We start from the raw sequence: 57,671 nt of genomic DNA on the forward strand, positions 1-57,671 counted from the left end.
ATCCTTTGATGTTCAGCATGGAGCTGATCACTCCCTGTACTTTGGGAATGGCAGAACCTACTGCTACTTCATCGTCTGAATTATAATAAAAGGTGTGTGTGCCGTCTTTTTTTAACAGGATCTCATTCCCGGAGGCGGGATCAATTCCTAATGAACGTACGGCCCATATATCATCGGGACTGTATCCATCCATGTACCGTTTCAGGTAATTGGGAATATCCTTGAGTGCCTTTTCATCATTGAATTTATTCCTGGCTAACTCATTTTCCTTCGCCATCATCGATGCGAAGTTCGAATACCGGCTCTTGTCGATGCTGCCGGTCACGCCCAGCGTCCATTGAATGTCTTTATCCGGTTGGAGGATGGGAGAGTATTTAAGTATTAGCTCCAACCCTTTCACCGTAAGCTTTCCTGCATTAAGCGCATAATTGGGAACCCCGGTGGACGCTGCGGCGGAAGCGGGAACAATTAAAGGATTGGTAAGTTTCTGGTAGGCATTCACGGTGGCGATAAAGCGGTTGTTCCAGGTAATCAGGTCTATGCCGGCGCTGATTTGCTGGGTTCTTTGCCAGGCGAGGTTGGGTGTACCAAGTTGATTCAGGAACAGGCCTGTACCGAAACTGGTAGATGTATTGCTATAACCATATACCGAAGAGGAAACAAACGAACCCAGCTGCTGATTACCATTAGTACCTATGTTACCTCTTAACCGCAATAATGTGAGCCAGTCAGCATCTTTAAGAAAATTTTCCCTGCTGACCGTCCAACCAAGACCGAGGCCCCAGAAAGACGTATATTTTTCTGCAGAACCAAAAACGGTGGAGCCATCTATCGTGTAAGTAGCATCTACAAAGTATTTGTTGGCAAAAACATAATTCACGCTTGCCAGCGAGCTCACCTTGCGTGATTTTACCTCTGAATAGCTAGGCTTGCTGTTTATAGCATAGCCATAGGCAAAGGCAGGATTGGGGGCTACGCCATCCGGAAAGCCCACGGCCTGCAGGCCGATAGTCGTGCTATTGCTTTCGGTTAATGCTGCCCGCACGTTACCGGTGAGACTATGTTTTCTATTGAACACTTTCTGGTAAGTGATCATGGCATTGCCGTTGTATCCCCAGGTGCTCTGTTGCCCGTAATTGTAAGTTCCTTTTTCATTGATATCAACGCCATCGAAGGCGGTGTTGGCAGATGGCACGAAAACAGTAGTACTGCCAACGCTTTTATTCAGCTGGATCCCGGATGTAAACCGCCAGTCAGGGCTAATGTTCCATACTAAGGACAAATTATCCAGGACGTTGAAATAAGAGCTTGCATTTTCCGGGTTTAATGATGCGTTGTAAATTGGGTTGGGTGTTTGGTATTGGGTCAGGAATTGGAAATTATCACCTGCGGTAAACGATTCCAGGTATTTGCCGGTAAACAGCTGCCCTTTGTCATCGAATTTCCGGTAGTAAGGGGCTATATCTACATAGTCTGAAAAGCTGCCATAGGGCGACTCCGATGCTTTGCTGCCTTCAATGTACGTACGGTTAGTAAAGTTCAGCTTCTTCTTCCGGTAAGTTAAATCAACAGATCCCCCCCAGGTGCTTTTGCCGGATCCTTTCATCACACCCGGCGTACTTCTGTAACTGAGGGTAACGTCATACTGGAACTCATTACTCCCACCATTTATACCGAGCACATGCCCTGTGGAAAACGCATTGCGTAAGGGAACATTCAGCCAGTAAGAGTTCTCACCTCCCAGTACTGCTTTTAAACGGTTGTTGTATAAAGTGTCGAGGATGAGTTGGGATGCTTGCCGTTCGTCCGAGTTATAGTAACCAGACAGCCTTTGAAACTCCAGTAATTCTGCCGCGTTCATGATGTTATACCCGCCCAGCGCAGGCATTTCTGCCCTGAAATCGGTAGTGTAATTGACCTGTAAACTGCCAGGTTGCGGGCGTTTGGTTTCTACTACCACTACGCCATTGGCAGCATTTGATCCGTACAAGGCAGTAGAGGCAGCATCTTTCAGGATAGTGATGGATGCGATCCGGTTAATGTCGAGGTTTACAATTTGCTGTAAACTGCTTTCCATACCGTTTAATATAAATAAAGGTTGATTGGGATTTGTGCTGAACTGGTTTTTAATAGCGTTGGAAGTAGTAACTGAAACAGAAGTGGTACCCCTCAACTGGATCTCCGGCAACCGGTTGGGATTGGAACCCAAACTATTATTTGGCATAATAATGAAAGAGGGATCCAGCGTTTTTAAACTCTCGAGCACATTCCCATTCCCGATCTGTTTAAGTTCTTTCCCGGTGAATGTAGCCACCGCGCCGGTGAAGCTTTCTTTTTTCCGTGTCAGGATCCCTGCATTCACTATAACTTCTTCCAATTTCTTTTCCGATGGTTTTAAGCGGATGACCACATGGCTTGTGCGTCCTAGCTGTGATGTTTGTGGCTGGAAGCCAATATAAGTCACCTCCATTATATCGCCTTCTGCAGCGTTGATGATGACAGTTCCATCGCTGTTGGTAATTTTTGATATCCTGTTTTCTTTGATACTCACCGAGGCGCCTGCCAGTGGCTTCCCGGCAGAATCGATGACCAATACTTTGAGCGGGTACGCGCCGGGTACCGCCCTTGATTGATCCGCATTATCTGACCCGTGGCTGGCCTGTTTCCCGGAAAGGAAAATAGTTTTTCCTTTGATGGTATATTCCAGCGGCTGGTCCTTAAATACTGCATCCAGCAACTGCAGCAATGGCATATTGACCGCACGTACTGCTACCGGTTTGGCATCGGCCAGGAAATGTTCCTTATAAAGAAAGGCGTAGCCGGTCTGTTTTTCTATAAGCGACAACACGGCTTCCAGGGGCATTGTTTTGCCCGGCAGGGTGACGGTTTGCGCCATTGATGGGGTAGAAACGGTAAAGGCAATAATGATCAATAAATAAATTTTCCACTTTTGGGTGCACATGACACGCGGAATGAGTACAAACAGGCCTTGGGCAGGCAAATTGCCACAAGCTTTCTTTTCCATAATTTTCGAAAATTTTGGTTGTCAAAAAATCGCTGGCGGCTATACATTTTTACTCAATGATAGCCGGATAGGATATTATTCCCCGGGATTGGTTTATGGTTGGTTGGTTTTAATGACTGGGTTTAAATATTACTGACTCTTATATGATTGATTGGTATATTTATTTATTAGTTTGCTGATATCCGGTGCTCATTGCATTCTTTCCCGGATAGTTATAAATATTCCGATAGAACGGGGTACATCAGGGCAGTATAATCAGCCGATGTCCTTCTAACCTGAAGTGGATGCCCAGTTTTTCCAGCCCCGCCAGCAGATCGTTTAATGGAACATCCCTGGTTAGCTTCCCACTGAAAGCGACATCGGGCACACCTTTTTCATATACCACTTCAATATCATACCAGCGCTCCAGCTGCCGCATCGCTTCTTCCAGTTTAACCCCATCGAAATAAAAAATGCCGTTTTTCCACGCTATTACATGGTTAACATCTATATCTTTTTTAACCCGGATGCCCTGGTCCACTTCTGCCTGCTCCCCGGGATGAAGTATCATTCTTTCATTGTCCTTTACCACCCGTACCGCACCTTCCAGCAATGTTGCCTTCAGGGGGCCTTCATTGCTGTAGCTATTGATATTAAAGCTGGTACCCAATACCTCTACCGCCACATTGTTGTTTATATTCACCCTGAATGGCGCCGTCGCCTTTTTTACTTCGAAATAAGCTTCCCCGGCGAGGGTAACGCTTCGTTCCCGGTTAGAGAATATTGTAGGATAGTGGATAGAACTGGCAGCATTGAGCCAGACTTCCGTTCCATCCGGCAATGTAACGTGGTACTGGCGCCCCTTCGGGGTGGATATTGTGTTGTAGCTTACTTCCCCGCTATTTGCTTCATATACCAATCCGCCATTGATCACCCTGGCCGTGGCGCCTCCCTGCAAGGCCAGGGTACCATTTTGAATAGTGTCCAGCAGCAGGGCGGTACCGTTAGATAAGGTAAGAATGGCGCCCGTTCTGCCGGGAGCAATATTTCCCTGCCCGGAGGCTACAATTGTTTTCACTTTGGTGCTTTCATGGCTCCGCCAGAAATAAATCCCGGTGCTGACAATAAGAATAATCGCCGCCGCATACCGGGCCCAGGGATAACTCCCCCGGGAGGCAATCGACCGGACATTATCCATGGGGAGGTCCCGGGATATAGCAAGCACCTTGTCTGCCAATTCATGCTGCGGATCAATAGCAGCCAACTCCTCTCCATTGGCAGGGTAACGCTCCATCAGGCCCGCCAGCGCATCATGAAAGGGGCCATCTACCCCCGCCTCGCGGATGACCGATGATAATTCTTCCAGCTCAGACGAAGTAGCTGTATCCAATCTGAGCTGTTCCAGTAAGTATATGATCCGTTGTTCCTGCATAGCAAACTTTTATATGGTGAATGCATTCCCACATATAATGAACCCTGAAAGCACATTTAGGTACCCATCGCTAAAAAAAAAATAATAATTCATCCAATCAGTAGCAGGAGCGGGCTTTAAAGCCATTGTGCCGGTATAATTCCGTATACCTTTCCTGTGAGGGGGGCCGGGGGCAGCATTAAATACAATTGACTAAAAATTAATTATATCAGGAACATGGGCAGATATTTACCGGCTTTCGTCAACCGATGCCGAATGGTATGAAGGGCCAATATCAGGGTTTTCTTTACATAGTTTTCTGAAAGGCCCAACTGGGTGGCTATTTCAGGGATTCTCAGCCCGTTATTCCGGCTCAGCCGGAAGATTTCTCTTTGCCTGGGGCTCAGGGTAGCTACGGCCGATTCAATAAGCCTGCGGGTTTCACGGTAAGAAATCTCCATTTCAGTATCATCGGTAAAGTCGTCGGTATACTGTTGCTGTAACGCGTCTATCAGGCGTTTTTCCAGTCCGTTCTTCCTAAAGTAACGCAGGCATTCGTTGGATACGAGCTTCAGCAACCAGGCGCGGGGATGTTCTATTTCCGGTAGTTTGCTGCGACTTATCCACAACCGGAACATCGATTCCTGGACAATTTCGCGGACGGCTTCCTGCGATTTCGTTAATTTATATATATAGCCAAATAACACCGGTTTCAGGGTCGCATATAATTGCCGGAATGCCGCTTCATCTCCGGATGCAATAAGATTAAAAAGTTCCTTCTCAGTATATGAATGATGATGGGCCAATAAACAGAGGTTAAGCATTAGGTACACATGATTGGGCGGATGAAAATAATGTTTTTTCAGGAAAGAAGAAAATAAATACTATTTGAACGTAGTATGGCGGGGAGCATTAGGATTATGGGAGCCCACCCCACAGCAGATATTTCTCGTTTTTAATGTTTATGTTTATATTCGAAATGTATTCCACGCGCGATGACCACTAACCAACTAAGAAATTTAACTGAAGAGGAGCTGTTAGAAAGGTTGCTGAAAGGTGACACTTATGCCTTTGATTGTATTTTCAATAAATTTTATGGTGCGTTATGCTTATTTGCCACCCGGTTAACCTCGGATAAATTTACAGCCGAGGAAATTGTCCAGGATATTTTTTGTAAGCTGTGGAGTAAGCATAGCGATTTTCACAGTCTGAATGCAATTAAAGCCTTCCTCTATATAAGTACCCGGAATGCCTCCATGAACGCTTTAAAAAAACAAAGCCGTAAAATGAAGCACGACCAGGCATTTGCTTTTTTTAAAGAAGGATCTGAAGAGCCGTTTATCAACGAAATAATATACATCGAAGCCCTTCGCGAAATTTCAACTGAAATCAATGCCTTACCGGATCAGTGTGGGAAAATTATCAGGATGATCTTTGAAGACGGGCTGCAGCCTAAGGAAATAGCGGATAAACTTGATATTGCCATCAGTACGGTGTATAATCAGAAAATGCGCGGGCTTTCCATTTTAAGAAAGCGCCTTTCGGATAAAGGCTTTGCTGTTTTAACAGCTGTGATTGTATCTATATATTTCAGGTAAAGGGGCAGGCGCCCCGGGGCCTTTTGCCAGTATAGCCGGGTTGTTCTCGTCATTAACCATGCCATTTCACCTCTACATAACATTTGCCGTTTCAGCTGTGGTATCATCTGCTAAAATTTTTTTTCAGATCTTTTAGAGGAAATGCGGGAGTAGGTTGTTTCTACTGTATAACACTAATTAATAGCCATGTCCGATCAACAATTATATGATCCGTTTCATATAAGCAGCCTGTTAGCCCGAAGGCTTTATGGCACCCTTACAGTTGCAGAGGAAGCTGAACTGGAAGTATGGTTGAATAAAAGCACAGACAACAGGGAGATCCTGGAAAAGCTTTTGAGCGAAAGCATCCGGAAGGAGGAGATGGAGCATCTGAATGAATTTGACGAGGAAGCTGCCTTAAAGAACGTTTGGGCCAGGATAGGGCGTCCTGAAAGCCCGGGCAGAAGCACATTGAGGAGTTATATGATAAAGATGGCCACAGCAGCGGCTGTAGTAATAATGCTGTCTGTTGGTTTCTGGATATTTAAAGTTAAATCGCCGGTAAAACGATTGTCATATAAGGTAGAAAAAACGGAGATCTCTCCGGGCGCCAACAAAGCTATGTTGATCCTGTCTAATGGTACTAAAATAGATCTCCAGGCGGCTAAAAGCGGGAATATCGCCTACCAGGGAGGTGCCGTTGTGAACAAGCAGGCAGAGGGGAAAATAGACTACCGGGGCGCTGCTCAACCGGGTACAACAGATGCCTTCAACACCCTGGCTGTTCCCAAAGGCGGGCAATATGAACTGACGCTTCCCGATGGCACCCGCGTATGGTTAAACGCAGCCTCGTCATTAACATATCCGGTGGCATTTACCGGGAAAGAGCGTGTAGTCACGCTAAACGGGGAGGCCTATTTCGAGGTGGCTAAAAATCCCGGTAAACCATTTCTTGTAGATGTGGGTGGTAAGCAAACAGTGGAAGTATTAGGGACACATTTTGATATCAAAGCGTATAATGACGATCCCGATATCAGGACCACCTTACTGGAAGGCTCGGTAAAGATAAACGCTAAAAACAGCCACACCATTATAAAACCAGGTCAGATGGCTGTTAATAATCTGAAAACGCCTTTGATTGTGAGGAATGCAGACCTGGACGAAGTAATGGGCTGGAAAAACGGGCTGTTTGTATTTAATGATGAGCGTATTGAAGACGTGTTAAGAGCGGTGGCAAGATGGTACGATGTAGAGGTGGAATACCAGGCGGATGTTAGTCAGAAGAAATTAAGAGGCGTTGTGTCTAAATACAAAAGCATCAGGGAACTGCTTGATAATATAGCAATTACATCGGGGATCCATTATAAAATAGAAGGAAGGCGCGTCATCCTTATAAATTAATCTTACTAAACAAATTTTCCGGAAAAAGACCAGGGGCGGTTGCAACACCCCTGGTGAAACACAGCTGTGGGAGCTGTATACCAGGTAATCATTATAATCGCTGTTATCAACCAATTATTTAATTAACCTTAGATCCAAATGTATAAAATTTATACTGCATTTGAATGCGGACGTCCGTTCCGTGTTCAGGCTAAACTATTGAGCGTTATGAAACTGTCTTTCTTTATCTGCCTTATCGCCTTTATGCAGGTAAGTGCATCCACAAAAGCTCAGAGAATTAACTTAAATAAAAAGAACGCGCCATTATGGGAGACGTTAAATGATATTCGCCGGCAAACGGGTTACAGTATTCTATGCGATCCTGATATTTTAAGCGCAGCAAAGCCTGTTACCGTTAGAATAAAAGACGCCTCGCTGGAAGCTGCCTTAAAACTATGTTTTAATAACCAGCCGTTTAATTATGTGATCAATCAGAAAACCATATTAATTACACCGGTGAAATTGCCGGCCCCGGTGACCAGTCAGCCTGCCAGCGCTATCAGGATAACCGGGAAGGTAACAGATGAACAGGGCAGTTTGCCCGGGGCAAGTATCAAGTTAAAAGATTCCAATATAGGTGCGATATCGGACGCGAAAGGCAACTATGCCGTTAATGTTCCGGATAGCAAAGGGACGCTTATTTTTTCAAGCGTAGGTTATTTAACACAGGAAGTGCCTATCGAAGGGCGTACTACAATTGATGTTCAGCTAAAGGCGGAGTCAAAAGGATTAAACCAGATAGTAGTGATTGGTTATGGCACGGTCCGTAAAAAAGATCTCACCGGCTCGGTTTCCTCTATAGGATCAACAGAAATAAAGTCGCAACCCATCAACTCCTTTAACCAGGCGCTGCAAGGTAAAGTATCGGGTGTACAAATTACACAGGCATCCAACTCACCGGGTGGCGGGATAACAATCCGTGTGCGTGGAGGCAACTCTATTTCCGCCAGCAATGATCCTTTATATGTTGTGGACGGTTTCCCGGTTTCTGTGCCCGCTGCGGCAAACGGGGCAAGTGGAAGCGGCGCCGGTTATGCTAACCCGCTGTCGACTATTAACCCGAATGATATTGAGTCGATAGAAGTTTTGAAAGATGCTTCCGCTACGGCAATATATGGTTCAAGAGGAGCAAACGGCGTGGTGCTGGTAACTACCAGGCGGGGGAAATCAGGACACCCGACTGTTGAATTTGAAAGCTATGCGGGTGCGCAGGAGGTTGTAAAACAACTGAAACTGGGAAATGCGATGGATCACCTGAACCTGAAGAATGAGCAGCTTGCCAATCTTGGTTTTGCACAAAGGTTTGGGAACCCCAACGGGCCTTATCCTAAACCCGTTGCTTCCTATGGTGAAGGCACCGACTGGCAGAAAGAGATCTACAGGACTGCGCCTATGCAGAGTTACCAGTTGTCAATCAGCGGGGGTACCGACAAAGTCCGCTATCTGGTAAGTGGAAACTATCTCGATCAGGATGGGATCATCATTAATAATAACTTTAAACGTTATGCGGCAAGGATTAATCTGGATGCCACTTTGAGCGAGCGTATCAGGATAGGTTCCAATTTTACCGCATCGCGCACCGTCAATAACGGGGTTTCTGAAGGCCTTGCCGCAGGCCCGGTATATGAGGCGCTGACCATCTCTCCGGCCAGCCCTGTTTACGCGCCAGATGGAAGCTACCAATTACTTAATTTAGGCCCGGGCACAGGCTTTGCAAGCACCCCCAACCCCGTTGCCATGCTGAAAACTTCCACCAATCTGCTTTCTACGGATAGGGTGCTGGGTAATGTATTCGGAGATTTCAGCATCGCAGAAGGGCTGAAGGCGCATATCAGTTTTGGCGCGGATATCCAGAATTCATTCAGGAATGTATTCTTTACGCCCCAAACTCTTGCAGGAAGCGGGCGGAATGGCTATGGCAGTAACGGTACCACCGAAAATATCAATACCTTAAATGAAAACACCCTTACCTATACAAAGAAAATAAATAAGGACAATGCCTTTGATGTACTGGCCGGTGTAACTTTTCAAAGCAACAGGATGCAGCGGACCTACCAGGAAGCGGAGAATTTTCCCAACTATGTTTTGGGAGCCAATAACCTGTCGGCAGCCAATACACTGGATATCACCAGCAGCAGTTTAGAGAAATGGGGACTAAACTCATATCTGGCCAGGATAAATTACCGCTTTAAGGATCGCTACCTGTTTACGGTGAGCGCCCGTGTGGATGGCTCATCACGTTTTGGCATTAATAATAAGTATGGATTTTTCCCATCCGGCGCATTTGCGTGGCGGGTATCCGACGAAAATTTCTTAAAGAACAGCCGGGTCATCAGCGATCTGAAACTGAGGGTTAGTTATGGCATTACCGGTAATGATGGCATCGGTCTTTATAATTCCCTCCCTCAATACACTATCGGAAAAACGGTCTTTAACGATGTGGAGGTGCTGACCAATCAACTTTCACGTATCGAAAGCCCTGATCTGAAATGGGAGAAAACTGCCCAGCTGGATATTGGCTTTGATGCTGGCTTTTGGGGCAACCGGCTTACTGTTGTGGGCGATTATTACGTAAAAAACACCAGCGGTCTGCTGCTGTATGTGGACCTGCCGGCAACTACAGGCGCTACCAGTGTATTGCGCAATATCGGCAGCGTACAGAACAAAGGTTTTGAACTTGCCATTACCTCGGTAAATATCGATAAGGGCGGAAACGGGTTTAAATGGACCACGGCCGGCAATGTTTCCTATAACGAAAACAAAGTAGTATCACTTGCCAATGGCGTGGATCATTATTTTTCCGGGCTAACCATTATAGAGGTGGGAAAGCCCCTTGGCTCATTCTATGGTAATGTATTTGATGGTATATGGCAAACAAAAGAACAGATTGCTGCGGCAGGCCCGTTAGCACAGGCGGGCAGTTTACCCGGTGCATACCGCTGGAAGGATATAAACGGTGATGGCGTATACAATGAGTCGGGCGATCGCAAAGTATTGGGTAATGGTCTTCCTAAATTTATTTTCGGTCTTACCAACAATTTCTCTTACAAAGGATTTGACTTTTCCTTTTTCCTGCAGGGCGTACAGGGCAATAAGATCTATAACAATTTCACCACCTTGATCGATGCACAATATAACCACCTGAAATCATATTATGTAAACCACTGGACAGCCACGAACCCCAGCAACTCGGTAGGAGCTATACGCCAATGGGTTTTACCCGCAGTTTCTGATTTTGCAATAGAAGACGGCTCATTTTTACGGTTAAAAACTGTTACGCTGGGTTACCAGTTACCGGGTTTTACAAAAGTCATAAGGAGGGCCCGCGTTTACGTCAGTGCACAAAACCTGCTTACGTTCACTAATTATACAGGCTATGATCCTGAGGTCAACGGCGATTTTAACAGTAATACCCAATATGGGGTAGATAATTTCAATTACCCGCCGTCAAGGATCTATACGCTTGGTTTGTCTATTACTTTATAATTAAATCCTGATAAAGATGAAATCACAATATAAGTTGTCGGGCAAAGCGCTGTTTGTACGCCGGTATGCGCTGTTGTGCGGTTTCCTGGCTATAGCAATGGTTTTCCTGGGAAGCTGTAAAAATAACCTCGTTGAGGTGCCTTATTCGTTCCTGGGAGAAGAAAACTCTTTCAAAACAGCAAGTGATGCCACCGTTGCGCTTGATGCGGTGTACGACAGGCTGCGCAACATTTATAACATGACGATGATCAATCTTGCAGATGTAAATTCTGAAGAGCTGACGGTGCAATCAAACGTTGGCGCAAGCATATTAGAGCTTGATAATAATCTTTATTCGCCATCCAATCCTTCTTTTGATGCGTTTTATACAAACTGCTACTTAACCATCGACAGGGCCAACAGGGTAATTAAGAATGTACCTGGCATTACCATGGATGCAACTGCTAAGGCGCAGATCATCGGAGAAGCGAAATTCCTGCGGGCATTGATCTATTTTGACCTGGTGCAGGCTTTTGGGGATGTACCATTGGTGACTGCTCCAACTTCCGATGTTGTGAATGTAAGCTTGAAGCGTACACCTGTGGATGCCGTGTATGCCCAGATTATTGGTGATCTGAAAGACGCAGTAGCCGCAAACCTGCCGGCACAGTATACCACTCCCGGAACGGTTGGGAGGGCCACCAGCGGCGCCGCGAAATCGCTTCTGGCAAAGGTATACCTCACCCGTAAGGATTATGTAAATGCGGCAGCTGTTGCCAGGGAAGTGATAGACTCAAAAGCTTACAGTCTCTTCCCGAACTATAAAGACATCTTTCCACCAGAGAACAGAAATGGCCGGGAGCATATTTTTTCAGCCCAATACAGCTGTATAAAAACATCTTACGGCAGCACAATGGCTGAATCTTTTGCCATTTATTTTTCCTACCCGATCAACCAGGGAGGAGGCGCATACCAGGCTGATTCCAATTATGTAAAGTCATACCTGCCGGGCGACTACCGGAAGAAGGTAACAATTATTACGGAGAAGGTGAACCCTGCCAATAATACGTTGGTACTATCCCGTACCGGTCCTGCAGTTGATAAGTACTGGGACCCGTCGCCCTGCGCCGAGTTTGCCGCCCGGAACAATTTCATGATCCTTCGTTATGCCGATGTGCTTCTTATTTATGCCGAAGCAATTAATGAAATTAACGGACCTACTGCTGATGCTTATGATGCCATCAACCAGGTACGGACCCGTGCGAGAAATGGTAATCTATCCGCCAACCCGCAAAACCTGGCTGGCTTATCGCAGGCACAGTTCAGGGATGCCGTTTTAGAAGAAAGGGGCTGGGAACTATGCTTTGAAGGGCACCGCCGCTGGGATTTACTGCGGACCGGCAAATACATTAATACCCTTCGGTCGGCAGGAATACCTGTTTCACAGAAAAACCTGCTTTATCCAATTCCACAACACCAGATAGATGTGAACGAGGCGCTTACCCAGAATCCGGGCTATTGAGCATTTTAATAAACAAAGCGCGCTTAACGCGCTTTGTTTATTATTCCGCTAAACCTGGCCCCGGAACATGGGCCGTTTTATAAACAATCAGTCGTAAAATTTAAAAATGAAGAGAGTATATATAGTCATGGCCATTCTGATGCTTTACGCATTGGGGGTAAATGCTTCGGGTAAACCCACCGTGGTCGTGTATGGAGCAACGCCGGGAGGCATATCGGCTGCAGTGGCTGCCGCAAGGGAGGGCGCTAAAGTGATTCTGATCGAGCAAACCCGACATGTAGGCGGTATGAACACCAGTGGGATTGGCACTGCCGAAACGGAGCACATGATCGAGGAAACCATTTCGGGAATTCCATTGGAGTTGTATACCCGCATGGGAAAATTTTACGGGAGCAATAAGCCAGCTTTTTATTTTGAATCGCATGTTGCCGAAAAGATATTTCTGGATATGCTTGCTGAGCAGCATGTATCCATTATCTATCAGGCTTATGCAGACAAGGTAAATAAAAAAGAGAACGCTATTAAAAGTATTGTATTATCAAACGGAAAAACGATCAGTGGCGATGTATTTATAGATGCAACCTATGAAGGTGATTTAATGGCAAGAGCGGGAGTATCCTATACTTACGGGCGCGAAAGTAAATCCCAATACAATGAGCCGCTTGCCGGGATCCGCCTTTTAGATAAGCCTATAGACGTTTCGCCGTATGACGACAACGGGCATTTGCTGCCCGGGTTTGTGGAAGCAAAAAATTTAACCAATGGCGAAGCCAGTAAAAGAATAATCAATTACAATTTCCGGTTAATGATGTCTACCAACGCCGACAGGATTCCTTTCCCCGCGCCGCTGCATTATGACCCCAACCGATATATTACGCTTAAACGCCTGCTGACCGCTCACCCCAACATGAAGCTGACGGATATCATTGATATATATTCCTGGAACTATCCACCCGGAAAGTATGAAACCAATAACAAACAAAATGCAGTGATATCATTGGGGCTTTTTGGCGGCAATACCGGTTATCCGGATGCAGACTACAAGGAAAGAGAGCGGATATACCAGGATCACAAGGATTGGACATTGGGTTTACTTTATTTTCTGCAACATGACCCCTCAGTACCGGAACCGTTGCGTGATGAAGCTGACCGCTATGGTTTGGCGCCGGATGAATTTAAGGACAATGGTAATTTTCCTTATTACTTATATGTACGGGAGGCCAGGCGTATGATCGGCAGCTATGTACAAACCCAGAAAGACATTTTTGATGAGCCCCGGAAACCTGATGCCATTGCTTTGGGATCGCATTTTGTGGATTGTCATCATGTACAGAAGGTAGCTATATCCCATACACAATACATTAATGAGGGCCGTATATGGGTTAAAGTTGAGCAGCCGTATGAGCTTTCGTATCGTATTATCACGCCCAAACAAAATGAATGTACCAATTTACTGGTACCCGTTTGCGCTTCGGCTTCTCATGTTGGATTTTGTTCTGTCAGGGTTGAAGTTACCTGGATGCAGCTTGGTCAGGCCGCAGGTGTTGCTGCGGCTATAGCTGCCAGAAATAAGAAACCGGTGCAGGAAATAGATGTAAAACGATTGCAGGAAACTTTAAAAGAAGATGGAGTTATATTTAACAGTGATGCGCAGCGTTGGATCAATAACGATAAATCCTGAGGTAAGCATTACTTCTCCCTGAATTGCGTTGGAGTAATACCAGCCTGTGCTTTAAAGAAGTTCGAAAAGTATGCATGATCCACAAAGCCAAGCTCAAATGCAATTTCTTTTATGGAGAGATCCGTTGACTGAAGCAGCCGCTTTGCTTCCAGCAGCACGCGTTGTTGTATCAACCTGGTGGCCGATACATGAAGATGGTTTTTACAAAGAATATTCAGATAGTTTGCCGAGATGTGCAGCTTCGAAGCATAGAAGCCAACCAGTTTTTCGTCCTTGTAAAATTTATCAATCAGCATATTGAATTTTGCAAGCCTGGGGTTAGACTGGAATACTTTCAGGTCTGTAAAAATATGCTCCGCTTCTTTGCTCACAATAGCAGCAATAACCGCTGCTCTTGCACTGATGATCTCCTGTACTGAATTAGGTGAATTGAGCTCATCCCTGATGGCGTCAAATTCATACTTCAGCAATTTGAAATTATCATTGGTCAGCGGGATCACCGGGTGATTCATATAATTCGAGAACGAGAAACGGAAAAAGGATGCGAAGCGCTCAAAAAATTGCTGCTGTATCATCAGCTGGTAACCTGTTGTACCGGGTTTGATGCTCCAGGTGTGCACCTGGCCGGGGAACAGCACATGAATTTGTTTATTCCCTATGGGATAGTCGTGGAAGTCGATATTATGAACCCCTTTTGCCGATTCAAACAGGTTGATGATAAAAAAATCGTGCTTATGCGGCTTATCGATATGCCGTTCGCCATGCAGTTCATTGAAGAGGAATTCTTCCCTGCCGGCCAGCTGGCCTTTCCTGAATTCATGGATGCCTAATACCGGAACATGGCCTGCGTTGTCATTAGTCTTCATATCAGCAAAGTTAAGTAGGGAGCTCAACTTCTAAAGTATGGAAATTTATGACAATAAAAATGGACTGCCTCTGAAAGGCGCAGAGGCAATACATCCTAATAACAGGATTTATCAGAATACAATATTCCCTTTATGCACCAGCGACTTAACCGGTGAAACCCTTGCTACTGCTTCGGCGGAGCAGGATGCTTCCAGGAATACAAGGTTTGCATCATCGCCAGCTTTAGGCCATTGTTGTTTTCCTTTATCATTCAGGGGAAGTATATACCTGGTAGCAAAGCCTAATGTTCTTGAAAGCGCCCATTCAGAATTATAGCCATACAGGCCTGCAACGAGTTTTGCTTTCCGGAGCATATGGCCAGGGCCAAAGGTGCTCCAGTGATCCTGGATATTATCGTTGCCCACCAGTACTTCCACGCCATGCTTTCTCAGCAGTGGAATAGGCATGATGGTGTTGCCGAAAGGCACAGAAGAAACAATACCCACACCGGCTTCAGCCAGTCGTGCGGCCATGCGCTCTATTTCCAGGGCCGGGAGATGCCCGAGTGCAAAGGCATGGCTCACAAAAGTCTTGCCTCGAAGCACGGGATTTTCATTTGCCCTGTTAACCAGGTATTCAATAGTTTTTATGCCGGTTTCCCCTCTTTCATGCAGGTGGATATCAATTCCCTTATTGTTGTCGATAGCCAGTTGTGTGACCAGGTCCATCGTTTTTTCTATGCCTCCGTCAATGGAATAAGGATCTACACCGCCAATGAAATCGATGTTCATTTTTGCCACTTCTTTCAGTAAAGGGGCCGTGTTGGTGTAAAACACACCATGCTGTGGAAAGGCTACCAACTCAGCGCCGGCTGTCTTCTCTTTATTTTTCAGCGCGGTTTCCAGGTGCTTTAATGAATCAAAGCCGGAGGTGGGATCGATATTGAAATGGGAGCGGATATAGTGGGTACCGTTCGACTGCAGGAACTCAATCAATTTGCCGGCCCGTTCCACGGAGGTTTTCAGCCATTCAGGAATCATCTTCTGCTCATAGGCAATCTGGTCCTTTACGGTTTTCCTTTTTGCCGAAACGGCCTGCCATGGAAGTCCATATAGCATCTTGTCCAAATGGGCATGCATATCCTTGAAGGCAGGGAGCATCAACCAGCCTTTTGCATCAATGGCATCCCGGCCTGCATCGTTAGGGGTGACAGCCTTAATTTTACCGTCTTCTGTTTCAACACAGAAAAGCGCGGTATTCGTTTTCACTACTTCCTCGCCATCGTACTCAAAACCCGTTTCCAGCAACACATTCTTATATGTGTAGCGGCTGGTGTTTGCTGTTTTATCCATTGGTTTCATTTACAGCAAAGTAAAGGGTAAATATCTCCGGAACTTTGTGTTATCTATACAGATACTTGAAAGATTTATAATTCGCGGCAGATTATTGATAAATCTTTCAAGGTATATCATGAATCTTTCACAGATCAGGTTGCCAGGAAGATTATTTTTGTAAAAAAGATGGGGATGATGAAGAAAACGGAAATATCCCGTAAAGAATTTATAAAAATGTCCGGATTGGGATTTACAGGAATGGCCTTTGCATCCGGCCTGTTGGGCTCTGCAGGGGCGTTTGCCGGTACTGCAGCAGGCAGCAGCGGAGAAAGCTACCTGTTAAAGAATGTGCGGCTTGAAACGGGATTTGTTTACGAGGAAGGAGAGGTAGTACACACAAAAACAGAATTGTTCTGCATAGAGATCAAAGACGGAAAAATAAAAAGCATTTCCGCCAATAAACCGGAGGCGGCCGATGCTATTGATGCAAACGGCTGGCTGATGCTTCCTGCCTTCAGGGATATGCATATCCATCTTGATAAAACTTTCTATGGCGGCCCATGGCAGGCAACCAGGAAAGGGCAGGGGGGCGTTAAGGGCATGATTGCGCTGGAACAACAGATATTGCCGGAGATGCTGAAAACCTCTACCTACCGGGCCGAGAAGCTGGTAGAATTACTGCAATCCAAAGGCAGTAACTTCGCCAGGAGCCATGTTAATATTGAGCCTACCTCAAAACTACAGTCGCTCAACCATCTTTTAAAAGCGCTGGACAATAAAAAGGATTCCTTTGGAGCGGAACTGGTGGCATTTCCACAGCATGGCGTATTCTATACTGATTCAGTTCCCTGGTTAAAGGAGGCGGCAAAAATGGACATCGATTTTATTGGCGGACTGGACCCGTATACCATTGATGGCGCTATTGAGAAAACAATAGATTTCACGGTGCAACTGGCGCTGGACAATAAAAAGGGAATTGATATCCACCTGCATGAATCAGGAGAATCAGGGCTGAAAACAGTAGAATACCTGATTAAGAAAGTAAACGAGAATCCCGCCCTTCAACACAAAACATTTTTAAGCCACTGTTTTGTGCTGGGCAGGATCGATAAAGTGAAGCAGGAGCAGGTGGCGGAGCAACTGGCGGCAGCAGGTATAGGTATTGTTTCCACCATTCCTTTCGGAGGACTGATTATGCCTATTCCTGTGCTTTATAAGTATAATGTAAATGTGATGACCGGCAACGACAGTATCATTGATCACTGGAGCACATTTGGATCCGGAAGCGTATTGGAAAAAGCCCATACAATGGCCCAGTTATACGGTTATTCTACGGAATTCCTGCTGTCGAGAAGCCTGAAGCTGGCCACGGGAAATATACTCCCGCTTGATGATAAGGGAGCGCAGCAATGGCCCAAAGCCGGGGATGCAGCAAACCTGGTATTGATAGATGCCAGCTGCTCTGCAGAAGCAGTGGCAAGAATATCGCCGGTAAGATCCCTGATAAACAAAGGGAAAATCGTGTATTAAGTATCCTATTTTAAAACTGTGAACAAAATGCGGGAAATTATTTTCCCGCATTTCTTTTTTTGGGGAGATGCCTATGCGCTCTGATAATAATTTACTATATTAGGAATGATACAACCCTTTTCCCACGTTAACAGTTAATCCGCTTAATCCATGAGAGAAAATCCTGTCTATTTGTTTGCCTGGGTATGCCTTGCCCTTTGTTTTGCCTGTAAAAAAATAAGCCCTGATAAACTGGCTGCTATTGATGGCGGTACAGCCAATTTAATTAACGGGCTGAATGATGCAGACTTTACCGTTGAAAACACCTTCACGAATCCGCTGATACCACGTGGCGCTGATCCCTGGGTGGCCCAAAAGAACGGAGAATATTACTTCACGTATACACAGGGGAGTAAACTGGTGCTTTATAAAACAAAAGCTATGACTGAACTGGCATTGGCAACCTCGCATGATGCATGGATCCCTCCGCAGGGAATGCCATATTCAAAGAATCTCTGGGCGCCGGAGCTGCATGAAATCGATAATAAATGGTACATCTACTTTGCTGCCGATAACGGTACTAATGCCAATCACCGTATGTATGTGGTGGAGAACAGCTCCGCCGATCCCACACAGGGCACATGGGTATTGAAAGGCAAAGTGGCTGATTCCACGGATCAGTGGGCCATAGACGGTACCGTTTTCAAATATAACGGGCAGCTGTACATGTTGTGGTCGGGCGGTAATGCAGGCGCCGCACCGCAGCGTATCTACATTGCCCCAATGAGCAATCCCTGGACGATCAGTGGTCCGAAAGTGGCAATCTCCAGTCCCACCTATTCCTGGGAGATGAACGGGAACGCCATTAACGAAGGCCCCCAGGCGATCATTAACCCGAACGGGCAACTGCTCGTAGTATACTCCGGCAGCGGCTATTGGGTGGACACCTATTGCCTGGGATTATTGAGTCTTAATGCCAACGGTGATCCCCTGAATCCTGCCGACTGGGTGAAAACACCCAATCCTGTTTTTTCGATGAGCGCAGATAGCGGGGCCTTTGGCCCGGGACATAATGGCTTCTTCAAATCGCCCGATGGTACGGAAGACTGGCTCATCTATCATGCCCGCAGCGCTGCCGGCGGAGGAGGCAGAAACGCGCGCATACAGAAGTTCACCTGGAATGCAAGCGGTGCGCCTGATTTCGGCATGCCGGTTAAAATCGGATCTCCTGTGCCCAAGCCCTCCGGCGAGCCTGTCAGGAAGATGTATAAAAAAGAGAACTGGTCAATTGCCGGGTTCAGCTCAGAAGAGCTTAACAACAGCCGGTTAGCGATACGGCTTATAGACGACGACCCGGCTACGCCCTGGATAGCGCGCTATTCCGCTCCTGCCACCAACTACCCTGATCACTGGATTGCGGTTGACATGGGAGATACGCTTTGTGTAGATGGTTTTGTATTCATCCAGAAAGACGGCGACCGGAAAATAAAAGAGTTGCAGGTCCTTGCCGGTAATGATAATCTCAACTGGGAAGATCTTGGAACCACTGTGCTGCTTAATCTCTATCCCAATAAGCAGTATTTCACCCTTCCTGCAAGGAAGCAATTCAGGTATTTTAAGCTGGTACCAAAGTCGGGGCTGGATAGTCAGCCGCAGCCCGGCCTGGCGGAAGCGGGGACGTTTGTATTGGATAATTAAGTGTCGGATTACAGCCCGCCGGCGCCGGCGGGCTGTAATTCCCGTTAAATATTTATCGCACCCTTCCCCGTTGCAATCAAATACGCATCCTTCAACACCTCAGAATAAGTAGGATGCGCATAACTCAGCCTCGATAAGTCGTCTGCAGTGATCTCATACTCCATAGCCACTACCGCCTGCGCAATCACATCGGCGGCACGGGGACCAATAATATGCACGCCCAGCACTTCGCCATATTGAGGGGATACCAATACTTTTACGAAGCCATCTGTGTCCATGGATGCCCTGGCTCTTGCGCTGGCCATGTAAGGAAATTTGCCCACGGTATAAGTAACGCCCTGCGCCCTTAGCTGCTCCTCTGTAGCCCCTGCTGCCGCCACTTCAGGCCAGGTGTAAACTACTGCAGGAATAAGTTCATACTTTATATGGGGTTTCCCGCCATGAATAACTTCTGCCACAAAAGTACCTTCATCTTCTGCCTTATGCGCCAGCATAGGGCCATCAATTACATCGCCTATCGCATAAATATTGGGCACAACTGTTTGTAACTGAGCGTTCACCTTTATTTTACCGTTTTTTTCCGGTGTGATACCAACAGCCTGTAAATTTAGACCTTCGGTGTAGGCTTTTCTGCCTACGGCAACAAGACAGTAGTCGGCTGTGATTTCCTGAGGCCTGCCTTCCGCATCCAGGAAACTTACGGATGCTGATGAACCATTGTTAATGGCCGACTGTACCTTGCTGCCTAACAAGATCTTAATTTTCAGTTTGCCAAGGGTTTTATACAAGGCCTTGCCTAGTTCCCTGTCCATAGTAGGGATGAGGGAATCTGTATATTCTATGATGGTTACCTCGGTGCCAATACGGGCATACACAGATGCCATTTCCACCCCAATTACGCCGCCGCCGATGATGATCATGGAGCCCGGCTGTGAAGGCAGCGATAAGCCTTCTGTAGACGTGATGATCCTTTTCTTATCGATAGTAACGCCGGGTATGGAAGAAGGTTTGGAGCCGGTGGCTATGATAAAGTACCTGCCTGTGAGCACGGTGCTTTTATCTGCTGCAGTTACCTGCAAATGGGTAGCATCTATGAAACTGCCTGTGCCATGGTGCACATCAATTTTGTTCTTCTTCATCAGGTATACCAGGCCCGCCGTATTTTGCTTTACCACATCGGCTTTACGGCTGATGAACTGGCTGAAATCAAGGGTAATGCCGCCCAGGCTGATGCCGTGCGTTTTAAACTGTTCTTTTGCCTGGTGATAGTGTTCCGAGCTATCCAGTAAAGCTTTGGCGGGAATGCAGCCAACATTGGTGCAGGTACCGCCAAGGGTGTTGTATTTTTCCACGATGGCTACCTTGTAACCTAACTGAGCTGCCCTGATGGCTGATACATATCCACCGGGACCTGATCCTATCACTATGATGTCATACTGATTGTCCATAAAATTGTTTTTATCTCTTGTATACGCAAAAGTAAAGCAAAAATATACCAATCGGTATTATTTGTGCTGATTTTTTGATTGATGGATAACCGGAGAGGTGCCAGCGCGTATCCGTAATAATTGATCAGCAGAATAAATTCTATCGCCGGTAAATATATTCCAGGGCTTCATCTTTATAATTAACAAAACTGGCGGCGCTATACGTTATTTCCTTATCGGGCATTAATGCCCCTTTTTTACCTTTCCAGTTTTCCCAGTACATGGTAGAATAACCAATTACGATCTTGGTGTTGGGAAGCCGGAAGCCCCGCACTTCTCCATAATGATTGATATTACCGCTGGTCATTTGGCCTACCAGGATGGCATTGGTATGTCTTTTAAATTCAACGGCATTCATTAAAGCGGAGGAAAAAGTTTGTTTTCCTATCAGTACATAAAAATGGCCTTTCTTATTCAGATAGCTGTGTTTGATGCTATCGATAAATGGCGACAGCACACCCGAATTGCCCCCACTGTTAAACCGGAGATCAAGGATGATTTTATTGGGATGCAGTTTTTCTATTGTTGAAAACAGCTCCGTGTTAAACTGCGGGAATGGATTATTTTCATCCTCTGCGCAGTGAACAAAGTTGAAGTAAATTATTTTTCTCGCTTCGTCATATGTATACCAATAATCTTTATCACTGTGCCTGTAGGGAAGTATGTTGTTGTACTGGCTTGCAGTGGCCAGTTTCAGGCTATCCTTGTTTATTGCATTAAGCGTTAGCTGGTATGTTTTATGCAGGGGATCCTGAAGCGTGAATACCGCATATTTATCAGTTTCAAGGATACCCAGTCCCTTAAGAAAAGATGGGTTGTTGAGGAATTGTTGCTGGTAAATATCAAAGTAAGACCTGTTATCAGATTTAATAACTTCTTTAAATTTCCGGTTAATTTCATCTATAGGATGCCCGTTAATGGCAATGAGTTGTGAAAGAAGCGCTGTTGAGCTGCCGGGATCAATGCCGGTAACGAAAATACCATCTTCAAACCGCTCAAATTTTATTGGTAAAACCAGCCTGAATACAGGTTCGATCCTGGTATGCTCATCACCGATAGAGACATTTAACCTGAAAAGCTCCACCATAAAGGTTTCTTCATTCAGGCTATCGATTTTGGAAGCCACAAGAGCTACTTTATTTTCAAAATCAGCTTTACTTATTTTATTGAAAAGATTCTTATGTTTTACCGGCAGTGTATCCCTGTAGTACATTAAATCAGCCAGCAGCGCTTTCCCGGAAAGATGTTGGGAGAAGCAATGGTTGGAAATTAAAATTGCCAGGAGGAACAGGAGAGAGGAATATCTTTTCATGTTGGTACGGTTTACTTAACAGCCTCCGAAGGAGGGGAGCTATGTTCTAACTGCTTCCAATATACGTACAAAAGATATAAGTTGCCTGGCCGGAGATCTGCTTGATTATTTGAGGGGAAGGGCAGGCGCTATCCTGCCCTTCCCCTCAGCCGGGGATAGTACTTTGTTATTTTACCCTTACCTGCAGCACCTGCTTTTGTTGGTTCCGCATGATCTCCACCGGGATTTTCTCTTTACCTTTTGCTGCTTCCAGAATTTCCAGCAGATGTTTAGCGGAAGTTACTTTTATACCGTTAGCCGTGCAGATAACGTCTTTTGGCCGGATCCCGGAAGCGGCCAGTAAACTGTTCTCCGGAACAGATACTATTATAGCGCCGGATTCATCCTGCAGGCCGTAGGCGGAACGTTCTTCCATGCTTTCCACCGGCTTTATCATGCCACCCAGGAAAGGCAGTCCTGCCGGCTTTAGTGTTTGTTGTGATTTATCCATTACCAGCGCAGGGATCACCGGTTGCAGGGCCAGTGCTTTTAAACCGGGCTCCTGTACGCCAAAGCTATCCATGGCAAAATTTTTAAAGCCGATGTTAAGCGCGGGAGAGTTGGGAGATACAGTATAATCGCCCTTCTCCGGGTGCAGGAACTGCGGGTCGCCTGCAATGCTATGCGCATCTGTTCCGTTGCTGCGGGCCAGCTCCAGCGCCGCTTCATCTGGGAACAGGTTATTATCTACCTGCTGGCCCCAGTCTTTCACCTGTATGGGGAAGTATTTGCGCATCACTATATTATTTTCAAACACATCCTGGCTGTTGGCAAACCATACGTGCGGATGAAAAGAGTTGTTGATCATAATATTATTTTTCACCACGCGGTTAAAGCCTTCCCGGAGCTTCAAACCGCCATTGAGGCAAACATTGTTTATAGATCCTGTAGTTGGAAGAGCCGTCATCCAGGTCTATATCCCATCCATGATCGCAGCGGAAGCGGTTGTTGCGGATGATCACCGGCCGGATGGCATCCAGCTTTACCAGTTCAGGGTGTGCAGCAGTAATACTGTCCATATATCCCCTGTCGGGCGCCCAGTAACGGTCGCGCCCCCACGAATTAAAGGCGCCATGATCCCCTGTTTCCAGCACGGTATTAAACACATCGTTGTATTCCAGTACGTGGCCGCCAAAGCAGCCATCACCGATATTGAGGCCGGCCCGGGGCGTGTGGTAAATGCTGTTATGACTCACGGTAATGCCCGAAGAAACGGTAATTTCCACGCCTGTTGCCTGCTTTTCAATTTCGCCTACGTGATGAATAAGACTATTGGTGACCAAGCATTCCCGCGGGTAGTTATTGCTGCGGGGACCGGACGTTTTATCCAGCTGATCATACAGCGTGAACTCTTCGTAGCGGAAATTGGGGGAGCGTACCGCTTTCAGGTCGCCAATAAAACAAACAGCGCTGGCGCCTATATCATGGATGTAGCACTCTCTGATCGTATCATGATAGTTATAGTTACTGAGCATTATGGCATTGCCTCCAAGACCGGCAAACTCACAATTGCTGATGCTGCAGTTTTCGGTACCATCAAACAACACGGCCCCGCCCCGGTAAATGGTCCAGTCGCTGCGCAGCAGCTGTTCCTTTGTATCCATAAAGGATCGCTCATTATGCACAAACCGCAGCCCTTTTAAGCTAACATTACGTACAGGCTGAGTAGGAGTGCCTTTTAGTATTATGCTGTTCTTCAGGCGTGATACTTCTATCCGGGCATCTGCGGGCGACAGGCCGGCCGGGGGATAATAGTACAACAGCCGGGCTTTGCTGTCGAGGTACCATTCGCCGATGGTATCCAGCTCCTGCAGGTTGTTTTCCACGAACCTGAGCGTTGCATGCATTTTATTGGGCCGGTTGTTCTGCCATCCGCCTTCGAGTACGGGTTGCCCATCTTTCATGCCGGTGATGCGGTAATGAAAGCCGCCCCACTCGGATGCATGAATGGCATGCACATATCCATTTTCCGGATGTTCCCATTTGGCGGCACGCTCTACCGCATTGGCAGCGGTGCCATGAAACACTTTGGCAGACGTATCATAATTGGGATAACGGGCCAGCACCTGCAGCTGCCCGTTTACATACAATCTTTCAAAAGAAATACCGGCAGGCACAGTGGCTGAAAAGATGCCATTCTTATAGGGTTTCCATTTAAGCGAAAGTGGCTGCCCTGCACTGATGAAAACTTTCTCCCCGTTAAATGCACTTATCTGCAGGCTTTTGCAGGCCATGTTTTCAGCATTCAGCGTAATTTCCTTTTCGAGATAGTAAGTGCCTCCGTGAAGCAGGATCACCACTGACTGCCCTTTTTGTTTTGCTGCCCGGGAAACCGCAACAGACAAGGTTTTTATTGGCCGGGATTCATTGCCTGCATGGGTATCATTTCCCGAAGGGGAAACATGATAAAGGGTTTGCGCATTTGCCTGTTGTATCATCAGTAAGGCACAACAAATGAGAAAGAGTTGCTTCATAATTATACTATTTTTCCAGGCTGGCTTCCAGTAGTGCAGCGTCATTGTTCTACCAGTTCACCGTCACTCAGCGATTGACCAGCCCCATACATACCGCTGATGGCTATACGTGAAATTTTGGTTGTTTACTATCTTTCGATTCTCTAAATCCAGGTAGAAGGTAGGTATTCATTGCGGGAAAAGAATGAAGCGGATAAAAAAATATTGATAAAAATGAAAATTATACCGGATATAAGACTCCCTGCTATAAAGCGTATGGGATACGTTCAGGAGTTCGTATACCCTTCGGGGTTATTATTTATCCTCATCTGCCTTAATTAATCCCATACCAATAGCTTTTTTATAAGCGCTACGCTGTTTTATTTCTAAAGCTTTCCATGAGTTTTTTGCAGCTGCCTGGTGTATGATTGGTCAGCAATTATCGCATGGTGGCTGCCAGTTTGCCCAGCAGTTGTAGTTGCTTTTCCAGGTTATCGGTCCAGGGAAGGCCAAGAGAAAGCCTCATACAATTTTCGAACTGATCCTGTAACGTAAACATTCTTCCGGGTGCAATACTTATTTTTTGTTTGATGGCTTTTTCGAAGAGCTTTGTAGTGCTGGTGTTTTTATTAAGCTCCACCCATAGCGACAGTCCGCCCTGCGGCCGGCTTGTTTTTGTACCGGCGGGGAAATGTTCTGCAATGGTGCGTATATAATGCTGGTAGTTATCCTGGAGGGTTTTCCGGAGTTGGCGGAGATGATTTTCATACCTGCCGCTTTTCAGGAAACCGGCCACTGCTTCCTGTGTTATGGCTGTACATGATAGTGTATGTACCAGTTTCAGTTTCAGGATCTGTTCCTTGTATCTTCCCGGTGCCAGCCAGCCAACCCGGTATCCTGGTGCAAGTGTTTTTGAGGCAGAGCTGCACCACAGCACCATACCTTTTTTATCGAATGTTTTACAGCATTTCGGGCGTTGTGCATCAAAATGGAGATCGCCGTAAATATCATCCTCGATAAGGGGGATATCATGCCTGGCTAATAGTTTTACCACTGCTTCCTTATTTTCGTCGGGCATGTGGCTTCCCAGGGGCGTATTGAAGTTAGGGGCCAGGAGGCAGAGCTGGATCTTTGGAATGGCTTTTTTCAGCGCATCTATTTCAATGCCTTTGGTTGGATGCGTGGGCAGTTCAAGCACTTTAAGACCCAGGCTCAGGGCCAATTGCAGGCTGCCGGGATAACAGGGGCTTTCCATAGCGATAGTATCGCCTGGTTTTGATAAAGCCATCATGCAAAAAGACAGTGCATTCATTCCGCCTGCTGTTGTGAGCAGGTCGTTTTCGTCCAGGTTGCCACCCCAGGCAAGTGAGCGGGCGGCAATCATCCTTCGCAGCGCAACATTGCCCTGTAATGGCTCATAGCCGATGCCGCCGGCTTTAAGCGTACGGGTGGCCAGGGCTATTTCCCTGTTTAGTTTTGCCAGGGGAAGCAATTTCCCGGAAGGCGAGCCAATGGCAAAAGGAGTGAGGTCATCTTTTCCCAGGCCGGCATATACTTTCCTTATCAGCTCATCCGGTTCCTTGTTCCTGCCTGTTGCAGATGGCTTGCTTACTGCGGTGAGCGGGAGCTTCAACTGGGGCTGCAGATTTACAAAATATCCGGATTGCGGTTTTGAGCTGATGAGCGACAGGGCTTCCAGTTCCATGAAAACTCTTTTGGCAGTGTTCATGCCAATGTTATGTTGCAGGCATAACATTCTTACAGAGGGCAGGCGGTCGCCCGCTTTCAAAACGCCGTTCCTGATCTGCCTGGCAATGCCGTTGGTAATAGTAGTGTATAGAAAGTCTTTGGCCATTTCCAAATATAACTGTGTCCATCAAAATAAACAAAACTGGGACTGTGTTTATTGGATATCTGTTTCTAATTTTGTGGCAATTCAGATATTATGACAGAGGCAAGTATTAACACTACCGCATCCAACACAACAGGCGGCTGGATAAACGGGTTTATCGGCGTATTGATTTTCAGTGGTTCCCTTCCGGCGACAAGAGTAGCGGTACTCGATTTCGACCCGGTGTTTTTAACGGTGGCCCGGGCCTCCATCGCAGGCTTGCTTGGTCTTGCCCTGTTACTGGTTTATAAAGAAAAGTTACCGGTAAGAAAACAGCTGCTTCCATTGACTATTGTGGCCATAGGGGTGGTGGTGGGTTTTCCTTTGTTAACCGCTCTTGCCCTGCAGTATGTAACATCGGCGCATTTAATAGTGTTTGTAGGCATGTTACCGCTTACTACGGCTATATTCGGCGTAATACGGGGAGGAGAGCGCCCGCGGGCGGCGTTCTGGTTTTTTTCGCTGATGGGAAGTTTCCTGGTGATAGGTTTTGCCGTGTTCCAGGGATTGTCGGCCTCACCGGCGGGCGACATACTGATGTTGCTGGCTATTATCCTGTGCGGGCTTGGATATGCGGAAGGCGCAAAGCTTTCAAAGGACCTGGGCGGATGGCAGGTGATCTCCTGGGCGCTGGTGCTTTCGTTACCTGTTATGGTGCCGCTGGTATTTGTGCTGTTCCCGTCGTCGATAAGGGGAATAAGCCTGCCGGCCTGGGTAGGATTGGGTTATGTATCTCTGTTCAGTATGCTGATTGGCTTTGTGTTCTGGTACCGCGGACTTGCGCAGGGAGGTATTGCAGCCGTGGGGCAATTGCAGCTGCTGCAACCATTTTTTGGATTGGCCCTTGCTGCCGGTTTATTACATGAGCAGGTAAGTATTGGCATGGTAGGGATCACTGTTGGGGTAATTCTCTGCGTGGCGGGATCGAGGAGGTTTGCGAAACAACGGTAGTGTCGCAGATACTTGTCGCATACTTTGCGGATGCTTAGGAGTCGTCTATGTGTAGTACTTACCATATAGTCCTGATACAGTCCTCATACACTCTTCATACGGTCATCAGGCACTAATGATGCACTTCCAATGCTTAGTGCATGCACTTATCCCCACGGGGCGCCTCCTGAAACAGGTTTACCTACTGATGCATGCACTGTGCCCCACCGGGCCGGCGAAAAACGGCAATAAGCAGCAAAACCGGCTGATTGGTTTTGCTGCTTATTGGCCGGTTGGCAATTTAGCAGTAAGCTTATTCCAGCGCATGCACCAGTATCATGTTGCAATTATCCGTACAGCGCCATCTGAGCTCCTTCAGTGGCTGGTATTCGGGGTCTTTGTAGCATTGCAGCGCTGCAGCTTCTGAAGGAAATTTAATGACAGCATTCATCCGTCTGGCAGTTCCTTCTATAGCTTTAGCCCGGAGGTCGGAAGCCAGTACTTCCGCGCTGTATTTATGCAGCAACCGTAAAACAGGAGGACCGTACTTTGCATATTCTTCTTCGTTAATAATATCGTAACTGTTGATATAATATACCGGCATATAAATTTATTAAGAAGATCAGTAAATATATTCAGGTGGTACGATATCTTTCATGCGAAGGTAAATGGTGGCTTGCCCGCGGTGATGCGTAACATGGTCAATAGTGGCATAAAAGCCTGCGATTGCCTGTTCAGAAAGGGGAAGGCTTTCCATGCTTTTTTTCAATGCTGCAAATGCTCCGTCCAGATACGCAATGGTAGCTGCTTTGCCAGTGGTGGCGGTGGGAGGGTTCCAATCGGATGATTGTTGCCTGATGTAATTTTCCTCCCACCATCCTATGCCGTAGCCTATATGGTGCAACAGCCCGGCAAAGGTCCATACGGCGGGTACCGGTTTAAAATCGTAATTTTTTTCGGGCATGGATTCAGCTACGGCCAGCGTATAATTCCTTGCATTTTCGAGGGTAGTTAATAATTGCGTTTTCATAATCTGAAGTTTGTTACCGCAAAATTAACCGGTGAATTTGCCAGGTGTTTAAGAAAAATTGCTCTTTTTAAGAACGCATGGAGGAAGGGGATTTCCCGAACTGTTTTTTATAGGCGGCGGAGAAGTGCTCAAGACTGTTAAACCCGGTGGAAAAGGCAATATCCGTTACCGGCAGACTGGTATTACGAAGCTGCAGGGTGGCCTGTTTAAGCCTTACCTGTAAGAGGTAGTTGTAAGGCGTGGCAGCAGTGATCTGTTTAAAAAGACGGTTGAAATGAAAGGGGCTCATATTTCCCAGTGCAGCAAGTTGCGGAAGGGTAACATCGTCTGCATAATTTTCATTGATAAATATTTTCACCTGCTCAATCGCCGGCAGGTAATTCCTTTTCTGTTTATCATTCAGGGGAGGCAGGGGATGAAGGGGATCACCGGCAGATAACACCATCATGAAAAGATCGTTCATCAGTTGTTCTGCCCATAAACGCGGGTAATGGGTTTTTTGCAGCAGGCTGAAAATATGCTGATGCAGGAATTCCATTTCAGGAGTTGCCTTTACCAGGATGGATTGAATATCAGGGTTGTTAAAGAACCAGGAAAATGAAGCTGTATGCTCCATTAAACGGTCCGCGCTTTCTGCCGGGAAAGAAAAGATGGTACACTGATCCGGTATATTGTGCACATGCGCAACCCGGTGCTCATAGCCGGGTTTGCAGAGCAGGAACAGGCCGCTGTAAGCATCCAGTTCATCCCGGAAAACCCTGAAACGGAAGTTCCCTTTGCGGATGTAGGCCATAGAAAATGTTTCCTGGTATTCTTTGGCAGACACTGTGCACTCCTGGCACCGGCACAAAAAATTATGTACCGTGCAAATAGGAGATTGATAAAGCGTTTGTATATCTGCCTGCATGGTATAAAGGTATAAAAAATAAATCAGCGGCCCAGCCGTTCTATTTCCCGCATCAGTGTTTTCTTTTCTGCTGCCGATTTGGTGAGATGGATGGCTTCGCGGTAATGCGCCGCTGCTTTTTCTGTATCAGTGGATGCATACAGATAACCCAGCAGGGAGTGGTAATGACTGTTGTGGTGCAGTCCCAGTTTCTCCGCTTCTTTTATGCCGGCTGCATGGCCATATACTCTGGCAAATGCAAAGGTACGGTTCAACGCAGTCATGGGGGAGTATTCAATTAATATCAGCTGGTTATACAATTGCAGGATATGATTCCATTTATTGCCGGCATCAGGAGTAGTATGCCAGTAGGCGATACCTGCTTCCAGGTGATATTTGGATGCTTCATTTCCTGTACAGGCATTTACGAGGTAATAGTTGCCCTGTTGGATCAGCTCTTTACTCCACAGGTTTTTATCCTGCTGTTCATAAAGAATGGTTTCTCCTTGGTTGTTGGCCCTTGCGTCCAGCCTGGAGCTTTGAAAGCACATCAGTGCCAGCAGGGCATTGGCCTCCGTGGTGTTGGTGAGCGGGTTTTCGGTAAGCACCAGCGTAAGCCGGATGGCTTCCGAGCACAATTCCCTCCTGATCAGGTGATTGCCTGATTTGGAAAAGTATCCTTCATTAAAAAGAAGGTACAGGGTTCTCAGCACAGTGTCCAGCCGTTCTTTAATGGCAGCTTCCTGTAGTTGTTCCACCTGGAAATTATCGGCGCGCAGGTTGGCCCTGGCCCTGAGCAATCTCTTTTTAATAGTTTCATTTTTAGAGAGAAAGGCATCTGCGATTTCCTCTACGCTGAACCCGCAAAGGATCTGCAGCGCCAGGCAGATCTGCGATTCTGCGGCGTTGGCAGGATTGCACACGGCAAAGATCATGGCCAGCTGGCTGTCGGCGATGGTTTGAGGCGTGAAATCAAAGTCGGGCTCCTGCCGGGTTTCACCATCGCCCAGCGCTTGTTTTACCTGTGTTTCAAAGATGGAAACATGTTTGAGATAATCCTTTGTTTTATTTTTTGCAACGGTATACAGCCATGCAGTGGGATTTTCGGGAATGCCCCGCACACTCCATACCTCCGTGGCTTTCAGGAAGGTGTCACTGGCAATATCTTCTGCTGTTTCAATATGCTTCAGGCCAAAATGACGGCATAGTACTGCCGTCATTTTGGAATACTCCAACCTGAACAAGTGAGGCAAAAGCTCCTGGTATGGAGGCGTACCGGCCATCAGCTTTTTTCTTCGGGTTTTAGTATAGCCCTTACTTCTACATTACCGCCTGCTTTGAGCACCGGGTTAGCCTGGGCAAATTCAATGGCTTCTTCAATACTATCGGCTTTAACGATCATATAGCCGCTGATAAATTCTTTGATTTCCGTATAGGGCCCGTCTGTTACTACGTTGTTGGGCTTCACTGTTTTAGCAAGACTGGCCGATAACCGGTTTCCTTTATCTGCCAGTTTGTTCTGCGCGGCAATACCAGCCAGCCAGTTCATCCTTTCCTGCAATTGTTCAGGAGATGGATTATCGTGCGAATTGGTACTGTTCCTGAAAATTAACATGAACTCTCTCATAACTTATAATTTTATAGTTTCGTTATTATAACGACCGGCTATTCATAACGGGGACAAATAACCATAATTTTTTTACAGGTAAAAATACTTTATACCGATGATTCTATATTATACCTGTCCGGCCCATAGCTGTCTTTATGATACACTATTGATACAACAGACACAGGTACCAGGTTATATCTCCCGGAAGAATTATTCTTCATCTCCCAAAAACTATTCCCTATATCACAAAACGCAGGCATCTCACGGAATTATAAAAATTAATTGTCAAATTGACGATTAATAAAATAGTTTTATTATTTTTCCTCCCGGAAGATGCCCCGGGGAGTAGCTAACCCCGCCAGGGCAGGCATTTTTTAAATTTAATACACGTTATGAAAACGCTTTCAAAGAAACTGGTTTATCTATTCCTTGTTGCCAGCCTGGGCGCACAACAGGTTTTTGCACAAACAAAGCAGGGTGGGAAACCGATTTCCCCCGACCTGTTTGGAATTTTTTTTGAAGATATCAGCTATGCGGCAGACGGCGGCCTGTATGCAGAATTAATCCAGAACCGCTCGTTTGAGTATACGCCGGCCGACAGGTATGGATGGAATCCTTTCACTGCATGGGAATACGTGACTAAAGGATTTGGCTATGGCGCCATCAGCGTGGAAAGTCAATCGCCTATTCATCCCAACAACCCGCACTACGCCCTGCTTACCATTGAGGAGCCAGGGCAGGAAGGTATAGGGCTGCAGAACAACGGCTTCGATGGCATCGCCATTAAAAAGGGAGAGCAGTATAATTTTTCCGTATTCACCCGGTTATTGTCTGCAACGCCTATTCCCTTATCCGTACAGCTGCGCAGCCGCAAAGGCGAAGTGTACGGTAAGGTAAGCCTCTCTGCAGATGCCAGGGAGTGGGAAAAAGGGAGTGGAGTTATCACGGCAGCTGCTACAGACGACAGCGCGGTACTGGTGATCACTGCCAAAGCCCGGGGCAGGCTGGGAATCGACATGGTATCTTTATTCCCGGTTAAAACATTTCATGGCCATGCCAACGGGCTGAGAGCAGATCTCGGACAAACCATCGCAGATCTGAAACCCCGCTTCATGCGCTTCCCCGGTGGCTGCCTGGTGCATGGCGATGGCCTCGAAAATATGTATCGCTGGAAAAACACCATCGGCCCCATAGAGGAAAGGAAGGAACAGCGGAATATATGGAACTATCACCAGTCGATGGGGCTCGGTTATTTCGAATACTTCCAGTTTTGTGAAGACATAGGTGCAAAGCCCTTACCCGTAGTACCTGCAGCGGTAAGCTGCCAGAACTCAGGCGGTACCTGGCGCATAGGCGGCACCGGTCAGAAAGGATTGCCGATGGAGGAAATGCAGGACTATATCAATGAAATACTGGATCTTATTGAATATGCCAACGGACCGGCCACTTCTACCTGGGGCGCCAAACGCGCCGCTGCCGGTCATCCGGAGCCTTTCCACCTGGAATACCTGGCCATTGGCAATGAAGACAAGCAAACCCCCGTTTTCAGGGAACGTTTTAAGCTGATTGAAACGGCAGTGAGGCAAAAGCACCCGGAAATCACGCTTATTGGCACAGTAGGCCCGGCCCCTGCAGGAGAAGATTTTGAAGCCGGCTGGAAGTTCGCCAACGAAAACGCATTGCAGATAGTGGATGAACATTACTACGAAAAGCCTGAATGGTTCCTGGAGCATAAGCGCCGCTACGATTCTTACAACCGCAGTAAATCAAAAGTATACCTGGGCGAATATGCGTCCCGCGGCAACACCTGGTTCAATGCGTTGGCGGAAGCGGTGTATATGACAGGACTGGAACGCAATGGCGATGTAGTGCGGTTATCCTCATATGCCCCGCTGCTGGCGCGTACCGGGCATACTTCATGGAATCCTAACCTGATCTACTTTACAGGTACCACCATCACCCGCACACCTAACTATTACATACAGCATTTGTTTTCAAACAATGCAGGCGACCGTTATTATGAAGGCATCGTTTCACTGGATAATGACGTTAATACAGGCGCGTCTTGTGTGAAAGACAGTAAAACCGGCGACATCATTATCAAACTGGTGAATGCCGGTGAAAGTAAAGTGAAGGCCAAAGCCAGTGTTGGCAGCCTGGCAGCGCCGCGTGCAAATGCAGCAATTACCGTATTCACGGAAAATACCACGGACAAAAATGCGCCGGCAGTTGTTACAACTGACAGCCAGATGGAAGCTGGCAAAGTGATAAATTACGACGTAGCTCCCCGCTCTGTAGTGCTTATCAGGATGCCGGGAAAAAAGTAAGCGATATGAAAAAGAATGCTGTGGACAACAGCATTCTTTTTTTATTTTACTTTGTCAGCAAATTGATAGCATGGAGCATAAGTTAGAAAAGGTTACACCAGCCGATTACCGGGAATTAGTATCAGTATGGGAAGCATCGGTAAAAGCCACGCATGATTTTTTAACACAGGAAGATATCGATTTTTTCCGGCCGCTGATATTGAATGAATACCTGTATGCCGTGGAACTGGCCTGTACAAAAGATGGCGCCGGCAATATCCAGGGATTTATAGGCACTGCCGCCAACAAAGTGGAGATGTTGTTCATTCATCCTGGCGCCAGGGGAAAAGGCATCGGCAAATTCTTGCTGGAATATGCCATCCGTGAAAAAGGTATTAATGCAGTTGATGTAAATGAGCAAAATACACAGGCCGTCGGCTTTTACCTGCACGCTGGTTTTAAAGTAATATCCAGGTCGGCAACAGATACGATGGGAAAACCATTCCCTATATTATCAATGGAATTATAAAAGACGCAATGAATATAAAAAGAAGAAGCGTCCCGCATTCATGCAGGACGCTTCTTCTTTTTATATTCATTGCGTTATTCCACGGGTTGCAGATACTGCGCATAGGCATAGCCTTCCTCGCCGTTATCTGTGCGGATCAGCCACCACTGGTCGCTTTGTTTACTGATCAGCGAAACAATTTCATTGTGCGCTGCCTTACCAACAATAGGCTGGTCGGTGCCGGGGCCTTTGCGGATATTCAGGTTGGATGATTCTGTGATCACTTTCAGTTTAGCGCCCGCAACAGCAGTTGCTACATTAATATTCATTACCACATCGCCGGTCAGGAAGTTGGGATCGATCTTTCCATAGATGTTCCACAGCTGGTCTTTCACAGCGCCGGTAGGTGCCTCGCCTTCTATATGCAATACGCCATCCAGTTCGCTGACTTTCAGGTTGCTGGTACCTGCAGCCTGTGCTGCATCAATCAACTCTTTGTATTTATCCTGTAATGCTGCCATGATTATTGTATTTAAAGAGAAAGATTATTTTACTTTTAAACCTGAAGCATCCACTTTTTTAGGCTTCAGAGCATCCAGCGCCATTTTCAGCTTTTTCCAGCGGTCTGCTTTCTGTTCGCCGGTAATAGTGATCACCCCGTCTTTAACATCCGCCTGGATGCCAGGGAAATCTTTTACGATACCGGCTACCGCTGTTTTCAGGGAATCATCGGCAGTAACTTCCGGTGCAGCCGGTGGAGGCGGAGGAGGGGTTACCGTAACATTGTTAACAACACTCTTAACACCCTGGTTCAACTTTACAGCAGCTTCTGCGGCATCTTTATCGGCCTGGCTGGCAACAGATCCGGACAGGGTAACTACGCCATCCTTAACATCTGCAGTTACGCCGGGAGAGGACTGCAGGGCAGTGGTAACGGCAGCCTGTATGTCTGCGTCTTTAGGTTTCGATTTGCAGGAAATCATGAACAATAGTCCCACGGAGAGGATCACTGTGGTCAGGTGTTTAAGTTTCATAGTAATACTGAGGTTTTAATGATGAAAAAATACGTTCTTAAGTTAAGTATCTTTTTCCATGTGGCAATAAGACTGGAAGAGTTGTTTATTTTTTAATAAACGACAGGTATGTTCTTTTTAACGGGATAGGCTATCCGCTTTTTTAATTTAAAAGGAGCAGGAAATTTTTTTTACGATGCTTATGGAATTATTCTTCCGCCCGCATCATGCGGGTGGAATCATCCCTTTTTTATAGGGGAATAGGTTTTAAAAGAATGATAATTAATTAGATAGAAGTATAAATGTATCGTTATGGAAAAGTTACTGACCGGCTAACAGCCCTCCTTTTACTTTAAGAATATACCTTATATTGATAAATGTAAAAATGTATGCCTTGAAATATTTACTCCTTCTGTTACTGTTCCCTTCCCTGATTTTTGCACAGCAGGTAAACCCGGTGTTATCACCGGAATACAGCCGCCTTATCCACGGGGATACCACAGCAAATGCTTTCCTTCCCGAAAAGCGGTACCAGGAGCTTACCGTGAAGCGGCTATACCCGCTGAACACCCCGTTGCGCAAGATAAGCGTGAAAAACAATGAGCTGGCGATGCATGCTGCTTATCCAAAGAAACTGCTGCTTGCCGGCGAATATACCGCCGGTATTGCTTTTAAAACGGTGAACCGCCTGCCCGCCCTGCAAACAGCTTATGCACAGGGCCGATCCATACAGGGAGCGCTGGCCTGGCAGGGACCCGAAACAAATGAAATGTTCAGCTACGGCCCCTTAATGAGCCAGCTGGAGTATAACGGGCAAGCCTATCCGTATGATGTAAACGGTAAACTGGTACCATCAGGTACGGGTAACGGGCATCACCCTGCCGGCTATACGAACAATATCTTCAGAACAGGCGCTATGTTTTCCCAGGGCTTTAACCTGAAAACAACCTTACTGGTAAATGATGCGCCGCTCCACGAGTTTGGTATCCGGCTGGGGCATGCAACGGAGAAAAATATAATCCGTTATAACAGCAATAACACCAAAAGCCTGGAGGCAACCGCCGGCTCCCGGATTAAATGGCTGCATATCAGTGGTAAATACAATTACCAGGAAGATCAGTTTTCCAACACCAACAGGGCTGGCTTCCTGAACAGGGTATACCAGCAATCGTTACTTACCCCCGCGAGCTTTGATAACGGCCAGGGCTACACGCTGAACAACGGGCAAAGAAGTTATGCGCAGGCCGCCGATAATCCCGACTTCCTCCTCCGCAACAACGGGCACTATTACCGCACCTATGCCCACCAGGGCAGCCTGCTCCTGGAACGGAATGCCTGGAGGAAGATGAAATATAAGATACTCCAGTCATACAGCCGTAAATCAGAGAACAGCAATGAAGATGTTAAGCCTGGCACTGCGGCCTTCCCTGAGGGGCTGCCACTGCAAAGAGAAAAAGATGACAGGCTATATCAATTGAACGGAGAAGCCACCAGGGATTTTGACTATTACCTGCCTGACGTGCGAACCCGGGCCACCGCGAACTATGTGCTAACCGATACCCGCTCAGATATTCGCTACCAACCGGTATATGATGAAGGCTACCGGTACCAGCGCACCACACAGGAGCTTAATCTTCAGTCGCTTAGCTCCTACAGGCATTGGAGCTGGCCGGAGATCAACCTGGGCCTGGGTAATAAGATCTATGTTTCCAATACGGCCGGTAAAAGTTATTACCTGTTGCCGGATATCCAGCCTGGCGGTGGATTATAAGCTGCCCAACGGTTCCTGGAGCATACGCGCCAGGTCGGCTTATTCGCGTAATGCCACAGAGCTTCCCGTCAACAGGCCGCTTTCCTACGTGAACCTGCTGCGTTTCTCCGTTCGGGATGCAGGGAGTTACATACAGGTACAGGAAGTAGCGGGGTATGATCACCTGCTGCCGGTGTTGCAGGAGGAATGGACAAGTAGCCTGCAGCTTTACAGGAACTCCCTGTTAAGCTTTACTGCCTCGGTTTTCAGGAGGAATACCAAACAGGACCTGTTCCCCGTGGAAGCGGATGGACAACTGGTATTAAGGAACATGGCCAGTCACTATAACGAAGGAATTGACCTGGAACTGAAATTCTTCGAAGATAATTTAAGGAAGAAGACAGTAGCCACTTCCCATGCACTTTCCTTTTTTGCATACCGGAATAAAGTAACCAGCGTGAACAATCCCTACAATTACACGCCCATAGCCGGTTTCAGCGACGTGCACACTGCGTTGATAGAAGGGCGGCCACTGGGAGTAATTGTGGGTAGCGCCTGGCAACGCGACGCTGCAGGCAACCAGGTGATTGGGCCTGATGGGTTTCCATTGGTCGCAAAGGATCCTGCCATTATCGGGAATCCCATTCCTGATTTTGTGATGAAGCTGCATAACAGCATGCAATGGAAACGTTTCTCTCTGCAGGCCGACCTGGAATGGAAACACGGCGGCGACCGGTGGAACGGTACACAGGCAGTATTGGACTACTATGGCAGATCACAGCAGTCGGCCAACAGCAGGAACATTACAGGCTATGTTTTTCAGGGCGTGCAAACAGATGGCCGGCCAAATAATATCCCGGTGGATTTTTATGATCCTAAAGAAGATATCAGCAAAAACCGGTGGGTCAGGTACGGGGTCAGCGGTGTGGCAGAAGATTATATAGAACGGGCCGACCGGCTCCGCCTGAATACCGTGAAGCTCAACTACCATTGGTTGTTCCGGCGTATTGTCCAGAAGCTTACCCTGAGCGCATATGTCAATAATATCCTGTTATGGTCGCCCTATAAGGGAACGGACCCCGATCAGTTATTATTTGACCAGGCCAATAGCACAGGATTGGATTTCTTCAATCTTCCTGCTGTCAAAACTTATGGTTTTAACGCATCCATTCAATTCTGAGATCATGAAAAAAATTATCAGCTTCCTTTGCATATACCTGTTCACCATATTGGCTGCGCAGGCCCAAACATACGACTATACCTCGTTTAAAGAGAAGATCTATATTCATACCAGTCATGTTTTTTTCCAGCCCGGTGATGAAATGTTCTTTAAACTATACCTGGTCAATGCGAAAGATCAGCAGCCTTCTTCCCTGAGCAGGGTAGCGTTTGTAGACATACTGGACCCTTCGGGGAAAGTATTTAAAAAGCTCAGTTATAGGATCACAGATGGTTATGCTGAAGGCTCCTTTTATTTTGAGCCTTCCGTTCCCGGTGGTATTTACAGGCTCAAAGCTTATACCTCCTGGATGCGCAACGAAAACGACAGTACCTTTTACACAAAGGAAGTTACCGTGCAACAGGTAATTCCGCCCCGGGTACTGATGAAACTGGATTTCCCCAAAAAAGGCTATGGCCCCGGCGACGAAGTGACAGCCGATTATACGATCAGGAACTTATCCGATCAGCCCATAGCAGGGCATGCCGTGAATTATAAAATAAGTATAGGCGGTACCGTTATACAAACAGGTAAAGCTGTAACCGGCGGCAATGGTAAGGTGCAGCTGCAATTCAGGCTACCGGCGGATCTTAGCACCACCGACGGGTTACTGAATGTAACCATCGACTATGATGCCTATAAAGAATCCATTTCACGCAGCATTCCTATTGTACTTAATAAAATAGATCTGCAGCTGTTGCCCGAAGGAGGTGCACTGGTGGCAGGGCTTACCAGTAATATTGCTTTCAGGGCAGTGAATGAGCATGGCAAACCAGCCGATATAAAAGGAGTTGTGCTCGATCATGCAGGGCGGCAGGTGAGCGCCTTTGAAAGTTACTATGCCGGTATGGGGAAATTCTCCTTTACACCGCTGCCTGGTGAAAAGTATACGGTAAGAATAATTTCACCGCTGCATATTTCACAGGTATACGATTTCCCTGCCTGCAGGAGCGAAGGCGTGGTGATGAATTTTATAAAGAAAGATGGAAAGTTTCAGTTGGAACTATCTGCTATGACTGATCAGCAGGTAACGCTGACAGGGCAGACAAAAGCAGTGACCTATTACACAAAAGTATTGCAGCTGAAGAAAGGCACGCAGGCTGTTGACATAGATGAGTCTCTTTTCCCTGCCGGTATTGCGCGGTTTACCTTGTTGTTGCGCAACAAAACCCCTGTTGCAGAGCGGCTGGTATTCCTGAACAGGAATAAGATAATGCAGGTGAGCATTACTACCGATAAAAAAGAATACCTGCCCAGGGAGAAAGTAAAAATGACCATTAAAACGATGGATGATAAGGGAACGCCGTTACCATCCAATTTATCCGTTGCAGTAATGGACGACAAGCTTTGGACCTATGCCGATGACAAGCAGGATCATATTTTATCGTGGTTGCTGATGAGCAGCGAATTGCGTGGGAAGATAGAAGAGCCGTTGTTTTATTTCCGGGAAGATGAGCCTAAGGCGGGTCCTGCACTTGACCTGGTGATGCTTACCCATGGCTACCGTTATTTTGATTACATCCCGCAGGCAAGGAACGGTGAATTGCTGAGGTATATTCCTGATGAAGGCCAGGTGCTGAGCGGCACTGTGCTGAATGCAGAAAAGAAACCTGTGCAGGCCACTGTTTTCCTCATCAATACCGGTGATAACGGGAAGGCTATACAAATGAATACAGATGACGATGGCACCTTCTTTTTTACCAACCTGGATCCACTCGGCAGGTACTGCCTTATTGCAAGACCTGTAAAAAAACGTGAGTTGGTAACCATACGGATAGAGCAGCATGGAGTAGAGCTTAACGAGATCAGGGCGCGCAAGTTGCTGGAGAAAGGCGTTGTACTGCAACCCGCCGTACAGCCGTTACCGGTAGTGCCTGGGCAAAAAGAAGATGCTGATGCTGTAATGAATATGGTGAAGATTGAAGATGCAAAGGCCCTGGAAGAAGTGATAGTGGTGGGTTATGGCGTGGAAAAGAAAAGATCGGTGACCGGGGCATTGAAAATATACCAGGGTGAGGATATTGAAGGCAACAAGGAGGAAATCCTGAACGGCAGGGTAGCGGGGTTGGCGGTACTACCCGCGTGGAATCCCGGCGGCGCGGAAGATATACGGATCAGGGGAAATGCTTCGCTTACGGGTAATAACCAACCTTTGTTTGTGGTAGATGGTGTAGTGATGGAAGGGCTGGATATGCAACTGAGCCCAAATGATATTGCTTCCATTGAGGTGATTAAGGATATGGCTGCCACTGCCATTTATGGTACGAGGGGCGCTAACGGCGTGATTGTTATCCATACCAAAAATAAGCTTCCCGGCAGGATCCGTTTCAATCTTGGCAAACGAAGCTATTATGCTACCGCGGCAGTGCCGCCCAGTCAGACCAGCTTCTCCGTGGCAAGGCGTTTTTTTGCGCCCCATTACGCAACTACGGATACGGAGGAACGAACTGATTTCCGTGAAACCATTTACTGGAACCCCGTAGTGCAAACAGATAAGGAAGGCATGGCTACGGTGGAATTTTACAACTCTGATGCCGCTACTACTTTCAGGGCAGTTGCTGAAGGTATTGCCTGGAATGGCAAGCCAGGCAGGGCAGAAGCTACCTGGTCGGCCCGCAATGTGTTGCAGATAGACGCCAAAATACCGCCTTATCTTACTATTGGCGACCAGGCGATGGTGCCCCTGGTACTTAAGAATAACGGCGCCTCTGCTATACAACTGGATATTAGTATAGCCGTTCCCGTTAATATGTCGGCCGGCAGGTTTGAGAACAAGGTGACGCTGGAACCCAACGGCTCCAGGCAGGTGCTTGTTCCCCTGGAAGCGGTTGCGCCTACCTCTGGCACAGTGAAGTTTACCGTGCATGGAAAAGGCGTAACGGAAACCCTGTCGCTTCCCATAGCAGCGGCGCAGCGTGGTTTTCCTGTTATACATACTTTTTCAGGTGAAACATCTGCGCAGCATTCCTTCCAGATCAGCGAACCGGTAAAGGGTAGCATACAAACCAGGCTGCAGGTGTTCACCTCACTGGAAGGGCAGCTGCTGGATGGTATTGAGTCCATGCTGAGAGAGCCTTATGGCTGTTTTGAGCAAACCTCTTCCAGTACTTATCCAAATATCTTCATCCTGAAATACCTGAAAGAGTCCGGGAAATCGAACCGTGAGGTAGAAGCCAAAGCGCTGGAATATATTGAAGCGGGTTACAAGAGGCTAATTGGCTTTGAAACGGCCATGGGTGGGTTCGAATGGTTTGGGCATACGCCGCCGCATGAAGCGCTTACCGCCTATGGCTTACTGGAATTTACAGATATGCAGGCATTCATTGACGTGGACAAAAGCATGCTTGCCCGTACAAAGTCGTTCCTGCTTAATCGCCGCGATGGCGAAGGCGGCTTTAAGTTATCGGCTGGTGGTTATGACAAGTTCAGGTCGGTGCCTGGCAATATTGCCAACCTGTATATTGTATATGCGCTTACACAGGCTGGCGTGGGCGGTGAGATACAGCGGGAGTATAACGCCGGGATGCAGAAAGCGCTGGCCTCCAACGATGGTTACCAGCTGGGACTGATGGCGCTGGCGGCCAGCAATATGAAAGATACTACCAACTATCACCGCCTGATGGCTGCGCTGAAGGAGAGTTACAGGAAGGAGAACCTGGCGGCAGCCACATCTGTTGTTAATTCCAGGGATGCTTCGCTCCGCGTAGAGGCGTTATCGTTATATGCCATGGCGCTTGCCCGTGAACAGCACCCTGACATGGCTGCTATTGCCATTGCCATCTCTAAAATACTATCTGAAAAGGTATATTACGGTTACGGATCTACGCAGGCCACGGTGCTGGCGCTTAATGCGATTGTGGAATGCGTGAAATTAAAAGGGCGTGCGGAAAGCAACGGTGTTATCAGCTTCCACCTCAATAACGAGCCGCTTGAAGCGGGGCAGGCATTCAGTCATGCAGTGAAAACCGGCATCAATACTTTTGCCGTGGAATACGGCGACCATCAGCCAGGTTTGCCATACAACATGGAACTGTCTTATTTCACCATGCAGCCGCCTGGCAGCGCTGCAGCAGAGTTGCAGCTGTATACCGCTTTAAGCGAAAAGCGCACCAAAGCCGGTGAAACTGTGCGGATGAATATAGAAGTAAAGAACATTAAATCCACGTTGCAGCCCATGGCTATTGCAAAAATTGGCATTCCTGCCGGTCTATCGCTGCAGCCCTGGCAACTGAAGGAGCTGGCAGAGAAGAAAGAAGTGGCCTATTACGAGATCTTCGATAATTACCTGGTGCTCTACTGGATGGGATTTGCCGCGGGCGAAACCAAATCCGTCAGGCTCGATCTGAAAGCAGATGTGCCTGGTAAATACAAGGGAAAAGCAAGTAACTGTTATCTCTATTATACTCCCGAACATAAGCACTGGCAGGAGGGAACCGCTATTGAAATTGCGCCTTGAGCGAAGGTTGTCTGACTCAGGATTATGATGATTAGGCTGATTATCCTGATTTGACTATTGGGGATTTAAAAAAATTTTGGGAGAAATTAGCAGATGCTTTCGCTTATATCTTGCTATATTCTTTAAATCAAAACCTGAATTTATTTATAATTGATTTTAAAGATCGGGAGATATGGGCGGCATATTTTCCCCTTATATCTCCCAAAATCCTTTTAAAATCAGAAAAAGTCAAATCAGGATAATCAGCCTAATCATCATAATCCTGAGTCAGACAAAATCCGCGAAGGCGATCCGCAACTATTTCTTTTCAAGTAACATTTTTATTTTGCCCATTCCATCCGGTTTGACTACTTTAGCATTTAGATAGTTGTCTAAATATATTCTTTATGAACAACGTATTTAAGGCGCTCAACGATAAAACCCGCCGGGATATCCTGGAGTTGCTTAAAAAAGAGGATCTGACGGCCGGTCAGATAGCGGAGCATTTTAATTTCTCCAAGCCTACAATATCGCATCACCTGGATCTGCTTAAACAGGCGGAACTGCTTACCAGTATAAAAAAGGGACAGTTTGTATTTTATTCCCTCAACACTACGGTAATGGATGAGCTGCTGAAATGGATGCTGCAGTTCACAGCGGAGGCATTACCGGTGATGAAGCCCAAAACTGGCCGATATGAAGGAAAATAAATGGTTAAAGGAAATCCTGCTGATATTGGCCATGGCGATGCCTTTCCTGGTATATGCCCTGCTCCGTGCCGATCTTCCTGAAACAATACCTTCACACTACAGCATCAGTAAAGAAGGTAAATGGGTGGCAGACAGTTATATGCCGCCACTGGGACTGGTATCGGTGCTTTTTGCAGGCGCCGTGGTCGCTTACCTGTGTATGAGTATCCCATTAATGTCTTCATTGCTGAATGAAAAGAGCAGGAAAGACATGGTGCAGATCGCCCCTTTCCTATATGGCTTCAAAGTGGTGATCGTAGTATTCCTGAGCGGTATCCCGGTATATGAGATGCTGGTAGCATCAGGGAAAATACCAGCCGGCAAAGGGGTACTATGGGGATATATTTCAGGGATCGTGGTACTCGTATTATTAAACATATTCCTGTACCGCCTGTTTGCTTCGCTGTACAGGAACAGTGAGGAGAAGCCTTTATCCCGCAAACCGTATGTGATCATCTGGGCAGGCACACACCTGGTGCTTTCTGCCGGGCCTGTTTGCTCCATGCTTGCCGGGGAAGGGTTTAACATGGCCAGGCTTATGCCGCAGCTGGTGTTTGTTTTCCTGGCCGTTTGCGGGAACCTGATGTACAATGTGCGGCCCAATTATTTCTTTGGCATCCGCACGCCGTGGACGTTGAAGAACGAAACCGTATGGCGTAGAACCCATCGCGTGGGAGGCGTGGTACTGTTTATTGCGGGTACTTTGGGCTTCATGTTTTCCTGGCTTGTAAGCGGGCAACAGCTGCATTACCTGATGCTGTTTGTGATCCTTGTATCTTCGCTTGTTACGTGTGGTTATTCCTATTACATCTACAGAAAAATAATTCAGCAAACTCCGGATCTATGAAAAAGTATTACCTCTTATCATTCCTGTGTATCCTTTTTTTCTCCGCCGCTGCGCAGCAAAACGACCAGGTGGCTACGCATCTTTTTGAGCAGCTGGGTAAAGAAAACTGGGATGGCGCCAGGGAAAATATGGATGCCGGTATGAAAGAAAAAGTGAGCCCGGAAATGTTGAAAGGCATCTGGCAACAGCTTGAACAATCTTATGGAAAATGGGAAGCCGTCATCTCCACAAAAGCATTAAAGGAAGGAGCATATGATATAATACTGGCAGATAACAGGTTTGCCAAAGCCGTCATTACGTTTAGGGTAGTATTCGACAACAGCCACCGTATTGCCGGGTTTTTTATTGCGGGAAACAAGCCCAAAGCTACAGTATTATTGCCTTTCGAGGAAAGGGATACCGTGGTTACCACAGATGGGGGTATCCTGTATGGCGTGCTGGCAAAACCGGCAGCCAGGCAGCCATGGCCCGTAGTGTTGATCATTGCCGGCTCAGGGCCTACAGATCATAATGGTAATAACCCCTTATTACCTCCGCCCAACGGGAGCTCTTACCAGCAGCTGGCGGCTGCACTGGCCGATAACGGCATTGCTTCCCTGCGTTACGATAAGCGCGGCATCGGGCAGAGCAACGGTTTCAAAAAAAGCAGCAGCGCCACTTCGCTGGATGACTATACCGATGATGCTGTTACCTGGATTGATCATTTGCAGAGAAACACAGCCCGGTTTAAAAGTGTAACGGTAGTTGGTCATAGCGAAGGCGCTTTAATAGGCCTGATGGCGGCGGGCCGCAGAAGTTTCAATAGCCTGGTTTCTCTATCAGGCCCGGGCGAATGTATGGATAAATTATTGCTGGCGCAGTTAAAGCCTATGCTGGCTGATTCACTGTATGATGCGGTAACGGTTACCTTAAATGAATTGCGGCAGGGAAGGGACCCGCAGCAGGTGCCGGCGGCGCTCAGCACTATTTTTAATCCTTCGCTGTATGCGTTCTGGAAAAGCACTTTCCATTATGATCCATGTGCATTGCTTCCTGCAGTAAAGATGCCGTTCCTGGTTATAGGCGGTACCAGCGACACACAGGTGCCACCGGTGCAGGCGGATATACTGCATAACTGCAAACCAGGCTCCCAACTGCTGATGATTACCGGTATGACGCATACGCTGAAAGCCTCTGCACCGGCTGCAAAGGAGGAAACGGCGCCGTTGCCGCTGGCCGGCAAACTGGTACCGTCGCTGGTGAAGTTTATAAACAATTAACTGTACCGGTCGTTCCTCCAGGGATAGGCGGTATTGGAATAGCCTCTTTCTTCCCAGAAGCCCAGCCGGTTGGCCGTAAGGAATTCTATACGGTGTATCCATTTCGCGCCTTTCCAGGCGTATAGCTCAGGCGTGATCATCCTTACGGGGCCGCCATGTTCCTTCGGCAAAGGCGCGCCCTCATATGTATGCACCAGCAGTACATCGGGTTTCAGCGCTTCTTCCAGCGCCACGTTGGTGGTATAGTCGTCATAACCATAACAGAGTATATGCGTGGCCGTGTCTTTTGGCTGTACCAATGCTGCCAGGTCCAGTAACCGTACGCCTATCCAGTTCATATTGAGCTTGGACCAGGTGGTTACGCAATGAAAATCGGAGGTGTCTGCTGTTTGCGGCAGTGCAAGAAAATCGGCCCAGCTGAGAGTTACCGGGTGCTCCACGGCGCCATCCAGGATCAGTTGCCATTCATCCTTTTCAATTTCGGGCTGTATCCCCAGGTCAAGTACCGGCCACTTACGGGTGATGGTTTGCCCTATTGGCAATACCGGCATGCCATGCCGGTTGGGGTTACCACTGCCCTGCGGTTTATTGTCGGCCACCGATGGGGTTAGCCGCATTTTCTCCTCAAAGCGGGATTTGAGCTTCATCCTTGCCTCAACAATACGTTGTAATTTATCAGCCTCTTCCATAAAATAGTTTTGGGTCTTCCGGTCATAAATGTACGGATTTATGCCCATCAGGCGGTACTCCCAGTGGTATGCCAGGTACCGGCCTCTCCTGTATCCTGAAAAAAAAGCTGGGCATTTTCTATACTTTGTTCATACAAAGTTGTATTTTGTACCTACAAAGTGATCTAAATAAAAGCGCGTTATGGGAGTTATTGAAACAATATTCAGGGAAATCATAGGATTCCTGGGAATCACACAACTCATAGAAATATGTAAAACGGGGAATTATAAAGTACTGCTTACCCTGAACGGGATCTTCTCCGCAATCTCGCCATTGATACCATTTCTCCTGTTGCTGGAAATAGGACGGGCCATTTTTTACAAAAGGTTTAAGATCGAAGACTATAAAATGCCTTTCCTGATCTTTGTAGCCAACCGGTTTATTTCCCGGTTTATCTCTATTGCTATGGTGGCCTTCTGTATCGGGTTACTGGAAAAGTATGCGTTGTTCCAAACCTCGCTTAAATGGTATTGGTTTATTTACGGGTATGTGATCTGGGAGTTCTCTCACTTTATTTATCATTATTACGGGCATAAAGTACGTTTGTTCTGGTGCCTGCATTCTACCCATCATGCGCCGCAAACCATGAACCTTTCGGTAACTTATGCGCATTTTTTCCTGGAAGCGCCGTATGCAGATGTGATCCGTACCAGCATCTGTATCCTGATGGGAGTGAATCCGCCGTTGCTTTTCATTATCATGTTCATCGACGGTACCTGGGGAGCTTTTATCCACGTGGGAGAGAACCTTATTAAAGACGGGCGTCTTGGCTTCCTGAACAGGATCATTCTCACGCCATCTCATCACCGGGTGCATCATGCAAAAAATCCTTTGTATATGGATACTAATTTCTGCAATCTGCTTAATATCTGGGATAAAGTGTTTGGCACCTTCCAGCCTGAAAAGCATGATATGCAGATAGAGTATGGCATATCCCGGGAAATGAATCCCAACAATTTCCTGGATGTTTATTTCGGTGAACTATATGGTTTGTGGAAAGATGTGCGGAAAGCGCCGGGTTTAAAGAATAAGCTGTTATACATTGTAATGCCGCCGGGATGGAGCCATACCGGCGATCACAAAACGGCGAAAGTGGTAAAGCAGGCTTTCCTGGAGCAGACGCAGCATACGCCGGTGCGGCAGCCGGTAGCCGATCAGGTCATCTGATCAAATAAATAGTACAGGGGGGCTTCTTCAAGTACCACGCGGGAATTCCCCTGTGCATCTTTCTTCCATTTAACCAGCCGTATAGCGCCGTCGGCAATTTCCAGCCCGGTAATGTCACCATCGCTGAAGCAGCAGCAGCCGGTGTTAAAATAGGAGGGATGTGCCATTGTTTTCACCAATTGTTTACCTGCATATTCTGCCTGTCGCGCTGCCAATGCTTTTTGTAAGATGCTTACCTGCTCAGCATCTCCCCGGGCGCGGGCTTTATCCAGTTGCTTCGTGAGCTTATCAATATGATCCAATGAGGCAAACACAGGTTTATGGGTATGTCCTGATATCAGGAATGTTTTTTTATACTGGATGCTCCATTCATACATCATGATATTGTGACGGTCGGCCAGGTCGAAAGAGTCTGAGAGCGTATCCATGCGGATATCAAAGAAGCGCTGGAGGGGTGTCCATATGGCTGCTACAAACCATTTGCTGAAAGCATTGCCATCGCTGCGCTGGTCGCCCTGGTGGCCATGGGTAAGGTAAATGCGGTAATCCTGGTCCTGGTAACGGGTTTGAAGGATAAGGCCTTCATATACTTTCAGTTTTTTCCCGAAGATATCTTTCAGGAATTGTTGTCGTGGCACTACGTAATGCCATTCAAGGTCGTGGTTGCCGAACACGCGGAAGTAGCGTTGCTGCTGCAGGAAGCGGGCTTCTTCCAGCAGGGTGTTGCGGTATTCGCGGATCACGGTAGCAGGCGGGCATTCCCACAGTTCTTCGCAATCGCCCAGGTTAATAAACGTATAACCTTTATCGTAGTAATAACGGAGTGCCGCTACATAGTTATCTTCCGCAGCCATGAAATCGTCGGCGCCGTCTTTACCGCCTTTATGCTGGTCTGAGAAAATAATAAAACGGCTATGCTCGTAGTCGAAGGGCACTATCAGTCCCTTTTGCCGGTTGCCTTTAAGGATCTCCTCTTGGAGCTGTGATAGGGAAGCGAATACCTGTAATTTGTCCGGCTGTGAAGAAAACCTGTTGGAAAGCCAGATGATAGGGCGTTGGAAGAGTCTTTTCAGTGGATGTGGCACGCTGTGTTTTTTTAGGAAGGTGGCTCAGTACCTACCACGCACAAAAATGAGCGATTACCGGTAACCGCTCAGATTTTTTTATTTCAATAAAGCCAGACCAGTTACAGTTTAGCTTTTTACTTCTTTCTTTACATTAACCGCACTTGGACCTTTCTGTCCTCTCTCTACTTCAAAAGTTACTTTATCTTTTTCCTTGATCGGCTCAGTCAGCTGGTTAATATGTACGAATACACTGTCCTGTGTTTGCTGATCGATAATGAAACCGTAGCCTTTGGATTCGTTGAAGAACTTCACCACGCCTTTACGGATTGGGTCTGCCGGCTCTTCGGGCAGTTGCCTGCCTGGGCCCAGCTGAATGTCTTCCACATTGATCTCTTTTTTTCTGCTTGGATCGGGGGGAGTGGAAGAGATATTACCATTCTCATCGATATAAGCCATCATATCTTCCAGGCTCTTTCCTTTAGCACTCTCTCTCTTTCGTTCTTCCTTTCTTTCCTGCTTATCCTGCCGTTGTTTTGCTTTTTTCTTTTCTTTTTCTTTTTTACCAACTGTTTCCTGGGATCTAGCCATATGCATGTATTAATTTGATACCGTACAAAGATCGGCTTTTTTTGCGTAAAAGGCGGGGAATATAAAGCAGCACAGCCTTTATGCACGGGCATTTTCGCCCAGGACTCCCCATAGCGGCTATTCTACATTTTTATGCACACCGGGAAATTAAGGGAATACGTGTGTGGATGACCGTAAAATCTTTTGTGATCAGAGGTAATTATGAAATCACGGGATTTCCATAGATTAGCAAGTACGTTGTTAAATCCACAACAAAAAATAAACCGCCCCGGTGCGGGATGATCAAAAAATTCATAACGCTTATGATGAAGAAAACCGCCCTGTTTTTTCTTGCTGCTATGGCAGGAAAACAGGCTATGGCACAGGTAGATGCCGGCCTGTTCCGCTATCCCGACGTATCCCGGTCGCAGATTGCATTTTCCTATGCCAACGATATCTGGATTGTTCCAAAAACCGGTGGCACAGCCATTAAACTGGTTTCCCCTCCGGGAGTGGAAACCTTCCCCAAATTTTCGCCGGATGGAAGCAAACTGGCTTTCAGCGCCAATTACGACGGCAATACGGACGTGTATGTATTGCCGGTAGCCGGAGGGGTACCTTTGCGGCTTACTGAATATGGTGGCACAGACCGTGTGGTGGACTGGACGCCTGATGGCAAACAGGTACTTTTTGCCTCGGGAAGGGAAAGCACCAAAGAACGCTTCAACCAGTTTTATACTATTCCCGGAAATGGAGGCGCCGCCGCTAAACTGCCGCTGGCCTATGCTGAATTCGGATCATGGTCGCCCGACGCTTCCAAAATGGCTCTGGTTACCCGCTCACAAAGTTTCCGTAACTGGAAAAGATACCGTGGCGGTATGAAAGCAGAGATCCATGTGTTTGATTTTACAAAACAACTGTCGGAAAACATCTCTGCAAAAAGCGAAGCAGGTGATGAATTCCCAATGTGGTACAACAATTTTATTTACTTCCTGTCCGACCGCGGCGCTGAAAAGAGGATGAACCTCTGGCGCTATGATGTAAATACCAAAGCATACGAGCAGATCACCAGCTACAAAGACTATGACGTTCACTTTCCTTCCATGGGGCCGGACGATATTGTATATGAAGCCAATGGCAAATTGTTCGTAATGTCCCTGAGCACGCAGCAATCCGCTGAAGTGAAGATCAATATCACTACTGACCTGGCCGCGCTCAAACCACGCACCCAGCGCACCATGAAATATATACAGTCCACCGCCGTAAGCCCTGATGGCCAGCGCGCGCTCATCAGCGCCCGTGGCGATGTATTCTCCGTGCCCGCTGTAAAGGGCTATGTGAAAGATCTTACCCGTACCAGCGGCATAGCGGAGCGCTATCCTGTTTGGTCGCCGGATGGTAAAAGCATTGCCTGGTGGAGCGATAAGTCAGGTGAATATGAGCTATGGCTGGCTACCGCCGGTAAAGAGGACCAGGCGAAACAGGTCACTCACTATGGCCCGGGATTCCGCTATCGCCCGTACTGGTCGCCCAACAACAAACAAATTGCGTTCATCGACCAGGAGCTGAAAATATGGGTGCTGGATATCGCCTCCGGCAAAACCACCGCAGTAGACAAAGCCCTGCATTATTCGCCTGATGTACTGGAAGGCTTCCGCTTCAGCTGGACGCCCGACAGCCGTTGGCTCACCTATAGCCGTGATATGGAAAACGGCCACGAAGCCGTATTTCTTTTCGACACCAAAAACAACCAGCGCCACCAGGTTACCGGCGGCTTCTATGACGTGAGCCGCCCGGTATTTGATGAAGCCGGCAAGTACCTGTATGTACTTACCAACCAATCGTTTAAACCTACGTACAGCAGCATCGACAATACATTTATTTACGCCAACAGCACCGTGATAGGAGTGATAGGCCTGCAAAAGGAAACACCTTCCCTGCTGGCTACGCGTAATGATGCCGTGGATGTAAAGGAAGACAAGAAAGAGCCTGAGAAACCTGCCGCCACAAAAGGAAAAGCTAAGAAAGAAAAACCTGCGGAAGAGAAAAAAGAAACGGCTACCAGCATAGACCTCGACAATATGGAAGCCAGGATGGTATTGCTCCCGGTGCCAGGCGGCAATTATTCCCGCCTTGGCGCAGCGAAAGGTAAGATCCTGTTTGTAAGCAGCACACCGCCGGCTGATGAGGAAAGCAACGGGGAAGCCACCCTGCAGTATTATGATATTGCTACCCGGCAGGTAAAAACTATTATCAAGGAACCAGGGCAGTACGAACTTTCTGCGGATGGCAATAAGATCCTGGTGAACAACGGCCCTTACGGCATCATTGATGTAGCCGAGAACCAGAAAATTGACACCGCCATGCGTGTAGAGGAAATGGAAATGACCGTGAACCCTGCAGAAGAATGGAAACAGCTTTTTATGGACACCTGGCGCATGGAACGCGATTTCTTCTACGATCCGCATATGCACGGCGTCAACTGGAATAATGTAAAAGACAAATACCTGCATCTCCTGGAAGGCGCCCGCACCCGTGAAGAAGTGAGCTTTGTGATCAATGAGCTGCTGGGCGAAATGAACGCCTCACATACCTATAATTTTGGCGGTGATGTGGAAGATGGTAAGCATGAAAATGTTGGCTACCTCGGGGTCGATTGGCAGGCAGATGGCAAATACTATAAGATCAAACGCATTATCCGCGGCGCGCCCTGGAATGCGGAAGCCCGCAACCCGCTGGACGAGCCGGGTGTAAACATCCATGAAGGCGATTATATCCTGGCGGTAAACGGCCAGCCGCTTACCACCGCGGAGGAACCCTATGGCGTTTTCCAGTCGCTCGCCGGGAAAGTAGTAGAGCTTACCTGGAACAGCAGTCCTTCTGTGGAAGGGGCTAAAACCGCCATCGTGAAAACTATCGGCAGCGAATACCGCCTGCGCCACCTGGCCTGGATAGAGAGTAACCGCAAGCGTGTGGCTGATGCCACCAATAACCAGGTGGGGTACATCTTTGTGCCAAGTACGGGTATCGACGGGCAGGATGAACTGATCCGCCAGTTCAACGGGCAGTGGGACAAAGCCGCTCTTGTTATTGATGAGCGCTTCAATAATGGCGGCCAGATCCCTGATCGCTTTATTGAAATGCTGAACCGCAAGCCGCTGGCTTATTGGGCCACCCGTAACGGTACGCCCACTCAATGGCCTTCCTATGCCAATTTTGGCCCGAAAGTAATGCTCATCAACGGGTGGAGTGGTTCCGGCGGCGATGCGTTCCCTGATTATTTCCGTAAAGCCGGACTGGGCCCCATCATTGGCACCCGTACCTGGGGCGGTCTCATTGGCATCAGCAATACTCCCGCATTGATTGATGGCGGTGTGATCACCGTACCATCGTTCCGTATGTTCAATGGCGATGGCACCTGGTTCCGCGAAGGGCATGGTGTTGATCCCGATATTGCCGTAGATGAAAATCTCGGCGATATGGCCAAAGGCATCGATCCGCAACTGGAGCGTGCCATTACCGAAATAAAGAGCCTGTTACAAACAAAGCCTTATAAGGCGCCTGCACAGCCTCCGTATGAAGTGAGATAATATTTTACCGGTCACTGTTAAGCAACAGTGACCGGTTCTCTTTAAAATGTGGCTGCTATTTACGTGGCTGAAAATTCCACCGCAGTCCGCCGCTGAAAAAGTAATTGGTAGCAAACCTATGCATCGGCTTGTCGGAAAACATTTCCGACAAACTCTTTTCCCGGAAAGTAGTACCGCTATAAAGGATACTGCCACCTGATGCCACAAAATCAATATGCCTGCTCAGATGCCAGGTATTTTCCAATCCCACGCTTAGTTCTGAGTAGCCCATCAGCCGCTTTTTGTCCGGCGCATTTTCCACATCATAAGAGGAACCACGCATACGGAATGCCAACGCCAGGTCGGTTTGTTTATTCATGCGGTGAGATACGCTTATCTTTTCAGGGAAGTTTACATCTATCCTGAACTTACTTTCCGTTTGCCATTTTAAAAGGATCGCAGGCAATAACATAGGCGTACCAAAAGTATTGGTGAACATAGCGCCGATACCGTAAGAAAACCGCCGGTTATGCTGCTTTACAAACAATACGCCCCCGTTTATGAAAATGTCTTTGCTATTGATCTTTTCCATATCGGTGAAAAGCCCGGCAGATAATACACTCACCATACCCCAACGGTTACCGATGCTGCGGAAGTGTTGCAGCGCCAGTTGTGCATCCAGTAATTCTTCGGGGAAGATCCGGTTATCATAATCTTTGTTCAGCATTTTAGTGTAGCTGCCGGAAGCCGCCAGCGTCCAGTTGCGGACCTTACCGGTAGCGGTATCTACATGACTGCCCAGTGAGAATATAGCGCCAAAGTTATAACGTTGCTGAGAGGTGGTGGACTTGGTTTTTACACTGTCTTCCGGCCGGATATAACGGGAGGCCGGCAAGTAATCTACGCTGATCCCTATGCCGGGGCCATCGAGGGATGTGGCGCCCAGCTGGGCCCACAGCTTTTGCAGTGGTGTAAGTGCGAAAAAGATAATTAACAAACAGGTGTATCTTTTTTTTAGTTGCATGGGTTGCCGGTGTTTATGTTGCAGGCTCATAAAAATCTTTAGAAGGAAGACACTATGTCTGCTACTTACCCCTATTCGTGTAGTATTATTTTTTAAGGAGATGAATAAGACAATCAGCCTGTTCTGTAAAAATACAGGTGTCATTGTAATGTCATATCAGCAGGGGCAATTGCTATATAACCTGCAGGTTAGTTAAATTCCGGCATTACCACGTAGAAAAGCTTATGAGAGACTAGAGAACCTATTTTTCTTTTTAAACCAACCAACCATAAACTGCAATGAAAACAAAATTATCGCTTGCATTCGCATTCGGATGCCTTATCCTGTTGTCCTGTTCCAGGAATTATTCCCTTTCTGACGTAATCCCGGAAGACAGCTTGTTACCCACTACCACTACAACTTCCGGCATTACGGATATTGCCGTAGCGCTTGGAAATAATGCCTGGCTTACACAACGCGGCACGAGCACTGGGGAATTAGTACTGGACCGTGGTCTTACCTACTGGAGCAACAGCAGCGCTGTTTTCAGCGCTTACTTCCGAACCAGCGCTACAGGCACACTGCACCTGGCATTAAGAGGAAAGGTGCCGGCCGGCAGCAGCCAGCTTAAGATCACTGTAGCAGGCCAGTCGAAAACCATTACAGCTTCCGGCAGCAACTACCACACCATTGATGTGGGAGATTTCAACCTAACGGATACCGGCTATGTGAAAGTAGACTTCCAGGGGGTATCCAAAACGGACAGCTATTATGCAGAACTGTCGGATCTGTACATCAGCGGCGCTGCTACCGGCGGCCGGCTCAATTACATTCAAACGGATGTATACTTCGGCAGGAGAGGACCCTCTGTGAACCTGGGATATACGCCGCCAGCGGGCAAAATCGTAGAATGGTTTTATAACGAGGTAACAGTGCCCCCCGGCCAGGACCCTATAGGATCTTACTTTATGACTAATGGCTTCAGCCAGGGGTATTGTGGTATACAGGTAAACAGCGCCACTGAAAGAAGGATATTATTTTCTGTCTGGAGTCCTGCCGTTACAGATGATCCCAATAGTATCCCGGATTCATTGAAGATTGAGCTGCTGCGCAAAGGCCCTGGCGTACAAACGGGTACTTTTGGCAACGAGGGGGCCGGTGGACAAAGCTATCTCCTATACAACTGGCAGGCGGGCACTACGTACCGCTTTTTAACTCATGCAGTGCCGGTAGCCAATAACAAAACAGAATTCACGTCCTGGTTCTATGCTCCTGAAACCGGTTCCTGGCAACTGATAGCCAGCTTCCGCCGCCCGAAAACCTATACGTGGTTAACCGGTTTATATTCGTTCCTGGAAAGTTTTTCTCCGGAAACAGGCTATATCGGGAGAAAAGTGCAGTATGGGAATCAGTGGGCAAGAGATACCAATGGGACCTGGCATGAACTTACTAATGCACAATTTAACGGCGATGCTACTGCCGAATCGCAGTCGCGTATGGACTTTGCCGGCGGTGTGGAATCCACTAAGTTTTACCTGCGTAATTGCGGCTTCTTTTCCAACTTTGTAAAGATCAATACGCCGCTCACCCGCACCCCATCAGGTATTGCGCCGGTGATCAACTTCAATACGCTGCCTTAAAAGCCGCGTATTTTTGTCTTGGAACACTGATTACGCTGATTATGATGATTTCGCTGATGTTTTTTAAAAATTTAGATAATAGCTGGTTACTGCTCATTATAAAAAATTAAAAAAGTATCAGCGAAATCATCATAATCAGCGTAATCAGTGTTCCAAGACAAAATACGCGCTCAATGTGACACCTTGTTGTTTACCTTATCTATCTTCTCTTTTATTTCTTTGGAGAACCGGGTGGCCAGTGCTTTTTTCCAGAAGATATTAGCCTGGGCAGTATCCTTCCTTTCCAGGTAATAATCACCCATACTATCATAAGTATTGAAGCTTTCGGGGAAGTAGCGGATGTTCAGCCGGAAGAACATTTCGGCCTTGGCATAATTTTTCTGTTGAAGATTATAATACCCGAATTCATTCAGTGTAGTTTCGTAGGGTCGTACCTGGTAGCCCATCTCTTCAGACAGGGTTTTAAAGTGTGTGGTAATAAGTGCTTCCAGGGAATCTGCCGGGCAGGTATTATCTGTATACAGGTAGGTAGGAAAACGGTGATGCGGGAAAAGAAATCTCAGGCCATCATATTCTCCTGCAAATGGTATGGAATTATGGTCATCATCTTCATAATATTTATAGCTCCATCTTAGCTGGTTACCGGTAAATTTTCTCAACAGGTCGGTAAAAGTAAGAATAGCGCTGGTGTGTACAGATCCCTGTGAGTTGTCTTTCCGCAATTGTATGGTGTCGAGTCCCGGCTTCATGGTATGCGCCACCGCGAGATAGAGACTTTTGTTTTTAAAAGACGACTGTAACTGTGTACCGGCCTGGGACAACATCTGTTTATTATTCCACGAGAGGCTTGGATCAATAGCAATGTAGCCATTAAACAGTCCGGGATGATGCAGCAGGGTATTTACCACCATCAGTCCGCCTAGGGAATGCCCTATCAGAACACGATAGGGAGCGGTGGCGTATTTTTTATCTATGTAGGGAATAAGCTCTTTGCCAAGAAAACCGGTGAAGGCTTCGCCGCCTCCTGAACCAGGATACAGCGAATCGCGTGTAGGGGTAAGGTCGCGTGTGCGGTTACCTCTGGTGTTGGGAATACCTACTATGATCATTCGCGGCAATGCTGTATTACCGTTGACAGTGCTTAATTGCAGGATCATGGATTGCAGCGACGCAAAATGAAAATCTCCATCCAACAGGTACACCACCGGGTAGGCGGGTTTTGCAAAGTAACTGGTATCTGCGGGCGGTGTATACACCCACAGTGGCCTGTTTTCTTTCAGGATATCAGAATATATACTGTCGGTTTTCCCGAAGGGAACCAGGCTTGGCTGCATCTGGGCCATCAAACCAGTATACGAGCATAACAGGAGGCATGATGCGAATAGTTTTTTCATACCGGGTAATAATTTCCGGTAAGATAGTGTTTTCCCCTTGTCTGTTCCGTCAGTTGTGACCAGGGGGTAGATCATGTGATAGAAAGGAGTATTTGCGGGGCGGAATTTGTCCTGGAACAAGACAAATTCCGCTGCAAACTACGCTTTTTTGAACACCACTATCCCGTTGTGTCCGCCGAACCCGAAGGTATTGCTCATGGCTACGTTCACAGTTTTTTCCAGGGCGGTGCCCAGTACGATCTGTAAGGTACCCGGGATGGCGGGATCCAGCTCCTGTGTATTGATAGTAGGAGGGATGATGCCTTTTTGTATGCTCATCACACTGGCGATGGCTTCTATGGCGCCCGCAGCGCCAAGCAGGTGGCCTGTCATGGATTTGGTGGCACTGATATGCAGGTGTGATGGCGTGGCGCCAAACAGTTTGCCGATGGCGGCTATTTCACTCAGGTCGCCTACGGGAGTGGAGGTAGCATGTGCATTCAGGTAATCTACTGCTTCCTTGTTCAGGCCCGCGTCCTCCAGTGCCAGCTGCATCGCGCGCAAGGCGCCCAATCCTTCCGGATGGGTAGCGGTCATATGATACGCATCGGCGGTCATAGCAGCACCGGCTACTTCTGCATAAATATACGCGCCCCTGGCTTTGGCATGCTCATACTCTTCCAGGATCAGTGCGCCGGCGCCTTCTCCCATCACAAAACCATCGCGGTGCACATCAAAAGGACGGGATGCAGCAGTAGGGTCGTCATTGCGCACCGACATGGCTTTCATGGCACAGAAACCGCCCACGGATGCCGGGGTTACAGGCGCTTCAGACCCGCCGGTCACCACTACTTTGGCCTTACCCAAACGGATATACGTTAATGCATCCATGATGGCAGTATTGGAGGTAGCGCAGGCTGATACAGTGGTATAGTTAATGCCCATCAGGCCATACTTGATGGAGATCATACCCGATGCCATATTGGTGATCAGCTTGGGTACAAAATAAGGGCTGAAACGGGGATTAAAATCACCGGAAACATATTCGGTCACCTGTTCTTCAAACGTCTGCATGCCACCCTGGCCGGAGCCCCAGATCACGCCGGTATCGAAAGGATCCATTTTGCTGAAGTCGAGCCCTGAATCCTTTACCGCCTGATCGGCCGCTACCAGTGCATATTGGGTAAACGGGTCTGTTTTACGGAGCTCTCCCTTATCCAGTGAAGTGGAGGGGTCAAAGCCTTTCAGTTCATGTGCAAACTGTGTGCGGAACCGGCTGGCATCAAAGTGACTGATGGTAGCAGCCCCGCTTTTACCATTAACAAGACCGTTCCAGAAATCGGTAA

The 57,671-nt window shown here is 47.4% G+C and carries 42 protein-coding genes (2 of these 42 running past the window's edge); 19 read left to right on the forward strand and 23 right to left on the reverse strand.

Going from position 1 to position 57,671, the window contains the following annotated elements; translation table 11 throughout:
- The 3 genes from ABIE50_RS17350 to ABIE50_RS17360 form a co-directional block, all read right to left on the reverse strand.
- Positions 1–3,025 carry the 5' portion of a SusC/RagA family TonB-linked outer membrane protein gene (locus tag ABIE50_RS17350; protein WP_209857567.1) on the reverse strand. 440 nt of this gene lie to the left of the window's left edge, so the window shows 3,025 of its 3,465 coding nt (coding positions 1–3,025); its start codon is at positions 3,023–3,025; its stop codon lies beyond the left edge, outside the window.
- 241 nt (positions 3,026–3,266) lie between these two features.
- On the reverse strand, positions 3,267–4,436 hold the full coding sequence (locus ABIE50_RS17355) for a FecR family protein (protein ID WP_209857568.1): 1,170 nt from the start codon (positions 4,434–4,436) through the stop codon (positions 3,267–3,269).
- Between the two features lie 203 nt (positions 4,437–4,639).
- The gene (locus tag ABIE50_RS17360) at positions 4,640–5,239 is read right to left on the reverse strand and encodes an RNA polymerase sigma factor (protein WP_209857569.1); all 600 of its coding nucleotides are present in this window, start codon (positions 5,237–5,239) and stop codon (positions 4,640–4,642) included.
- Between the two features lie 171 nt (positions 5,240–5,410).
- Here ABIE50_RS17360 and ABIE50_RS17365 point away from each other — a divergent pair, with 171 nt between their 5' ends.
- From ABIE50_RS17365 to ABIE50_RS17385, 5 genes are all read left to right on the forward strand, one after another.
- Positions 5,411–6,013 (forward strand): RNA polymerase sigma-70 factor, encoded by a 603-nt coding sequence (locus ABIE50_RS17365; protein WP_209857570.1) that lies wholly within the window; start codon positions 5,411–5,413, stop codon positions 6,011–6,013.
- 186 nt (positions 6,014–6,199) lie between these two features.
- Entirely contained in the window at positions 6,200–7,393 is a 1,194-nt protein-coding gene (locus ABIE50_RS17370) for a FecR family protein (protein ID WP_209857571.1), read from the forward strand.
- 207 nt (positions 7,394–7,600) lie between these two features.
- Positions 7,601–10,918 (forward strand): TonB-dependent receptor, encoded by a 3,318-nt coding sequence (locus ABIE50_RS17375; protein ID WP_209857572.1) that lies wholly within the window; start codon positions 7,601–7,603, stop codon positions 10,916–10,918.
- A gap of 16 nt (positions 10,919–10,934) precedes the next feature.
- The gene (locus ABIE50_RS17380) at positions 10,935–12,419 is read left to right on the forward strand and encodes a RagB/SusD family nutrient uptake outer membrane protein (protein WP_209857573.1); all 1,485 of its coding nucleotides are present in this window, start codon (positions 10,935–10,937) and stop codon (positions 12,417–12,419) included.
- 106 nt (positions 12,420–12,525) lie between these two features.
- Positions 12,526–14,100, forward strand: a complete 1,575-nt coding sequence (locus ABIE50_RS17385) for an FAD-dependent oxidoreductase (protein ID WP_209857574.1) — start codon at positions 12,526–12,528, stop codon at positions 14,098–14,100.
- 8 nt (positions 14,101–14,108) lie between these two features.
- On the opposite strand, the gene ABIE50_RS17390 is transcribed toward ABIE50_RS17385, so the two are convergent.
- Both ABIE50_RS17390 and ABIE50_RS17395 read right to left on the reverse strand, forming a co-directional pair.
- Positions 14,109–14,966: an AraC family transcriptional regulator gene (locus ABIE50_RS17390; protein WP_209857575.1), complete on the reverse strand. Its 858-nt coding sequence runs from the start codon at positions 14,964–14,966 to the stop codon at positions 14,109–14,111.
- A 111-nt stretch (positions 14,967–15,077) separates the two neighbouring features.
- On the reverse strand, positions 15,078–16,298 hold the full coding sequence (locus ABIE50_RS17395) for an amidohydrolase (protein ID WP_354028055.1): 1,221 nt from the start codon (positions 16,296–16,298) through the stop codon (positions 15,078–15,080).
- A gap of 174 nt (positions 16,299–16,472) precedes the next feature.
- On the opposite strand from ABIE50_RS17395, the gene ABIE50_RS17400 reads away from it, so the two are divergent.
- Positions 16,473–17,810 carry an amidohydrolase family protein gene (locus ABIE50_RS17400; protein WP_354028056.1) on the forward strand — a complete coding sequence of 446 codons (1,338 nt, stop codon included), beginning with the start codon at positions 16,473–16,475 and terminating at the stop codon, positions 17,808–17,810.
- A 150-nt stretch (positions 17,811–17,960) separates the two neighbouring features.
- Positions 17,961–19,487: a family 43 glycosylhydrolase gene (locus ABIE50_RS17405; protein WP_209857577.1), complete on the forward strand. Its 1,527-nt coding sequence runs from the start codon at positions 17,961–17,963 to the stop codon at positions 19,485–19,487.
- 44 nt (positions 19,488–19,531) lie between these two features.
- On the opposite strand, the gene lpdA is transcribed toward ABIE50_RS17405, so the two are convergent.
- The 5 genes from lpdA to ABIE50_RS17430 all read right to left on the reverse strand — a co-directional run bounded on the left by lpdA (position 19,532) and on the right by ABIE50_RS17430 (position 26,633).
- Complete coding sequence (gene lpdA, locus ABIE50_RS17410; protein ID WP_209857578.1) at positions 19,532–20,935, reverse strand: dihydrolipoyl dehydrogenase; 1,404 nt, start codon at positions 20,933–20,935, stop codon at positions 19,532–19,534.
- A gap of 139 nt (positions 20,936–21,074) precedes the next feature.
- A complete protein-coding gene (locus ABIE50_RS17415; RefSeq protein ID WP_209857579.1) occupies positions 21,075–22,286 on the reverse strand; it encodes a S41 family peptidase in 1,212 nt (403 codons plus the stop codon).
- Positions 22,287–22,452: 166 nt separating this feature from the next.
- Entirely contained in the window at positions 22,453–23,133 is a 681-nt protein-coding gene (locus ABIE50_RS17420; protein ID WP_354028057.1) for a PDZ domain-containing protein, read from the reverse strand.
- A gap of 22 nt (positions 23,134–23,155) precedes the next feature.
- Positions 23,156–24,799, reverse strand: coding sequence for a right-handed parallel beta-helix repeat-containing protein (locus tag ABIE50_RS17425; protein ID WP_354028058.1), 1,644 nt, complete (start codon positions 24,797–24,799; stop codon positions 23,156–23,158).
- A 418-nt stretch (positions 24,800–25,217) separates the two neighbouring features.
- Positions 25,218–26,633 carry an aminotransferase-like domain-containing protein gene (locus ABIE50_RS17430; protein WP_209857580.1) on the reverse strand — a complete coding sequence of 472 codons (1,416 nt, stop codon included), beginning with the start codon at positions 26,631–26,633 and terminating at the stop codon, positions 25,218–25,220.
- 90 nt (positions 26,634–26,723) lie between these two features.
- On the opposite strand from ABIE50_RS17430, the gene ABIE50_RS17435 reads away from it, so the two are divergent.
- Positions 26,724–27,620, forward strand: a complete 897-nt coding sequence (locus tag ABIE50_RS17435; RefSeq protein WP_209857581.1) for a DMT family transporter — start codon at positions 26,724–26,726, stop codon at positions 27,618–27,620.
- 292 nt (positions 27,621–27,912) lie between these two features.
- On the opposite strand, the gene ABIE50_RS17440 is transcribed toward ABIE50_RS17435, so the two are convergent.
- The 5 genes from ABIE50_RS17440 to ABIE50_RS17460 all read right to left on the reverse strand — a co-directional run bounded on the left by ABIE50_RS17440 (position 27,913) and on the right by ABIE50_RS17460 (position 31,142).
- Positions 27,913–28,203 carry a DUF1330 domain-containing protein gene (locus ABIE50_RS17440; RefSeq protein ID WP_209857582.1) on the reverse strand — a complete coding sequence of 97 codons (291 nt, stop codon included), beginning with the start codon at positions 28,201–28,203 and terminating at the stop codon, positions 27,913–27,915.
- 18 nt (positions 28,204–28,221) lie between these two features.
- Positions 28,222–28,629 (reverse strand): DinB family protein, encoded by a 408-nt coding sequence (locus ABIE50_RS17445; RefSeq protein WP_209857583.1) that lies wholly within the window; start codon positions 28,627–28,629, stop codon positions 28,222–28,224.
- A gap of 67 nt (positions 28,630–28,696) precedes the next feature.
- On the reverse strand, positions 28,697–29,422 hold the full coding sequence (locus ABIE50_RS17450) for an AraC family transcriptional regulator (RefSeq protein WP_209857584.1): 726 nt from the start codon (positions 29,420–29,422) through the stop codon (positions 28,697–28,699).
- 137 nt (positions 29,423–29,559) lie between these two features.
- Positions 29,560–30,798 carry an RNA polymerase sigma factor gene (locus tag ABIE50_RS17455; RefSeq protein ID WP_209857585.1) on the reverse strand — a complete coding sequence of 413 codons (1,239 nt, stop codon included), beginning with the start codon at positions 30,796–30,798 and terminating at the stop codon, positions 29,560–29,562.
- Entirely contained in the window at positions 30,798–31,142 is a 345-nt protein-coding gene (locus ABIE50_RS17460) for a YciI family protein (protein ID WP_142686832.1), read from the reverse strand. Before ABIE50_RS17460 ends, ABIE50_RS17455 begins: the two co-directional genes overlap by 1 nt.
- 374 nt (positions 31,143–31,516) lie before the next feature.
- On the opposite strand from ABIE50_RS17460, the gene ABIE50_RS17465 reads away from it, so the two are divergent.
- Positions 31,517–33,451, forward strand: coding sequence for an alpha-L-arabinofuranosidase family protein (locus tag ABIE50_RS17465; protein ID WP_209857586.1), 1,935 nt, complete (start codon positions 31,517–31,519; stop codon positions 33,449–33,451).
- Positions 33,452–33,521: 70 nt separating this feature from the next.
- A complete protein-coding gene (locus tag ABIE50_RS17470; protein ID WP_209857587.1) occupies positions 33,522–33,959 on the forward strand; it encodes a GNAT family N-acetyltransferase in 438 nt (145 codons plus the stop codon).
- Positions 33,960–34,033: 74 nt separating this feature from the next.
- Here the strand turns inward: ABIE50_RS17470 and ABIE50_RS17475 are convergent, their stop codons facing one another.
- Positions 34,034–34,459 (reverse strand): SH3 domain-containing protein, encoded by a 426-nt coding sequence (locus ABIE50_RS17475; RefSeq protein WP_142686834.1) that lies wholly within the window; start codon positions 34,457–34,459, stop codon positions 34,034–34,036.
- Positions 34,460–34,483: 24 nt separating this feature from the next.
- Entirely contained in the window at positions 34,484–34,972 is a 489-nt protein-coding gene (locus ABIE50_RS17480) for a BON domain-containing protein (protein WP_209857588.1), read from the reverse strand.
- Between the two features lie 373 nt (positions 34,973–35,345).
- Here ABIE50_RS17480 and ABIE50_RS17485 point away from each other — a divergent pair, with 373 nt between their 5' ends.
- The 6 genes from ABIE50_RS17485 to ABIE50_RS17510 all read left to right on the forward strand — a co-directional run bounded on the left by ABIE50_RS17485 (position 35,346) and on the right by ABIE50_RS17510 (position 45,210).
- Positions 35,346–36,722, forward strand: a complete 1,377-nt coding sequence (locus tag ABIE50_RS17485) for a hypothetical protein (RefSeq protein WP_354028059.1) — start codon at positions 35,346–35,348, stop codon at positions 36,720–36,722.
- A complete protein-coding gene (locus ABIE50_RS17490) occupies positions 36,655–37,881 on the forward strand; it encodes a hypothetical protein (RefSeq protein ID WP_354028060.1) in 1,227 nt (408 codons plus the stop codon). The genes ABIE50_RS17485 and ABIE50_RS17490 overlap by 68 nt, the downstream gene beginning before the upstream one ends.
- 4 nt (positions 37,882–37,885) lie before the next feature.
- A complete protein-coding gene (locus ABIE50_RS17495; RefSeq protein WP_209857590.1) occupies positions 37,886–42,376 on the forward strand; it encodes a TonB-dependent receptor plug domain-containing protein in 4,491 nt (1,496 codons plus the stop codon).
- Positions 42,377–42,762: 386 nt separating this feature from the next.
- Positions 42,763–43,065 carry an autorepressor SdpR family transcription factor gene (locus tag ABIE50_RS17500; RefSeq protein ID WP_209857591.1) on the forward strand — a complete coding sequence of 101 codons (303 nt, stop codon included), beginning with the start codon at positions 42,763–42,765 and terminating at the stop codon, positions 43,063–43,065.
- A complete protein-coding gene (locus ABIE50_RS17505) occupies positions 43,052–43,951 on the forward strand; it encodes an SdpI family protein (RefSeq protein ID WP_209857592.1) in 900 nt (299 codons plus the stop codon). The genes ABIE50_RS17500 and ABIE50_RS17505 overlap by 14 nt, the downstream gene beginning before the upstream one ends.
- Positions 43,948–45,210: an alpha/beta fold hydrolase gene (locus ABIE50_RS17510; RefSeq protein ID WP_209857593.1), complete on the forward strand. Its 1,263-nt coding sequence runs from the start codon at positions 43,948–43,950 to the stop codon at positions 45,208–45,210. Before ABIE50_RS17505 ends, ABIE50_RS17510 begins: the two co-directional genes overlap by 4 nt.
- Here the strand turns inward: ABIE50_RS17510 and ABIE50_RS17515 are convergent.
- Complete coding sequence (locus ABIE50_RS17515) at positions 45,207–45,899, reverse strand: sulfite oxidase-like oxidoreductase (protein WP_209857594.1); 693 nt, start codon at positions 45,897–45,899, stop codon at positions 45,207–45,209. The genes ABIE50_RS17510 and ABIE50_RS17515 overlap by 4 nt on opposite strands.
- A gap of 181 nt (positions 45,900–46,080) precedes the next feature.
- Between ABIE50_RS17515 and ABIE50_RS17520 the strand changes: the two genes are divergently transcribed.
- Complete coding sequence (locus tag ABIE50_RS17520; RefSeq protein ID WP_209857595.1) at positions 46,081–47,106, forward strand: sterol desaturase family protein; 1,026 nt, start codon at positions 46,081–46,083, stop codon at positions 47,104–47,106.
- On the opposite strand, the gene ABIE50_RS17525 is transcribed toward ABIE50_RS17520, so the two are convergent.
- Together ABIE50_RS17525 and ABIE50_RS17530 are read right to left on the reverse strand one after the other, a co-directional pair.
- Positions 47,094–48,191 carry a metallophosphoesterase gene (locus tag ABIE50_RS17525; protein ID WP_354028061.1) on the reverse strand — a complete coding sequence of 366 codons (1,098 nt, stop codon included), beginning with the start codon at positions 48,189–48,191 and terminating at the stop codon, positions 47,094–47,096. The two genes, ABIE50_RS17520 and ABIE50_RS17525, sit on opposite strands and share 13 nt — an antisense overlap.
- Positions 48,192–48,299: 108 nt before the next feature.
- Complete coding sequence (locus ABIE50_RS17530) at positions 48,300–48,761, reverse strand: cold-shock protein (RefSeq protein ID WP_142686842.1); 462 nt, start codon at positions 48,759–48,761, stop codon at positions 48,300–48,302.
- A 302-nt stretch (positions 48,762–49,063) separates the two neighbouring features.
- Here ABIE50_RS17530 and ABIE50_RS17535 point away from each other — a divergent pair, with 302 nt between their 5' ends.
- The gene (locus ABIE50_RS17535; protein WP_209857596.1) at positions 49,064–52,330 is read left to right on the forward strand and encodes a S41 family peptidase; all 3,267 of its coding nucleotides are present in this window, start codon (positions 49,064–49,066) and stop codon (positions 52,328–52,330) included.
- A gap of 55 nt (positions 52,331–52,385) precedes the next feature.
- On the opposite strand, the gene ABIE50_RS17540 is transcribed toward ABIE50_RS17535, so the two are convergent.
- The gene (locus ABIE50_RS17540) at positions 52,386–53,333 is read right to left on the reverse strand and encodes a DUF6268 family outer membrane beta-barrel protein (protein ID WP_209857597.1); all 948 of its coding nucleotides are present in this window, start codon (positions 53,331–53,333) and stop codon (positions 52,386–52,388) included.
- A gap of 278 nt (positions 53,334–53,611) precedes the next feature.
- Here ABIE50_RS17540 and ABIE50_RS17545 point away from each other — a divergent pair, with 278 nt between their 5' ends.
- The gene (locus ABIE50_RS17545; protein WP_209857598.1) at positions 53,612–54,952 is read left to right on the forward strand and encodes a DUF3472 domain-containing protein; all 1,341 of its coding nucleotides are present in this window, start codon (positions 53,612–53,614) and stop codon (positions 54,950–54,952) included.
- Positions 54,953–55,122: 170 nt separating this feature from the next.
- On the opposite strand, the gene ABIE50_RS17550 is transcribed toward ABIE50_RS17545, so the two are convergent.
- Together ABIE50_RS17550 and fabF are read right to left on the reverse strand one after the other, a co-directional pair.
- Positions 55,123–56,346 carry an alpha/beta hydrolase-fold protein gene (locus tag ABIE50_RS17550; RefSeq protein ID WP_209857599.1) on the reverse strand — a complete coding sequence of 408 codons (1,224 nt, stop codon included), beginning with the start codon at positions 56,344–56,346 and terminating at the stop codon, positions 55,123–55,125.
- A gap of 138 nt (positions 56,347–56,484) precedes the next feature.
- A protein-coding gene (gene fabF, locus ABIE50_RS17555; RefSeq protein ID WP_142686846.1) for a beta-ketoacyl-ACP synthase II crosses the window boundary here: on the reverse strand, positions 56,485–57,671 show its 3' portion. It continues 55 nt past the right edge of the window; the window shows 1,187 of its 1,242 coding nt (coding positions 56–1,242); the start codon falls outside the window, past its right edge — the gene reads right to left on this strand; the stop codon is at positions 56,485–56,487.

Source organism: Chitinophaga sp. OAE865, assembly GCF_040546735.1.
GTDB lineage: Bacteria > Bacteroidota > Bacteroidia > Chitinophagales > Chitinophagaceae > Chitinophaga > Chitinophaga polysaccharea_A.

Coding starts and splice junctions, on each gene's coding strand:
- ABIE50_RS17355 (WP_209857568.1), bottom strand. CDS start 4,436: ATGCAGGAACAACGGATCATATACTTACTGGAACAGCTCAGATTGGAT.
- ABIE50_RS17360 (WP_209857569.1), bottom strand. CDS start 5,239: ATGCTTAACCTCTGTTTATTGGCCCATCATCATTCATATACTGAGAAG.
- ABIE50_RS17365 (WP_209857570.1), top strand. CDS start 5,411: ATGACCACTAACCAACTAAGAAATTTAACTGAAGAGGAGCTGTTAGAA.
- ABIE50_RS17370 (WP_209857571.1), top strand. CDS start 6,200: ATGTCCGATCAACAATTATATGATCCGTTTCATATAAGCAGCCTGTTA.
- ABIE50_RS17375 (WP_209857572.1), top strand. CDS start 7,601: ATGAAACTGTCTTTCTTTATCTGCCTTATCGCCTTTATGCAGGTAAGT.
- ABIE50_RS17380 (WP_209857573.1), top strand. CDS start 10,935: ATGAAATCACAATATAAGTTGTCGGGCAAAGCGCTGTTTGTACGCCGG.
- ABIE50_RS17385 (WP_209857574.1), top strand. CDS start 12,526: ATGAAGAGAGTATATATAGTCATGGCCATTCTGATGCTTTACGCATTG.
- ABIE50_RS17390 (WP_209857575.1), bottom strand. CDS start 14,966: ATGAAGACTAATGACAACGCAGGCCATGTTCCGGTATTAGGCATCCAT.
- ABIE50_RS17395 (WP_354028055.1), bottom strand. CDS start 16,298: ATGGATAAAACAGCAAACACCAGCCGCTACACATATAAGAATGTGTTG.
- ABIE50_RS17400 (WP_354028056.1), top strand. CDS start 16,473: ATGATGAAGAAAACGGAAATATCCCGTAAAGAATTTATAAAAATGTCC.
- ABIE50_RS17405 (WP_209857577.1), top strand. CDS start 17,961: ATGAGAGAAAATCCTGTCTATTTGTTTGCCTGGGTATGCCTTGCCCTT.
- lpdA (WP_209857578.1), bottom strand. CDS start 20,935: ATGGACAATCAGTATGACATCATAGTGATAGGATCAGGTCCCGGTGGA.
- ABIE50_RS17415 (WP_209857579.1), bottom strand. CDS start 22,286: ATGAAAAGATATTCCTCTCTCCTGTTCCTCCTGGCAATTTTAATTTCC.
- ABIE50_RS17420 (WP_354028057.1), bottom strand. CDS start 23,133: ATGATCAACAACTCTTTTCATCCGCACGTATGGTTTGCCAACAGCCAG.
- ABIE50_RS17425 (WP_354028058.1), bottom strand. CDS start 24,799: ATGAAGCAACTCTTTCTCATTTGTTGTGCCTTACTGATGATACAACAG.
- ABIE50_RS17430 (WP_209857580.1), bottom strand. CDS start 26,633: ATGGCCAAAGACTTTCTATACACTACTATTACCAACGGCATTGCCAGG.
- ABIE50_RS17435 (WP_209857581.1), top strand. CDS start 26,724: ATGACAGAGGCAAGTATTAACACTACCGCATCCAACACAACAGGCGGC.
- ABIE50_RS17440 (WP_209857582.1), bottom strand. CDS start 28,203: ATGCCGGTATATTATATCAACAGTTACGATATTATTAACGAAGAAGAA.
- ABIE50_RS17445 (WP_209857583.1), bottom strand. CDS start 28,629: ATGAAAACGCAATTATTAACTACCCTCGAAAATGCAAGGAATTATACG.
- ABIE50_RS17450 (WP_209857584.1), bottom strand. CDS start 29,422: ATGGCCTACATCCGCAAAGGGAACTTCCGTTTCAGGGTTTTCCGGGAT.
- ABIE50_RS17455 (WP_209857585.1), bottom strand. CDS start 30,798: ATGGCCGGTACGCCTCCATACCAGGAGCTTTTGCCTCACTTGTTCAGG.
- ABIE50_RS17460 (WP_142686832.1), bottom strand. CDS start 31,142: ATGAGAGAGTTCATGTTAATTTTCAGGAACAGTACCAATTCGCACGAT.
- ABIE50_RS17465 (WP_209857586.1), top strand. CDS start 31,517: ATGAAAACGCTTTCAAAGAAACTGGTTTATCTATTCCTTGTTGCCAGC.
- ABIE50_RS17470 (WP_209857587.1), top strand. CDS start 33,522: ATGGAGCATAAGTTAGAAAAGGTTACACCAGCCGATTACCGGGAATTA.
- ABIE50_RS17475 (WP_142686834.1), bottom strand. CDS start 34,459: ATGGCAGCATTACAGGATAAATACAAAGAGTTGATTGATGCAGCACAG.
- ABIE50_RS17480 (WP_209857588.1), bottom strand. CDS start 34,972: ATGAAACTTAAACACCTGACCACAGTGATCCTCTCCGTGGGACTATTG.
- ABIE50_RS17490 (WP_354028060.1), top strand. CDS start 36,655: ATGTTTCCAATACGGCCGGTAAAAGTTATTACCTGTTGCCGGATATCC.
- ABIE50_RS17495 (WP_209857590.1), top strand. CDS start 37,886: ATGAAAAAAATTATCAGCTTCCTTTGCATATACCTGTTCACCATATTG.
- ABIE50_RS17500 (WP_209857591.1), top strand. CDS start 42,763: ATGAACAACGTATTTAAGGCGCTCAACGATAAAACCCGCCGGGATATC.
- ABIE50_RS17505 (WP_209857592.1), top strand. CDS start 43,052: ATGAAGGAAAATAAATGGTTAAAGGAAATCCTGCTGATATTGGCCATG.
- ABIE50_RS17510 (WP_209857593.1), top strand. CDS start 43,948: ATGAAAAAGTATTACCTCTTATCATTCCTGTGTATCCTTTTTTTCTCC.
- ABIE50_RS17515 (WP_209857594.1), bottom strand. CDS start 45,899: ATGGAAGAGGCTGATAAATTACAACGTATTGTTGAGGCAAGGATGAAG.
- ABIE50_RS17520 (WP_209857595.1), top strand. CDS start 46,081: ATGGGAGTTATTGAAACAATATTCAGGGAAATCATAGGATTCCTGGGA.
- ABIE50_RS17530 (WP_142686842.1), bottom strand. CDS start 48,761: ATGGCTAGATCCCAGGAAACAGTTGGTAAAAAAGAAAAAGAAAAGAAA.
- ABIE50_RS17535 (WP_209857596.1), top strand. CDS start 49,064: ATGATGAAGAAAACCGCCCTGTTTTTTCTTGCTGCTATGGCAGGAAAA.
- ABIE50_RS17540 (WP_209857597.1), bottom strand. CDS start 53,333: ATGCAACTAAAAAAAAGATACACCTGTTTGTTAATTATCTTTTTCGCA.
- ABIE50_RS17545 (WP_209857598.1), top strand. CDS start 53,612: ATGAAAACAAAATTATCGCTTGCATTCGCATTCGGATGCCTTATCCTG.
- ABIE50_RS17550 (WP_209857599.1), bottom strand. CDS start 56,346: ATGAAAAAACTATTCGCATCATGCCTCCTGTTATGCTCGTATACTGGT.